Source organism: Burkholderia sp. AcTa6-5 (assembly GCF_017815075.1).
Lineage (GTDB): Bacteria > Pseudomonadota > Gammaproteobacteria > Burkholderiales > Burkholderiaceae > Burkholderia > Burkholderia sola.
Genome location: NZ_JAGIQE010000008.1, coordinates 220822 through 278492, shown reverse-complemented (window position 1 = coordinate 278492; position 57671 = coordinate 220822). Strand labels below are relative to the sequence as shown.

Below are 57671 nucleotides of genomic sequence, written 5' to 3'. Positions count from 1 at the left end.
TCGATACGAACACGCGCGGCGCATTTTTCGTCGCGCAGGAAGTCGCGAAGCGGATGATCATGCGCGCGAACGGCGGCGGCAATGGCAAGCCGCCGTGCCGGATCATCAACATCGCGTCGGTGGCCGGGCTGCGCGTGTTTCCGCAGATCGGGCTGTACGCGATGAGCAAGGCCGCGGTCGTGCAGATGACGCGTGCGATGGCGCTGGAGTGGGGCCGCCACGGGATCAACGTGAATGCGATCTGCCCCGGCTATATCGATACCGAAATCAATCATTACCTGTGGGAAACCGAGCAGGGCCAGAAGCTGCAGTCGATACTGCCGCGCCGGCGCGTCGGCAAGCCGCAGGATCTCGACGGGCTGTTGTTGCTGCTCGCGGCCGACGAGTCGCAGTTCATCAATGGCTCGATCATCTCCGCGGACGACGGCTTCGGCCTTGCGTGAGCGGATGACATTTCGCAACAAAGAAGACAGCAATGAGCGCAACAAGCGATTACTCCCCCGTTTTTGAGATGTCGATGCCGATCCGCTGGGGCGACATGGACGCGTTCGGCCATGTGAACAACACGGTCTATTTCCGCTACATGGAGCAGGCGCGGATCTCGTGGTTCGAGCAGCTCGGCATTGCGGGCGGCAACGGCGAGGGGCAGGGGCCCGTCATCGTCACCGCGTCGATGGAGTTCCTCAAGCAGCTGCACTATCCGGGCGACGTGATCGCGAGGATGTCGGCCGCGAAGCCCGGCCGAAGCAGCTTCGACACCGGCTTCGAGCTCACGCGCGCGGACGATCCGCAGCATGTCTATGCACGCGGCAACGCGCGCTGCGTGTGGGTCGATTACGCGCTCGGCAAGTCGGTGCCGCTGCCGCCGCTGCTGCGCGACACGATCGAGCACGCGCTCGCGACGAAAATCGGCTGAGCGCGCATATCGGCAGGCCGTGCGCACCGGGTCGCCGGTGGCGCGCCGTGCCCGTCGTTTCCGTCAATCGGCCGCCATGTGCGGCCGATCGTCATTCGAGCGCCGCGATGCAATGCGCGTTCACTGCCCGAGCAGGCGCTGCAGCAGCTCCGGCGTATTGTTCGTCCCGTATTTGCGCATCAGTCGCGCGCGGTAGATGTCGACCGTGCGGGAGCTGATGTCGAGCACGCGCCCGATCTGCTTGCTGGTCTTGCCGGTCGCGAGCTGCGCGGCGATCTCGCGTTCGCGCGGGGTCAGCTCGACCGCGACGCGGCGCGTCGCGCTCAGATCCTCGAAGGTCCAGATGCCGGCCGCGAGCGGCGCGGTGCGGTCGAGCGCGCGGCCCGTCACGTGACACCAGAACAGTTCGCCGTCCGCGCGCTTCATGATTCTGTCGTCCGAGTAGACGCCGTTCGCGACCATCACGCGTGCGATGCGCTCGCCGATTCGCTGGAATTCGTCCGTGGACGGGTAGAGCACCGCATACGATTTTCCGGTCAGGTCGGCCCGCGCGCAGCGGAAGATCGACGCGAGCGCGTCGTTGCAGTCCTCGATCACGCGGTCGCGCGACAGCACGAGGCCGAGCGGCGCGAGGTGGAAGGCGGTCTGGTAATCGAGATCGGGCATGGCGCGGGGGGCGGAGGGAAATGCTTATGTATTTTTGCGTATTGTGCCGCATCCGCGCCGCATCGTACCCTTTCAGGCATCTCGCGGCGTTCGTCGCGACATAAAAAGCGTGCCTCGACGCAGGCATCGCCGCGCATGCATAGAATGGTGCGGCGGGCTTGCGCCACGTGGCGCGTGAACCGGTTTTGCTGGTTTCCATAGAGGAAGGGACAACTGATGAACAAAGTCTATCCAAGCGCGGCTGCCGCGCTGGAGGGGATCGTCCGTGACGGACAGACCTTCGCGGTGGGCGGCTTCGGCCTGTGCGGCATTCCCGAGGCGCTGATCGCGGCGTTGCGCGATTCGGCCGTCAAGGGCATCACCTGCATCAGCAACAACGCGGGCGTCGACGGTTTCGGCCTCGGCCTGCTGCTGGAAACGCGCCAGATCAAGAAGATGATCTCGTCGTACGTCGGCGAGAACAAGGAGTTCGAGCGCCAGTACCTGGCCGGCGAACTCGAGCTCGAATTCACGCCGCAGGGTACGCTCGCCGAGAAGCTGCGCGCGGGCGGCGCGGGCATCCCCGCGTTCTTCACGAATACCGGCTACGGCACCGTGATCGCGGAAGGCAAGGAAACGCGCCAGTTCGGCGATCGCCACTACGTGCTCGAGCAGTCGCTGACGGCCGACGTCGCGCTCGTCAAGGCGTGGAAGGCCGACAAGTCCGGCAACCTGATCTATCGCCGCACCGCGCGCAACTTCAACCCGATGTGCGCGATGGCCGGCAAGATCACCGTGGTCGAGGTCGAGGAGATCGTCGAGAACGGCACGCTCGATCCGGATCAGGTTCATACGCCGGGAATCTTCGTGCAGCGCATCGTGCTGAACGCGACGCCGGAAAAACGCATCGAACAACGCGTCGTACGCGCGAAAGGAGACTGACATGGCCTGGAATCGTGACCAGATGGCTGCGCGTGCGGCGAAGGAACTGCAGGACGGCTTCTACGTGAACCTCGGCATCGGCCTGCCGACGCTCGTCGCGAACCACGTGCCGGAAGGCGTCGAGGTGTGGCTGCAGTCGGAGAACGGCCTGCTCGGCATCGGCCCGTCGCCGACCGAAGACGAAGTCGACGCCGATCTGATCAACGCCGGCAAGCAGACCGTCACGACGCTGCCCGGTTCGTCGATCTTCTCGTCGGCCGATTCGTTCGCGATGATTCGCGGCGGCCATATCAACCTCGCGATCCTCGGCGCGATGCAGGTCAGCAAGCAGGGCGACCTCGCGAACTGGATGATCCCCGGCAAGATGATCAAGGGGATGGGCGGCGCGATGGACCTCGTCGCGGGGGTGGGGCGTGTCGTCGTGCTGATGGAGCATGTCGCGAAGGGCGATCAGCACAAGATCCTCGACGAATGCAACTTGCCGCTCACGGGTGTCGGCGTGGTCGACCTGATCATCACCGATCTCGGCGTGATCGAAGTGACGCCGTCCGGGTTGAAGGTGCTCGAACTCGCCGACGGCGTGAGCGTCGACGAGATCCAGACGAAGACGGGCGCACCGCTCGACGTCAGCGCCGTGGCCTGAGCACGACCCTGGTGCGTGATCCTCGACGCCCCGCGTTCCCGACGGAGCGCGGGGCGTTTTGTCACGAACGGACGTACGCGTCACGCAATCGCGCCGCCGCCGTCGATCAGTACCGTCGAACCGGTTGCATAAGGCGTGGCCGCCAGATACAGGATCGCATTCGCGACATCCTCCGGCTGGCCGACCCTGCGTGCCGGAAGCCGTTGGGCGGCGCCCGCGTACATCGCGTCGCGTGCGTCGGGCGCGAGCTTATCCCACAGCGGCGTCGCGATCAGGCCCGGCGACACGGTGTTCACGCGAACCGGCGCCAGTTCGAGCGCCAGCCCTCGGGCGAGCGCCTCGAGCGCCGCGTTGATCGCGCCTTGCAGGACCGACGACGCGCTCGGCCGCACGCTGAGGAACCCCGACACGAACGTCAGCGAGCCGCCCGGCGCGATATCGATCGCGCGGGCGATGCGGTAGGCGCCCCAGAACTTGCTGTCCATCGCTGCCTGCGCGTCGGCGAGCGGCAGCGCACGGAGCGGGCCCGTGGCCGTTTTCGCGGCTGAAATCACGACGTGGTCGAACCGGCCGACGCGCGCGCAGAACGCATCGACGTCCGCCGTATCGGTGATGTCGAGCGCTTCGGTCCGCACCTGCGCGCCCGGTATGGCATCGATGCCGAACCTGGCCGGATCGCGCGACGCGATCGTCAGATGCGCGCCGCGCCGCGCGAATGCCGTCGCGGTGGCGGCGCCGATGCCGGAGCTTCCGCCGACGACGAGTACGTTCTTTCCGTGGAGCGGATCGTTCATGAAAGTCTTTCCTGGGTAGTGAATTGAGCAGAGTTGAGCGGAATCCGGTCAGATCGTTTCGGCCTCGCGCAGCGTCGACGGGCTGTGCAGCGCGAAGCGCGCGATGTCGTCCTTGCGCATGAAAACGACCCCCGGGTGTGATCGAGCGTAGTGCAGGAAGGTGTCCCACGCGCGGACCATCTGCGGCGTGCCGCTGATCCGGTCGTGCGCGCTGATCGACATCAGTCTGCGCCGCTGTCCGGCTTCCGCGTACAGCTGGTCGAAATCCAGCTTGATCTGCTCGACGAACATCGTCGGCGAGTAGTTGCGGCCTTCGATCAGCAGGATGTCGTTGTTGCGCAGCGTGTACGGGACCACCGCGAAATCGCGGCCGCCGACGGTCTCGATGAACGGTTCGTCGCGGCTGACGTCGTCGATGTGATACACGTAGCCGAGTTCCTGCAGCAGCGATAGCGTATGCGGGCCGCGCCGCAGCCAGTTGCAGTTGTAGCCGGTGGGGCGCTGGCCGGTCACCGCCTCGACCATGTCACGCGCGTCGGTCAGGAAGCGGCGCTCGTCGTCGCGGCTCATCGCGAATTGCGCGCGCCACGTCGGGCCGTGCGCGGCGGCTTCGTGGCCGCGCGATACGATTTCGCGTGCCAGTTCGGGGTGCCGGCGCGCGGCTTCCCCGATCATGTGCGACGTCACTTTCACGCCGTGCCGGTCCCACAGATCGAGCAGGCGCGGAATGCCTTCCCGGTAGCCATACGCAAACCAGGTGGCCGACGCGAGATCGACCGGCACCGACGGCGGGAACGCGACCGCCGGAAACGGGCTGTCCGCGCCCGTGGGCGGTTGGCCGCCCGCCTCGAACTGCATCGAGATCGAGATCACGAGCCGCGCGCCGTCCGGCCAGAACGGCGTGGTGCCCGGTGCGGCAGGCATCGGCGTCGGCGCGGCGGTGGCGGGCACGGACGTGCCTGCGGCCAGCGCGACGCCGGCCGCGAGCCCGGCGCCGGCCTGGGCCAGGAACGTGCGGCGCGGCAGCGGCGTCGCGGAAGTGTCGTTACCGTGAGTCATCGTCCCCTCCGTCAACCGACGAGCCCAAGCTGACGCATCAGCGTCAGGTTGTCTTCGATGTGCCAGTTTTCCGCGATCCGGCCGTGGTCGATCCGATAGATATCGGTCGCGATGAAGTCGATCGCCTGTCCGCGCCCGGCCGTTCCGTTGAACGCCCCGGTGAAATGCCCGCGGAAATGCAGGTGCACGACGACCCGGTCGCCGGCGACGATCATCTGTTCGATGTCGCAGCGCAGGTCCGGGATCGCGCCGCGCATCGTGCTGGACGCCGCGAGCGGCCCCGGTAGGCCCTGTTCGCGGCCGGGCGGCAGCGTTCGGTCGGTGAAGTCGTCGGCGAGCGCCGCGCGGGCGAGCGCGGGGTCGCCGGTATTCCAGAAGCTGCCGTAGCGGCGCGCGGCCAGCACTTGCGCGCGGGCCTGCGCGGCCGGCAAGCCCGCCGCGACGGTCAGCGTGTGCGGCTCGACGAGATCGGCGGCATGGGCCGCGGCGGGCCAGAGCGCCACGACGCAAGCAGCTGCCGCGAATGCGTGCGCGACGGGGCGGGTGGCCGAACGAAGGCGGATCGACATGGTTTCGAGGGTCCTGTGAAAGCGTCAGGCGACGACGCGGAACAGGTATGGTAGGTTTCCGTTCTGCATGCAAATACGGGCAAAAGACGAATGGATTATTCGAAAAAAGGAAAGGTTTGGGTGAGGCGGGCGCCATGACGCTGATCGACGATTTCCCGGCGCTCGATACCTTCGCGCGGATCGTGTCGGCCGGCAGCCTGTCGGCGGCGGCGCGCGAGCTCGACCTGTCGTTGTCCGTCGTCAGCAAGCGACTCGCGCATCTCGAGTCGCGGCTCGGCGTGCGCCTGCTGCACCGGACGACGCGGCAGCAAACCCTCACCGACGACGGCGCGCAGTTTCACGCGCAGGTGCTACGCATCCTCGCGGAGGTCGAGCAGGCGGAAACGCTGATGCGCGATCGCCGCGGCACGGTCAGCGGCGTGCTGCGCGTGACGGCGCCCGGCGAGCTCGGCCGCCTGCGAATCGCGCCGCTCGTGGCGGCCTTTCAGCAGCGACATCCGCAATTGACCGTGCAGCTGATGCTGACCGATACGGTCGTCGATCTGCTCGCGTCCGACATCGACGTCGCCGTGCGGATCGGCAATCTTGCCGATTCGACGATGATCGCGCGCGAGCTGGCGCCGAATCATCGCGTGCTGTGCGCGTCGCCGGGTTATCTCGCGGCGCACGGGTCGCCGGCCCATCCGGCCGAGCTTCGTGCGCATCGATGCATCGTGATGGGCGACCAGCCGCGTGCCGAATGGCGGTTCGACGGCGCGCAAGGCGGCGTGGCGGTCGAGGTGACGGCCGCGCTGCTGACCAACGACGGCGGCGCGGCGCGCACGCTGGCGCTCGAGGGCGCGGGCATTGCGCTGAAGTCGATCTGGGACGTCGGCGCCGATCTCGACGCCGGCCGGCTCGTACGCGTGCTGCCGGCCTTCGCGGCGTCCGCCGCGCCGCTGCATGCCGTCTATCCCGGCGGCCGTCACGTGCCGCTGCGCGTGCGGACATTCGTCGATTTCCTGCGCGAGCAGTTGCGTCATGCGTGGCACCGCCACGACTGAACCCACCCCGGGTGGCGGGCCGGGCGCGTGGCGACCCGTCATTCCGAAGCGGTTTACAATCGTTTGCATCGGGCGTCGCAAGCGTTGCCCCGCGCGTCGCCCCCCGTTCGACAGGATGCCAACGATGCCAACGACCTCAGCGAATCCCCCGGTTCCCCGCCAGCGGCGCGTGCAGTGTGCGAGCACGGCCGGCCTTCACCACGTCGCCTATACCGAGTGGGGCGACCCCGCGAATTCGCGCGTGCTCGTCTGCGTGCACGGCCTGACCCGCTCCGGCCGCGATTTCGACCGGCTGGCCGCCGCGCTGTCCGATACGTATCGCGTCGTCTGCCCCGATGTCGCCGGGCGTGGCCGCTCGGACCGGCTGGCCGATCCGCGGCTCTATGCGATTCCGCAATACGTGGCCGACATGGTGACGCTGATTGCCCGGCTCGACGTCGAATCGGTCGACTGGTTCGGCACGTCGATGGGCGGCCTGATCGGCATGGCGCTTGCCGGGCTGCCCGGTTCGCCGCTGCGCCGGATGATCGTCAACGACGTCGGTCCGCGCATCGAGCCCGATTCGCTGACGCGTATCGGCGAGTACCTCGGCGTGCAGCCGCGCTTTGCGACCGAGCAGGAGGGAGTCGATTATCTGACGTCGCTGTCGCTGCCGTTCGGTGCGCTGAGCGCCGACGAGTGGCGCGAGATCAACGGGCCGCTGCTGCACGAACTGCCCGAAGGCGGCTGGACGATGCGCTACGATCCGCGCATCGCCGAGCCGTTCAAGGCGACGACGCCCGAACTGGCCGCGCTCGGCGAGGCCGCGCTGTGGCGCGCGATCGAGACGACGGACGCGACGCTGCTCGTCGTGCGCGGCGAGACGTCCGACCTGCTGTCGCGCGAGACGGCGGCCGAAATGGTCCGTCGCGGCCGGCATGTGACGCAGGTCGAGATTCCGGGGGCAGGGCACGCGCCGGCGTTCGTCAGCGCGGACCAGATTGCGCTCGCGCGGCGGTTTTTCGTCGAAGGCGACGCATAAACGCGTCATAATATGCGGTTCGGCGGCACGCGGGCCGTGCCGCCGCCCGAATCCCTACCCATCACGACCGGAACATTTCATGGCAGTCATTCGTCACCACGTCGGGGCCCGTCTCTCCGAAACCGCGATCCACAACGGTACCGTGTATCTGGCCGGCCAGATCGCCGAAGACACCACGCAGGACATCCGCGGCCAGACGCGCGAAGTGCTCGGCCACATCGACCGCCTGCTCGCCGAAGCGAACAGCGACAAGGCCCATCTGCTGTCGGTGCAGATCTACATCTCGGATCTCGCGAACTTCGAAGGCATGAATGCCGAGTGGGACGCATGGGTTGCGGAAGGCAACGCGCCGCCGCGCGCGACCGTCGAGGCGAAGCTCGCCGATCCGGCGCTGCTCGTCGAGATCGTGGTCGTCGCCGCGCAGCGGAGCTGAGCGTCAGCCAAAGATGACCGTATTCCGGCAGGCCGTGCAATGACCGAATCCGTTTCCGCTTCTCCCGTCGCGGCGCCGTCGTTCGACGACGTGCTCGCGTTCGTGCGCGAGCGGGCCGGCGACGCGCGCCTGTCGTCCGGCGAGCTGCTCGCCGATCACTCGGCCGGCACGGCGGCGATCATGCGCACGCTGAACGTCGATCCGCACGCGATGCAGGCCGCCGCGCTGTTCGTGCTGACGCCGCATCTGAGCGACCCCGAACGCGAGCTGACCGAGCGTTTCGGCGACGAAGTCGCGCGGCTCGTGGCCGACGTGCGCAAGCTGTTGCGGCTCGGCACCGTCAGCCTGCGCGCCGCGCAGAACGCGAAGCCCGACTCCGGGCGCGACGCGGCGGAAGAGCGGCGCACGCAGATCGAGGCGCTGCGCAAGATGCTGCTCGCGTTCGCGCAGGACATCCGCGTGGTGCTGATCCGCCTTGCTTCGCGCTTGCAGTCGCTGCGCTACTACGCGGCCGCGAAGCTCGATCCGCCGCCCGACGTCGCGCGCGAGACGCTCGAGATCTATGCGCCGCTCGCGAACCGTCTCGGTATCTGGCAACTGAAGTGGGAACTCGAGGATCTCGCGTTCCGCTTCGAGGATCCCGTCACCTACAAGCGGATCGCGAAGCTGCTCGACGAGAAGCGCATCGAGCGCGAGGCGTACGTCACGCAGGCGATCGCGCGGCTGCAGCACGAGCTCGCGCAAGCGCACATCCAGGCCGACGTCAGCGGCCGGCCGAAGCATATCTACAGCATCTGGCGCAAGATGCGCGGCAAGGAGCTCGATTTCTCCGAGCTGTACGACGTCCGCGCGTTTCGCGTGATCGTGCCCGACATCAAGGATTGCTACGCGGTGCTCGGCATCGTGCATCACCTGTGGCAGCCGGTGCCGAAGGAGTTCGACGACTACATCTCGCGGCCGAAGCCGAACGGCTACAAGTCGCTGCATACGGTCGTGATCGGCGACGACGGCCGTGCGTTCGAAGTGCAGATCCGCACGCAGGAGATGCATCGCTTCGCCGAGTACGGCGTCGCCGCGCACTGGCGCTACAAGGAGGCCGGCGCACGCGGCTATGGCGGCCAGTTCTCGGCGAGCGACAAGTACGACGAGAAGATCGCGTGGCTGCGTCAGTTGCTCGCGTGGAAGGACGACGTCGAGGACGGCACCGAGGTGTCGGGCGATCAGGCGTGGGCGCAACTGCGCGAGACGTCGCTCGACGACGACCACATCTACGTGCTGACGCCGCAGGCGCGCGTGATCGCGCTGCCGCAGGGCGCGACGCCGGTCGATTTCGCGTACCACCTGCACAGCGAGCTCGGCCATCGCTGCCGCGGCGCGCGCGTCGACGGCGTGATGGTGCCGCTGAACACGCCGCTTTCGAACGGCCAGACGGTCGAGATCGTCGCGGTGAAGGAAGGCGGGCCGTCGCGCGACTGGCTGAACCTGCAGCTCGGTTACCTGAAGAGCCCGCGTGCGCGGCAGAAGGTGCGTGCGTGGTTCAACTCGATCGAGCAGGAAGAAAACATCGCGCACGGCCGCGCGCTCGTCGAAAAGACGCTGCAGCGCGAGGGCAAGACGTCGGTCAGCCTGGACAACCTCGCCGCGAAGCTCGGCTTCAAGTCGCCCGAGGAGCTGTTCTCGGTCGTCGGCAAGGAAGAATTCAGCCTGCGCAACGTCGAGCACGCGCTGTCCGACGCGCCGCCGCCGGAACCGGCGCCCGAGGCGCCGGCCGATTTCGAGAAGCGCAGTAGCGGCGCGAGCGTCGCGCACGGTGCGTCGACCGGCGTGCTGGTGGTGGGCGTCGACGCGCTGCTGACGCAGCTGGCGCGCTGCTGCCGTCCGGCGCCGCCCGATCCGATCAGCGGTTTCGTCACGCGCGGCAAGGGGATGTCGATCCACCGCACCGACTGCCCGACGTTTCGCCGGATGGTCGAGCGCGCGCCGGAACGCGTGCTGCAGACGACCTGGTCGGCCGACGTGCTGGGCGGGCGCGGCGCGTCCGTCTATCCGGTCGACCTGATGATCGAGGCGAGCGATCGGCAAGGGCTGCTGCGCGATATCTCCGAAGTGTTCGCGCGCGAAAAGATCAACGTCGTGGGCGTGAAGACGCAAAGCCGCCGCAATGCGGCCTTCATGCAGTTCACGGTCGAGGTCTCGAATTCGGCGCAGGTGCAGCGCGCGTGCACGCTGCTCGGCGAGGTGCAGGGCGTCGTGCGGGCAGGGCGGAAATCCTGATGGGGTTGGATCCGCGTTATTTTGCTGCGACCGCATAAAACACTTGCCAAGCCTGCAGCCACTCCATATAATCTTAGCTTCTCTAGGCTCGTAGCTCAGTTGGTTAGAGCACCACCTTGACATGGTGGGGGTCGTTGGTTCGAATCCAATCGAGCCTACCAACGAATTGAGAATGTCCGGCCTCCGGGTGTTCGAAGCAGTACACAACTCAACGCGAACAAGGCGAATACGGTTATGACACCGCGAACGTTGACCGAAACCACTTCGGAGCGACGCTAGTCGAGGAACGTTTTCGCCCTTTCAGTTTGAGTGAAGTATCGAATGCGGCCCCTCGAAAGCGGGGCCGCATTTTTTTTGTCGCGAATTTTCACGCGCGAGTTTGATCTCGCGTACCTGGTCTGCCGCCCACTGTCGGCATCACGGAGAATGCTATGGTTTCGATACGCTTGCCTGACGGCTCAGTTCGACAATACGAGCATCCGGTGACAGTTGCCGAGGTTGCGGCCTCGATCGGTCCCGGCCTCGCCAAGGCTGCGCTGGGTGGCAAGCTCGATGGCGAGCTCGTGGATACGTCGACGCTGATCGACCGCGACGCGTCGCTCGCGATCGTCACGGACAAGGATGCCGACGGCCTCGACATCATCCGCCACTCGACCGCCCACTTGCTCGCGTATGCGGTGAAGGAGCTGTATCCGGACGCGCAGGTGACGATCGGCCCGGTGATCGACAACGGTTTCTATTACGACTTCTCGTACAACCGCCCGTTTACGCCGGAAGATCTGGAAAAGATCGAAAAGCGCATGCAGGAACTCGCGAAGAAGGACGAGCCGGTCACGCGCCGTGTCGTGTCGCGCGACGAGGCGGCCGGTTACTTCCGCAGCATCGGCGAGAAGTACAAGGCCGAGATCATCGAATCGATTCCGCAAAGCGATGAAATCAAGCTGTATTCGCACGGCGGCTTCACCGATCTGTGCCGCGGCCCGCACGTGCCGTCCACCGGCAAGCTGAAGGTCTTCAAGCTGATGAAGGTCGCGGGCGCGTACTGGCGCGGCGATTCGAAGAACGAGCAGTTGCAGCGCATCTACGGCACGGCCTGGACGAAGAAGGAAGACCAGGACCAGTACCTGCACATGCTCGAGGAAGCGGAAAAGCGCGACCACCGCAAGCTCGGCAAGCAGCTCGACCTGTTCCACATGCAGGAAGAGTCGCCGGGGATGGTGTTCTGGCATCCGAAGGGCTGGGCGCTGTGGCAGCAGGTCGAGCAGTACATGCGCCGCCGCGTGAACGACGCCGGCTATCTCGAGATCAAGACGCCGATGATCATGGACCGCTCGCTGTGGGAAGCGTCGGGCCACTGGCAGAACTATCGCGAGAACATGTTCACGACGGAGTCGGAAAAGCGCGACTACGCGATCAAGCCGATGAACTGCCCGGGTCACGTCCAGGTGTTCAAGCACGGCCTGCGCTCGTACCGCGACCTGCCGCTGCGTTACGCGGAATTCGGCTCGTGCCACCGCAACGAGGCGTCGGGCGCGCTGCACGGCCTGATGCGCGTGCGCGGCTTCGTGCAGGACGACGCGCACATCTTCTGTACGGAAGATCAGTTCATCTCGGAATCGATCGCGTTCAACACGCTCGCGATGAGCGTGTACAAGGACTTCGGTTTCGATCACATCGACATCAAGCTGTCGCTGCGCCCCGACCAGCGTGCGGGGACGGACGAAACGTGGGATCGCGCCGAGCAGGGTTTGCGCGACGCGCTGACCGCCTGCGGCCTCACGTGGGAAGAGTTGCCGGGCGAGGGTGCGTTCTACGGCCCGAAGATCGAGTACCACATCAAGGACGCCCTCGGCCGCTCGTGGCAGTGCGGCACGCTGCAGCTCGACATGGTGCTGCCGGAGCGCCTGGGCGCCGAGTACGTCGCCGAGGACAACAGCCGTCGCCGGCCGGTGATGCTGCACCGCGCGATCGTCGGTTCGATGGAGCGTTTCCTCGGCATCTTGATCGAGCACCATGCTGGTGCAATGCCGGTCTGGCTCGCGCCGTACCAGGCAATTGTGCTCAATATCGCCGAAAGTCAGGCCGAATATGCGCACGCTCTGACCCAAACGTTGCAAAAACAAGGGGTTAGAGTGGCGGCCGATTTGCGCAACGAGAAGATTAGCTATAAAATACGCGAGCACACGCTGGAAAAGGTGCCTTATCTCCTCATCGTGGGCGATAAGGAGCGTGATGCGCAAACGGTAGCCGTGCGTGCCCGTGGCGGCGTCGATCTTGGCGTTATGCCGGTCGAAGCCTTCGTTGAGCGTCTGCAGGAAGACCTGCGCTCGTTCAAGTAACCGCCCTGGCAGCGCGGCTCGTTTTTTTAATTTTTAGAGGAAACGTAACATCGCTACTGATAAGTCGTCGCACCGCATCAACGGTGAAATCACTGCGCCGGAAGTGCGCCTGGTCGGGATCGAGAACGAACCGCTCGGTATCGTAAAACTCGCTGACGCTTTCCGTAAATCGGAAGAACTGGATGTTGACCTGGTGGAGATCGCGCCGCAAGCGGTGCCGCCGGTTTGCCGTCTGATGGATTACGGCAAGTTCAAGTACCAGGAATCGAAGAAGCAGCACGAAGCGAAGCTGAAGCAGAAGGTCATCCAGGTCAAGGAAGTCAAGTTCCGCCCGGGTACCGATGACGGGGATTACAACGTCAAGCTCCGCAATCTCGTGCGCTTCCTCGAAGAGGGCGACAAGACGAAGATCACGTTGCGTTTCCGCGGCCGCGAAATGGCTCACCAGGAAATCGGTATGCGGATGCTGGAGCGTCTGCGCACGGATCTCGAGGAAGTCGGCCAGGTCGAGCAGATGCCGAAGATGGAAGGGCGCCAGATGATCATGGTGCTCTCGCCGAAGAAAAAGAAGTAACGAGCCCGCGCGCATCGCGCGCAGGTTCGACAGTGGTTCGGCGCGTTGCCCGGTCAGGGCGGCGCGCCAACGATGACGGCGGCTGCGCAAGCGGTGCGCCGTACACAAGTGGACTGGGTTTCGAAGGGCGGGTCAAGGGCGCAAGCCAACCGCACACCCATCGCCATCTAATAAACTGGAGTTGTTCGTCATGCCTAAGATGAAGACCAAGAAGAGCGCTGCAAAGCGCTTCGTGGTGCGTCCGGGCGGTACCGTCAAGCGCGGTCAAGCCTTCAAGCGTCACATCCTGACCAAGAAAACCACGAAGAACAAGCGCCATCTGCGCGGCGCAACGGCAGTTCATGATTCCGATCTGAACTCCGTCCGCGCGATGCTCCCGTTCGCGTAACCCCTCAACTGATACTCCAAGGAGAGAAACATGCCTCGAGTCAAACGTGGGGTAACCGCACGGGCCCGCCACAAGAAGATCATCAACCTGGCCAAGGGTTATCGCGGCCGCCGCAATAACGTCTACCGCATCGCCAAGCAGGCGGTGATGCGCGCTGGTCAGTATGCGTATCGCGATCGCCGCAACAAGAAGCGTGTGTTCCGCGCACTGTGGATCACGCGTATCAACGCGGCAGTTCGCCAGCACGACATGACCTACAGCGTGTTCATCAACGGCCTGAAGAAGGCGTCGATCGAACTCGACCGTAAGGTGCTGGCCGACATGGCGGTGTTCGACAAGGCTGCTTTTGCTGCGATCGTCAAGCAGGTGAAAGCCGCCGTTGCAGCCTAATTGCGAAATTAGCACTGCGTGGTTAGTTGCAGCGAGGTTCCGGTAGTCTCGGCCGCTGCAGCGAAAACGGGGCTCTTCCGAGCCCCTTTTTTGTTTGGCGAGACCATTTCGCTCGCCAAGACCGAATGACGTTGGAAATGATGGGATCTATGGATCTGGACCAGATTGTCGCCGACGCGCAGCAGTCCTTCGAACAGGCTGCCGACATCACCACGCTCGAAAACGAGAAAGCCCGATTTCTCGGCAAATCGGGTGCGCTGACCGAGTTGCTCAAGGGCCTCGGCAAGCTCGATCCCGAAGCACGCAAGACCGAAGGCGCACGCATCAACGTCGCGAAGCAGCAGGTCGAAGCCGCGCTCACCGCCCGTCGCCAGGCCCTGGCCGACGCGCTGCTGAATCAGCGCCTCACCGCCGAAGCGATCGACGTGACGTTGCCGGGCCGTGGCGCCGGTGCAGGCAGCCTGCACCCGGTGATGCGCACGTGGGAGCGTGTCGAACAGATTTTCGGCTCGATCGGTTTCGACGTGGCCGACGGCCCCGAAATCGAGACCGACTGGTACAACTTCACGTCGCTGAACAGCCCGGAGAACCATCCGGCGCGTTCGATGCAGGACACCTTCTACGTCGAAGGCAAGGATGCCGACGGCCGCCAGCTGCTGCTGCGCACGCACACGAGCCCGATGCAGGTGCGTTATGCGCGCATGAACCGTCCGCCGATCAAGGTGATTGCGCCGGGCCGCACGTATCGCGTCGACAGCGATGCGACCCACTCGCCGATGTTCAATCAGGTCGAGGGGCTGTGGATCGACGAAAACATCAGCTTCGCCGACCTCAAGGGCGTCTATACCGACTTCCTGAAAAAATTCTTCGAGCGCGACGACATCCTCGTGCGCTTCCGTCCGTCGTATTTCCCGTTCACGGAACCGTCGGCCGAGATCGACATGATGTTCGAGCACGGCAAGAACGCCGGCAAGTGGCTCGAAATTTCCGGCTCCGGGCAGGTGCATCCGACCGTGATCCGCAACATGGGCCTCGACCCCGAGCGCTACATCGGTTTCGCGTTCGGCAGCGGCCTCGAGCGCCTGACGATGCTGCGCTACGGCGTCCAGGATCTGCGGCTGTTCTTCGAGAACGACCTGCGTTTCCTGCGCCAGTTCGCATAACGCCGCTCGCCGCGCCGACCTGTGCCCGCGCATGCCCCGACGGACGTTTCCGACGGAGCCCGGGCGTCGATCTAACCTGTTTCGAACGTAGACATCCATGCAATTCCCTGAATCCTGGTTGAGAACCTTTGTCGACCCGCAGCTGACGACCGACGCCCTGTCGCACGCGCTGACGATGGCGGGGCTCGAAGTCGAATCGCTGAGCAAGGCTGCGCCGCCGACGTCGAAGATCGTCGTCGGCCGCGTGCTCGAAGTCGTCAAGCATCCGGATGCGGACAAGCTCAATGTCTGCCAGGTCGACGCCGGCACCGGCGCGACGCTGAACATCGTGTGCGGCGCCCCGAACGTGGCACCCGGCATCAAGGTGCCGGTCGCGCTGGTCGGCGCGGAACTGCCGCCGGCGGAAGAGGGCGGCAAGCCGTTCGCGATCAAGCTGTCGAAGCTGCGCGGCGTGGAAAGCCAGGGGATGCTGTGCTCGGCGCGTGAGCTGAAATTGTCCGAGGATCACAGCGGGCTGCTGATCCTGCCGGAAGATACGCCGATCGGCCAGGACATCCGCGAGACGCTCAATCTCGACGACACGATCTTCGAAATCAAGCTGACGCCGAACAAGGCCGACTGCCTGTCAGTGTTCGGTATCGCGCGCGAGACGGCCGCGATCACCGGCGCACCGCTGACGCCGGTCGACATCCGCCCGGTGAACGTCGAGCTCGACGAGACGCTGCCGGTGCGCATCGCCGCGCCCGATCTGTGCGGCCGCTTCTCGGGTCGCGTGATCCGCGGCGTGAATGCGCACGCGAAGACGCCGCAGTGGATGGTCGAGCGCCTCGAGCGTTCGGGCCAGCGCAGCGTGTCCGCGCTCGTCGACATCTCGAACTACGTGATGTTCGAGCTCGGCCGCCCGTCGCACGTGTTCGATCTCGACAAGATCCACGGCGGCATCGAAGTGCGCTGGGGCAAGCGCGGCGAATCGCTGAAGCTGCTCAACGGCAACACGGTCGAACTCGACGAAACGGTCGGCGTGATCGCGGACGATCGTCAGGTCGAAAGCCTGGCCGGCATCATGGGCGGCGACAGCACGGCCGTCACGCTCGATACGACCAACATCTACCTCGAAGCCGCGTTCTGGTGGCCGGACAGCATCCGCGGCCGCGCGCGCAAGTACAACTTTTCGACCGATGCGGCCCATCGCTTCGAGCGCGGCGTCGATTACGCGACGACCGTCGAGCACGTCGAGCGCATCACGCAACTGATCCTCGAAATCTGCGGCGGCAAGGCCGGCCCGGTCGACGATCAGGCGGTGAACCTGCCGCAGCGCGTGCCGGTGAAGATGCGTGTGTCGCGCGCGAACCGCATCATCGGCGTGAAGATCGACGCCGACGAGATCGCGAACATCTTCACGCGCCTCGGCCTGCCGTTCGAGCGTGAAGACGACGCGTTCCTCGTCACGCCGCCGTCGCACCGCTTCGACATCGAGATCGAGGAAGACCTGATCGAGGAAGTGGCGCGCATCTACGGCTTCGAGAAGATTCCGGCGCGGCCGCCGGTCGCGACGAGCGAAATGCGTGCGACCCACGAGACGCGGCGTTCGATCCACGACATCCGTCACGCGCTCGCCGCGCGCGACTACGCGGAAACCGTCAACTTCAGCTTCGTCGATGCGGAGTGGGAGCAGGATTTCGCGGGCAACGACAACCCGATCCGTCTGCTGAACCCGATCGCCAGCCAGCTTTCGGTCATGCGCACGACGCTGTTCGGCAGCCTGATCTCGGTGCTGCGCCACAACCTGAACCGCCGCGCCGATCGCGTGCGCGTGTTCGAATCGGGGCGCGTGTTCATTGCCGATCCGTCGGTGAAGGCCGGCGAATTGGCGGTCGAAGGTCATGTGCAGCCGAAGCGCGTCGGCGCGCTGGCGTACGGTCCGGCATTCGACGAGCAGTGGGGCGTTGCGACCCGCGCGGTCGATTTCTTCGACGTGAAGGGCGATCTCGAAGCGCTGCTCGCGCCGGCGGTCGCGCGCTTCGTGAAGGCCGAGCATCCGGCCCTTCATCCGGGCCGCAGCGCGCGCATCGAAGTCGATGGCCGTGCGGTCGGCTGGATCGGCGAGCTGCATCCGCGCCTGATGCAGAAGTACGAGCTGCCGCACGCGCCGGTGATGTTTGAAATCGACGCGGATGCGCTGACTGCACGTGCGCTGCCCGCGCCGACCGACGTGTCGAAATTCCCGCCGGTCCGTCGCGATATCGCCGTTGTCGTCGATCAGGCGGTCGAGGTTCAGGCACTTTTCGACGAAATGAAGAAGGCGCTTGCCGAAGACGCCTGCCGATTCGTTCAGAAGGTTGTACTCTTTGACGAATTTCGTGCAAAATCAAATACTTCCGGTGGTCTTGCCGCGAACGAGAAGAGCCTTGCCTTCCGCGTGACGCTGCAGGACGCGGCTGGCACGCTGCAGGACGAGGTCGTCGATCAGGCGATCCAGACGCTGGTCGAGCGAATGGCTCGTGCCGGTGCGCGCCTGCGCGGCTAAGGAGAGGGCCCGCCCGTTCGCGGGCGGCTTTTTCCATCGTAAGTTTTGATTCAACGCGCTGTATGGCAGATATGAACGACATGACCTCGAGTGAATTCGAAGCCCTCCTGACGGCGCAACGCAGCGCCATGAACCGCGACGCTTCGGCGCCGGCGTCCACGGAGACGCCGACGCTGACGAAGGCGGAACTGGCGGAGCTGCTGTTCGATAGCGTCGGGCTGAACAAGCGTGAAGCGAAGGACATGGTCGAGGCGTTTTTCGAAGTGATCCGCGATGCGCTCGAAAACGGCGAAAGCGTCAAGCTGTCGGGGTTCGGCAATTTCCAGTTGCGCGACAAGCCGCAGCGCCCGGGCCGCAACCCGAAGACGGGCGAAGCGATTCCGATCGCGGCCCGCCGGGTGGTAACCTTCCACGCGAGCCAGAAGCTGAAGGCGCTGGTCGAAAACGGCGCGGAGTAATACGCGCCCACGCCCCGCGCGGCCGCCGCGCACCCTTACCGACGGTTAACCGATGACCACCACGGTTGAGAAAGTCGTCTTGCCTCCGATTCCCGCGAAGCGCTACTTCACGATCGGCGAAGTCAGCGAACTGTGCGGGGTCAAACCACACGTGCTGCGTTACTGGGAACAGGAGTTCACTCAGCTGCGGCCGGTGAAGCGGCGTGGCAACCGGCGGTATTACCAGCATCACGAAGTGCTGCTGATCCGGCGGATTCGCGAGTTGCTGTACGAGCAGGGCTTCACGATCAACGGCGCGCGCAACCGGCTCGATTCGCCGGGCAGCGATCGGGCCGCGGCGGAGCCGGTCGAATCCGATGTGCAGGCCGCCGATGCGCGCGGGGCGGCCAACGCGGGCGCAAACGTCGATGTGACCGCGTTGCGGCAGGCGTTGCTGGACGTGATCGACGGACTGAAACACGACTGAGCGCACGGTGCGCAGGATGTATGGGAAAGCCCGGTTGGCGACCGCCACCGGGCTTTTTTCAAGCGGGTCGCGCCTGCGGATCAGCGCGACGCGAGCGGATTCTTCCGGCCCATGTCGACGACCAGCGTGCCGTCCGGCAGCATCCGCACCGAGCCCTGCGCGACCTGGTTGCGGTACCCGTACAGGTCGAACCGCATCGGGCCGGCCTCGGCCGAATTCCGGATCAGCGCGCGCACGTTCAGTTCGAGCACGTTGAACATCTTCATGTCGCCGCCTTCCATCCACATGTAGCTCGGCGCATCGATCTGCGGCCGCTTCGGCGCGGGCGCGCCCGGTGCGCGCCGGAACGTCAGACGCAAGCCGTCGCGCTCGACCGTCGCCTGGCCGAGCTTGCCGTTCAGCACGGGCGGCGGGAACACGGTGTACTGGTCGAGCACGAGCGTGTCGCCGCGCAGTTCCGCGCCGCGCCGCTGCAGCGGCGTCAGCGACGACAGCTCGATGCCGAGCGAGCGCAGTAGCGTCGCCTGCGGGATGCCGAGCACCGACACCTGCGACGGCTTGAATGCGAGGTGGCGGTCGTCGAGCACCGTCAGCGAGCCCTTCATGTCGGTCGGCAGCCAGACGCCCGGCACGTGATTCCACAGCTTGATGCCGCCCTGGACGCGCAGGTTCTGCCCGTCCGCGCTCAGTTGCAGGCCGTTCAGCGAACGCGGCGAATAGTCGAGCAGGTAGTCGTTGAACAGCGCCGACATCGCCTTCCACGACTCGACGACCGTGCCGCCGAGAATGCGGATGTCGTACTGGTTCGGGTCGTCGAGATCGACGGGTTCGCCGGCGCGCTTCGACACGAGTTCCACGTCGAGATCTTCGACATGAAAACCGATATCGCCGGACAGGTTGAAGTCGACGTTGCGCAGATGGATCGTCGGGTTGCGGTTCGACACGTGCCGCTCGTTGAACGGCGTCGTCGACGTGCGTCGCATCGCGACCTTCTGCATGCCGGGCCGCGCGGCGTCCGCCGCGAGCGCGTACGCTTCCCAATGCTGGCGCACGTCGCGCAGCGCATTCTGCTGCGCGGCGAGGAAGCTGTCGTTCAGGCGCGCGGCCGCGTTGCCGAGCAGCGCGCCGCTGGCCGGGCCCGCATATGTAGGCATCCGGATCGCCATCGCGCCGCTTTCGTCGAAGTTGAAATAGCCGGCCGATACCTGGTCGCGATAGTGGTACAGGTCGAACACGAACGTCTGGTCGCGCTTCGACGCGTCGAGCGGAGCGATCAGGATGTCCGCGTTCATCGGCATCGAGCGCATGAATTTCACGTCGCCGCCGCGAATGTACATCGCTTGCTGCGGCGCGTTCGCGGGCATCGCGAAGCCCGCATGCGTGCCGTCGTCGAGCTTCAGGTCGAGGCCCGCCGGCGTCACGTGCAGCGCGGTGATCGTCAGCTTCAGGCGCGGCGGCGGCATCAGCTTGTCGACCGCCATCACGAGATCGTCGCCGGCGAGTTGCGCGATCGGCGTCTCCACCTTCAGCAGGTCGGCCATTTTCACGTTGGCCGCGCGCATCACCGGCTGCGCGTCGAGGCCCGACACGCGTACGCCGGTCGGGTGGAACACGAGCTGGCTGCCGTCGCGGATCGCGAGCGTGCCGGTCAGCGAGAACGGTACCCAGCCGTCGCGCTGCATCTCGCCTTGCAGATGGATCACGCCGTCGCCGGCCGATACCGCGAGCTTGCGCAGCGGCGCGTTGCGATAGCCGAAGATGTAGGTGTTGAAGAGGGCGGTCAGCTTCGCGTTGTCGAGCGTGACCGTGCCTTCGTGCACGTCGATCTCGAAGCTCGTCGGATCGTCGAATACGATCGGCGCGCCCGCCTGCGTGGGCACGAGCGTGGCCGACAGCTGATGAATGAAGAAGCCGAGATTGTTGACGACGCGGAAATCGACGTCGCGCAGGAACGTCATCGCGCCGTTCTGGCCCGAGTCGCGCAGCGTGAACGGGCGCGGTTGCGTGAGTCTGATCGACGCGAGCGACGGCACGGTGCGCGCGATTTGCTGCTCGCGCGCGAGGCGCTCCGCCTTCGTGCGTTCTATCTTCGTCGATGCGATCGACGTGTTGCTGTCGCGCTGCGCGGCCGATTCCGCGCAGCCGGCGCAGAGCAGCGTGAGCGCCAGCGCGCCGCAGCCGAACACGCGGGATGTCGTGTGTGATCGCGGGGCGGCCGTGCGTCGCAGGCCGGCAACCCGGTCGAAAATTGCCAAAGGCGAGCGATGGCCGCGCCGGACCGCATTCCGCATCGTCTGTCTCCATGTCTTGTCTTGATCGACGGGGGCGCGCGCCACTGCACGGCGCGAGCGTCGATGCCGTGCAGTGTGTCATAGCGCGCTAGAGCGGCGTTACCAAACAACGGCCGCCCGGTTACGGCGCGCTGGCGGGCTGCCGGACAATGGTTTCGCGGTGGATGGACGGGCGGATCAAACGGTCGTTTGGTTTGTCCGGACCGTCGGCCGGCGTCTTTCGACGCGCCCCTGAAAACCCGCGGTCGACCATGACCGGCGCGGGTTTCACCGGATGCCGAAGCGGCGCGGCCCCGGGCATCGACGGATACGATCGGCGAGGGCGGCGAGGTAAGATCGGCTCAGTGGCGAATTCGACATCACAACACGGCAGCCATCACGGGGAAGCGCCATGGACCTGAAGGAAGTCGACGTACTGGGTGCGGGAGTGGGCGATCACTGGTACTACGCGTCGAAGGCGAGCGCCATTCGCCGGTTCCTGGGCGCGTCGGGCGTGAACCGGATACTCGACGTCGGTGCGGGCTCCGGCTTTTTCTCGAAGCATCTGCTCGAGCGCACGCCGGCGACGGAAGCATGGTGTGTCGACACGAGCTACGCCGACGACAGCGATGGCGAAGCGGCCGGCAAGCCCATCCACTTTCGGCGCTCCGTCGATCGATTCGATGCCGATCTCGTGTTGCTGATGGACGTGCTCGAGCATGTCGACGACGACGTCGGGCTGCTGACGCAGTATGTGAAGGGCGCGCCTGCGGGCAGCCGGTTCCTGATCACGGTTCCCGCGTTCCAGTTTCTTTGGAGCGGCCACGACGATTTTCTCGAGCACAAGCGCAGGTATACGCTCGGCGGCCTCGAGGACGTGGTCCGGCGCGCGGGGCTCGACGTCGAGCACGGCGCCTACTATTTCGGCCTGACGTTTCCGCTCGCGGCCGCACTGCGGCTGGGCGAGCGGGCGCGTTCGCATCCGCGCGAGCCTGCGTCGCAATTGCGCCGTCATCATCCGTTCGTCAACGGTTTGCTCAAGACGATCTGCCGCATCGAGTTGCCGATGTTCCGCTTCAACTGCATCGCCGGCCTGACGGTCATCTGTATCGCGCGCAAGCGGTGACGGTGAAGGCGATGCGGGTTCGATGCCGCGGATTGCTTGCATCGGCACGATCGCGCCAAAAAATTTCACGAGGGCAGGCACAAAATGCATGCGACCCGTTCTAAATCGGGGAACTGTCTGTTATAATTTTTTTCTTTCGGGGCGTAGCGCAGCCTGGTAGCGTACCTGCATGGGGTGCAGGTGGTCGGAGGTTCAAATCCTCTCGCCCCGACCAGACAAGAACCCGCGTCAGTTCAAGCTGACGCGGGTTTTTTCTTGGCCGTCGCTTTTTTGCACATCGCGGCGCGGCCCCGGTAAAATGCACGGTTGATCCACGGAAAGCGCCGTGATTTAGCGGAAGAGGATTCCCCGAACATGACTGATCTTCGTCTTACCATGCGGTTCGCTGCAGTGCTCGCCACCGGCGCGCTCGTCGCCGGTTGCGGTACGTCGTCGCCCACGAAAGTGGACTACAAGAGCGATTCGAAATCGAAGGAAGCGTCGCTCGCAGTGCCGCCCAACATGCTCGACGAGACGGCCGATCAGCGTTCGCTGCCGCCCCAGGGCGGCGCGACTTCCCTGTCCGCGCTCAAGCAGGTCCAGCAAGCCGCGCCCGCGCTGGACACCGTCGCGCCGGCCGTGGCCGGCATGCATATCCAGCGCGACGGCACCGAAAGCTGGCTTGTGATCGACGGCAAGCAACCGGCCGCGATCTGGCCGCAGGTTCGCCGTTTCTGGCAGGAGCAGGGCTTCCTGCTCGTCGTCGACCAGCGCGACAAGGGCGTGATGGAAACCGACTGGAACGAAACCCATCCGCAGATCAACGACGGCCTGATCCGCAGCGTGATCTCGAAGGCGATGGGCAATTCGTACGTGACGGCCGAGCGCAACAAGTACCGTACGCGTCTCGATTCGGCGCCGAACGGCGGCACCTACGTGTTCATCAGTCAGAAGGGGATGCGCGAGGCGATCACCGGCGCGAACAACGATTCGAGCAAGTGGGAGCCGAAGCCGAACGATCCGGCGCTCGAGACGGAATACCTGAAGCGGCTGATGGCCGTGCTCGCGCAGAACGAGCAGCGCGCGAAGAACGGCGAACCGCCGATCGCGAACATCAAGGACGACGCAGTACCGAAAGACAAGAAGGCCGATGCCGACGCGTCGTCGAAGGCCGCTGCGGCAATCGCCGCGCAGAACGTGTCGCGCACGTCGGCGCAAGGCAGCGACGCGGCTGATGCGGCCGTGCCGTCCGAAGTCACGCTCGGCGAGCCGTACGACCGGTCGTGGCTGCACGTCGGTCTCGCGCTCGATCGCGCGAACTTCACGGTCGACGATCGCGATCGCTCGAAGGGGCTGTATTTCGTGCGCTATGTCGATCCGAAGGATCTGAGCTCGGCCGAGCAGGGCTTCTGGAGCCAGCTGTTCCACGGCAAGAAGGAAAAGCAGGCGAAGCAGTATCGCGTCAACGTGAAGGCGCTCACTGCCGATCAGACGCGTGTCGCGGTCGTCGACGATGCGGGCGCGATCGACACGTCGTCGCCGGCTCGGCAAATCATGGGATTGCTCGTGAATCAGCTCCGCTGATCCCGGCGTTTCCCGCACTCCTGAAAAGCCCGCCATCCGGCGGGCTTTTTTCATGGCTGCTCGCTGGCGCGTGCGATTGTTCTAGTGGTTCGGCCCGCCTCGTGACGTTACGTAACATCCGGGCGTTACGACGACAGAACACGTGTCACATTGTCGCCGATCCAAAAAATTGTCCTTACGAATCAAAGGAGTGTCGTGCATGTCGAGCTTGGCACGTAACCTGCTTTATAGGTTGGAATCGTTAGAACGGGGAGGCTGGCGTCAGCGTCCGGAGCGTGCGCCGCGTGCGCCGAACAACGGTCTCGATGCCTTCACATGCCGACGCGACAAGCGTCCGCACAACAGATGATGATCCGCACCCGCGTGCGGATCTCGATGGCCCCGTCGCCTATCCTCGTAGGGCGACGGTTTCGCCCGCGCTTCTCTGAAGCGCGGGCTATTTTTTTGTGCCATCGTCATGCCGTATCGGCGTAGCCGATGCGCGCTGCGGGATTCGCGTATTCTCGGACTTTTTCGGACGAAGGAGGCGGGAATGGCGGAAATTGCAGTCGTGGCGCTGATCGTGGCGAAGCCGGGCGCGGAGGAAAAACTGCGCACCGTGCTCGAGGGTATCGTCGAGCCGACCCGCAACGAAGCCGGCGCATTGCAGTACGACTTGCACCGGGATCTGAAGGAGCCCGCGCGGTTCGTATTCGTCGAGCGTTGGGAGAGCGAGGAGGCGTTGGCTGCTCATGCGCGTTCCGCGCATATTCTCGCTTATCGCGAGGCGGCCGCGGACTGGATCGAGCGTTCCGAAATCCGCGTGCTGTCGAAGCTCCTCTGAACGCGAGCAGGCCAGGGCGACCGGACGTGTCCGGTCGCGGGCGGCGCGTCAGTGCGACGTGCCGGGTACGTCCAGGATCAGGATGATCGTCCAGTCGGCGTCGCCGTCATGGTGATACTGGCGCTCGGCAACGATGAACGGTTGCTGCTTGCCTTGCGGGCCGAGGAACAGCACGTCGCCTTCCATCGGCAGGCACTCGATCGGCGGCAGCGCGAGGAACGCGTCGGCCGAGCCGCGGGGCATCAGTTGCTTGATCTGGCGAGTGGCGGCTTCGGTCCACTCGATGTCGAGTTGAATGTTGCTCATGCTGTCCTCCGCACCGGGGTGCGCACGGGTGGAAAATTTCGGTGCGCGACTTTAGCACAGCGCGCAGGCGCCGCAACCAAAAAAGCCGAACCCGGCTGCCCGGATTCGGCTTTTCGCTGAAGCGGTGCCGCCGAACTTACTGGCTGGCAGCGTCTGCAGCCTTCGCCTTCTTGGCGGCCTTCTTGTGATGCGCAGCCTTCTTGCCGTGGTGATGCTCTTCCTGCGCCGCCGGCTGAGCCGCTTCGGCCGCTTGTTGCTGTTGCAGCGCTTGTGCACGCTGCTCGATCTCGGCGATCTTGGCCGGGTCGGTGATGGTTTGAATCTGCGTGCTCTCTTGCGCGTACGCTGCGCCAGTCAGCGCCGACATCGCTACCAGGATAGCCAGGGACGTCTTCTTCATTGCTTTACCTCCGCTAAGTGGTGATGAACCCGAGTGTTGCCGTTTTGTCTGGCGACTGCCGTCGAGTGCGTGTCGAGTGTAACAAAAGTGACGGATCAATGTGCACCGGATCGTCGCACGACGCAAGACCTCGTTGAAGTCGCGCAACACTTCGCGCACTTCGTCACGCGTCTGCCATCCGAGTGGTACCGCGATTTTCGCGCCGGGTTTCCCGGTGTCGTCAAAACCAGCCGAGCCAGCGATACACGTGGAATTGCGCGATTCCCACCAGCTCGTGCAGCGCCTGCGCGGCGTTGGCCACATTGCGCCAGCGCGGCAGCCAGCCCGTCTGCGCGCGGCGGAGATTCGCATAAACGGGCTGCGGATCGATGCCGAAACGGCGGAAATCGAGCAGGGCGCGGCGCATCTGATACGACGACGTGACGAGAATGCGCGCGTCGTCATACTGTGAGCGTAGTATAGACGCAGTGAATTTCGCGTTTTCGTAGGTCGTGCGGCTGTTCGGTTCGAGCACGAGGTCGGCGGGCGCCACGCCCTGCGCGACGAGCTGGCGTCCGTAGACGGCCGCCTCCGTGTCGCCGTGATGTTGCGGGTCGCCGCCCGACATCACGACGGTGCAGCGCTGGGCCTGCTGCCGACACGTGCGATAGAGCGCCGCCACCTTGCGGATGCGCGCGACGCCGTCCGGCGGCGGCTGCAATCCGGTGTCGGTGCGGTGCGTGCCGGCGCCGATGAGGATCAGCGTGGTGCGCCCATGCATGTCGGGGCGCTCGACCGGCGTGACGCCGGCCTCGGTCCACGCGATTAGCGGCGCCGCGAGCCAGCCCGTCGCGAGCAGCCAGAACATCGCGGCGGCGGCGATCGAAATGGTTCGACGCTGCTTGCGGCAGAGCATGAAACCGATGAAGAGAAGTACAAATGAATCGAACAGAATCAATTTGATTGGGGTATGGTGTCTTTTTATGGACGGCTGACGATACGGCCCTGACGCGACGCCGAACAACGTTGGCCTCCAGAATCGGTGGCGGTTTCGGCGGGCGGAGACCCCGCCCGGTGCGCCGCTTCGCATTGTCGCTGCACTTTAAGAAAGAATCGAGATGGCCACGTATTCCAACGAAGCGGTGCTCGACGCATTGAGACGAGTGCAGTACCGCCAGGTACCGTGGGCACGCCGCCCGGGCGTGTTCGAGTATCTCCGTTCGCTCGGGCTGATGGACACGGTCAGGCAGAAGACCGTTGCCCCCGCACCGGGCTTTCATGCACCGGTCGACATTGCCGTACTGACCGACAGCGGTCGAGCCGAATTCTCGCGCCTCGAGCGCGCCGAGAAATTACTTTCCTGGACTGATCGCCGCATGGACGACTACGCATTGAGCGAAGCGGGCGCCGTGGCGATTCTCGAAAGCCGCCTGTAGCGGGCTTCATCCCGGCCCGTGCATCGCCGCGCAGGCCGGCGATGCAAAAAAAGCCCGTATCGCGAGGATACGGGCGTACCGGATACTTTTGCTGCTGCCACGCTGTGCTCATGGCAACGATGTGACTCGCCGCATGCGGCGCAGTTCCCGGATCCGGGCATTTTCTTTGGCGAAATCTCGAAATCGACAGGACTACGGATGACGCGACATGCCGGGCGGCTGTGAGCCGATCCGCGCCCGAGCGTTGCTGGCGATATCGCCGCGCAAGTCGCCGCGCGGCACGGTTTGCCGGCTCGACGAGTTGGCGGCCGGCGGCTGGCGGAGGCTGTTGCGGTGGTCCTGCTGGCGATGGGGCGGCTTCGCGCGATCGTCGGCATGGGCCGGAGCGGCCAGCGCCACGGAAACGACAATGCCGCATGCAACGAGCAGTGACATTGTTTTCATGGCGGGGCTCCCTCTCAAGCCGTCCGTGCGGCCTGTTGATATGACGCTAAGGTAAGCGTGGGAGTGCAGGCTTGCTGTAAATATTGGTAAATAGATGTTTCGCGGCACGACAACGGTAATCGACGGCAAAGCGTGCGACGCAACGAAGTCGCGTCGCAGAAAGACACCGGGCGGCCGCAGCCGCCCGATCGAGCATTCGTTACGCCATCTTGACGGGCGCGCGCCAGGATTCCGGATTGGTCCAGAAGGCGCCGCGCAGCCGATCGCGGCTCGGCGGAGCGGGCGGCTTCGCCGCGCTTGCGCCGATGCGTCCGCGCAGCGAGATTTGCCGACCGCTCGTGCCGAGTCGTTTCACGATTTCGGCGAGCGTACCGTCCGCCTGCCATTCGTCGAAGCGGCGGCGGCAGGTCGGCGGGGACGGGTAGCGGCCCGGCAGTTTCGACCAGCCTTCACCCGTCGACAGCACCCACAGCACGGCGTTGACCACCGACCGGGCTTCCACGCGGGGACGGCCGCGCCGCTCGCTCCGCGCGGGCTCCGAGCAAAACAGACCCTCGACCAGCGCCCACTCGTTATCTCTCAAATCGTCGAACAGCATCATGTCCTCACCTCAGCGAAGCTAACTCCGGTGCGCTGCCCTGCGCCGCGCACTCTTCAAGCACTCGAGCGTCGAGTGCCGGGTGGGGGCGTCCGGTTGGCCGGCAGCGGCGTTTCTGCTCTTCCGTCCGACGAACCTGCACCCTGTGCGCAAGGTAATGCACGAAGCGTGCCATGTCGGAGGTGAATCCCTCGAGAGCCGCTTGGCAGCGAGCTAACGGCTAAGTCAGCTAGGGGCGTATAAGACGCCAAAATAACCCGTCAGCAAATCGGGACAATCACCAATCTTGTGCAATTCGCCCATGTCACGTGCGTTTGCGAATCTATTGCACCGCAGCGAAACATGGACGGCGGGGGCCAGATTCGCTCACCGCGGACGGCTTCGCACATTAGAATCACGCATCGATATCGGCGATTGATGAGGTCGGGACATGAACGTTACGCTGCGCCAGCTTCGCGTGTTCATCGAGGTCGCGCGGCTCAAGAGCTTCAGTCGGGCGGGTGACGAGATCGGGCTCACGCAGTCCGCGGTCAGCCGTTGCGTGCGTGAGCTCGAGGCCGAACTCGGGTTGAAGCTGATCGACCGGACGACGCGCGACGTGCAGCTGACCGACGTCGGCGGAAACCTGATCGCGAGCGTGTCGCGCCTGCTCGACGATCTCGACGACACGCTGCGCGAGATTCGCGAAATCGGCGAGCAGCGTCGCGGGCGCGTGATCGTCGCGGCAAGCCCGACGATCGCCTGCAGGCTGATGCCGCGCGTGGTGGCGTCGTGCGAGCGCCAGTTCCCGTTCGTGACGCTCGGCCTGCGCGACGACGTGCAGAGCGACGTGCTGCGCAAGGTGAAGTCGAGCGAAGTCGACTTCGGCGTCGTGATCGGGCCGCTGACGGTCGCCGATATCGTCTGCGAGCCGCTGATGACCGATTCGTTCTGCCTCGTCGCGCGCGCCGACCATTCGCTTGCGGCGCGGGCCGAGGTGCCGTGGACGGCGCTCGACGGCGAGCGCCTCGTGCTGCTCGATCATGCGTCGGGCAGTCGGCCGCTGATCGACGCGGCGCTGGCCACGCATCGCGTCAACGCGACGGTCATGCAGGAACTCGGGCATTCGGCGACCGTGTTCGGGCTGGTCGAGGCCGGTGTCGGCGTGAGCGTGCAGCCGTGGCTGTCGTTGCCGCTGCCTGCCGGCTCGACGCTGGTCGCGCGGCCGCTCACGCCGCGCACCGAACGCACCGTCGAGCTGGTGCGCCGCCGCGACCGGTCGTTGTCGCCCGCCGCGCAGGCGATCTGGGAGCTCGTGCGGCAGATGCCGGCAAGGGCCGAGGATCTCGACTGACGTGCGCCGCCGTGCGCCGGTCCGGCTTGCCGGCCGGTACACTACGCGGATCGTGTTCCTCCGCGGTGTTCTCGATGACGCATTCCGCAGGTTTTTTCCCGCCGCACGATGAGCCGGCGGCGCGCACCGCGGTGCATGCGCTGCGGCCGTCGCTGATCCGCGAGGTCGCGAACGCCGGCTTCGGCGTGCCGGACATGCTGCCGTTCTGGTTCGGCGAATCCGATCGCGTGACGCCGGACTTCATCCGCGACGCCGCGGCGGCGGCGCTGCGCGACGGCGCGACCTTCTACACGCACAATCTCGGCACGGCGCCGCTGCGCGACGCGATCGCGGCCTACGTCAGCGCGCGTCACGGTGCGACGGCGGCCGACACGGTCGCCGTGACGAGTTCGGGCGTGAGTGCGCTGATGCTGGCCGCCCAGATGCTGGTCGGGCCGGGCGAGCGTGTCGTCGCCGTCACGCCGCTGTGGCCGAATCTCGTCGAGATTCCGAAGATTCTGGGAGCGCAGGTCGATTGCGTGCCGCTCGGCTACGGCGACGCGGGCTGGCAGCTCGACGTCGGCCGGCTGCTCGCGGCGCTGACGCCCGATACGCGGATGCTGCTGATCAACTCGCCGAACAACCCGACCGGCTGGACGATGTCGCGCGACGATCAGCTGGCCGTGCTCGCCCATTGTCGTCGTCACGGCATCTGGCTGGTCGCCGACGAGGTGTACGAGCGGCTTGCCTTCGACGAGGGCGGCGCGCCGTCGTTTCTCGACATCGCGTCTCGCGACGAGCGCGTCGTGGTCGTGAATTCGTTCTCGAAGGCATGGGCGATGACGGGCTGGCGGCTCGGATGGCTGATTGCGCCGGCCTTGGTGATGGGCGACCTGTCGAAGCTCGTCGAATACAACACGTCGTGCGCGCCGGGCTTCGTGCAGGCCGCGGCCGAGGTCGCGTTGCGCGACGGCGAGCCGTTCGTGCGGTCGTTAGTCACGGCGCTGCGCGACGCGCGCGATCACCTGGTCGCCGCGCTGCGGACGCTGCCGGGCGTCGAGGTGCCGCCTCCGCCGGGCGCGATGTACCTGTTCCTGCGGCTGCCGGGGGCGGCCGACAGCCTGGCGTTCTGCAAGACGCTGGTGCGCGACGCGGGGCTCGGCCTGGCGCCCGGGCGTGCGTTCGGCCCGGAGGGGGAGGGGTTCGTGCGCTGGTGTTATGCGTGCGATCCGGCGCGGCTCGACGCGGGCGTCGAGCGGCTGCGCCGGTTCCTTGCGCATGGCGCGGGTGCCCGCTGAAGCGGGGACGGAGCGGGCGCGCCGCCCGGGCGGCGGCCTGTTCCGCTCATCTTTACGCACCGGGCAATTTTGCGTAATATGGCGCTCAGTCACGCGGTTCCGTCGTTGAGCCGTGCTGTTCCGTCCGGTTTGGGCCTGGCCTGAAGTTGGTTCGCCGCCCCCGGTTCGTGCTCCCATCAATATGACCGATCAGAATCGGGCGAGCGCGTCTTCCGTTCCTTTCGTCTGTTTGTTGATCCGGTTCGTTTGACCACAGGGTCTGGCCTAGCTGCATGAATACCCAAGAGGCGAAGATCGTCCTCGAGACTGCTTTGATCTGTGCGCAGGAACCGCTGAAGCTTGGCGATTTGCGCAAGCTCTTTGCCGACGGCGTGTCGGCTGACACGGTCCGCACGTTGCTCGAAGACCTGAAACAGGATTGGTCCGGTCGCGGTGTCGAACTGGTGGCGCTGGCGACCGGGTGGCGCTTTCAGAGCAAGCCGGCGATGCGTCATTATCTGGATCGCCTGCATCCCGAGAAGCCGCCGAAATATTCGCGCGCGGTGCTCGAAACGCTCGCGATCATCGCGTACCGGCAGCCCGTCACGCGCGGCGACATTGAAGAGATTCGCGGCGTCACGGTCAATACGCAGGTGGTCAAGCAACTCGAGGACCGCGGCTGGATCGAGGTGATCGGTCATCGCGACGTGCCGGGGCGTCCGGCGCTGTATGCGACGACCAAGCAGTTCCTCGACGATCTCGGCCTGAAGGCGCTCGACGACCTGCCCGCGCTCGAAGAGCCGGCCGCGAACATCGAGGCCGCGCTGCTCGCGCAGCAGGCGATGGATTTCGACGGTGACATGCCGGCGGCCGACGCGCCGCAGGCGCTGGCGGATGAAGCAGTCGCCGGCGAGTCGACCGACGGGGCCGGCGATGCCGCGGCCGACGTCGCGTCGACGCAGGAAATTCCGGGTCGCGATACGCTCGATGCTGATCGCGGGCAAACGGAACAGATTGAACAGACGGAACAGGTTGGCGCCGAAGCAGTGCCGACCGATGTGCAGCCCGAGCCGCAGCGTGCGGATTGGAGCGAGGAAGATCGCAAGCCGGCCGCCGAAGCGGCTGCCGGAGACGGAGCGGAAGCGGCCGGCGGCATGCCCGGCGAGGCCGATCAGGCCGACGCATCCCGCCCCCGTCCTGCGGACGACGAGACGCTGGACGACACGTCCGACAGTCTCGCGGATGCCGTGCGAAGCGCCAGTGCGCCCATCGGCGCCGACGCGCTGCCGGACGACGAAGCAGAACCCGAACAGCGTCGCGCCTGATCGCGGCCAACTTCTTGCCGCGCCCGCGCCGGGCGCGAGACCTGACATTTTGAGGTTGTTTTGACAGATATCCACGATATTGAATCGTCCGCGCCTGCCGTGCAGGCAGCGCGTGCCGACGATGCGCCGGAGCAGGATGCTTCGGCCGCGGGTGGCGACGAGCGTCCCCGCCGCGGTCTGCGGCGCGGCCCGCGCAGCCTGATCGCGCGGCGTCGCGCGGCGGCCAAGTCGAAGGGCGCCGAAGGCGAGCAGCCGGGTGCCGAGGGCGCGGATGCGCAGCCGGCCGACGCTGTCGACGCGCAGCCGGCGCGTGCGCCGCGCAAGGAAGGCGCGGCCAAGGGCGGTCGCAAGCCGGCCGCCAAGCGCGAAGGCGCACCGAAGGGTGGCCAGGGCGGCCAGGGCCGTCGCGGTGCGGCGAAGGCTGAAGGCGGCCCGGCGAAGGCGGCGGAAAGCGATGCGTCCCAGGACGAGCTGTTCGCATACGTGACGTCGCCCGCCTTCGACGCGGACAACTCCGCGGGCGGCAGCGGCGTGCGTGCGCCGATGCTGCGCCGCGGCCGCAGCCAGCCGGCGAACAAGCGCGTGCTGTCGCCGGACGACGACGCGCCGAAGCTCCACAAGGTGCTGGCGGAAGCAGGCATGGGTTCGCGCCGCGAAATGGAAGAGCTGATCGTCGCCGGCCGCGTGTCGGTGAACGGCGAGCCCGCGCACATCGGCCAGCGGATCATGCCGACCGACCAGGTGCGGATCAACGGCAAGCCGGTCAAGCGCAAGCTGCCGAACAAGCCGCCGCGCGTGCTGCTGTATCACAAGCCGACCGGCGAGATCGTCAGCCACGCGGATCCGGAAGGCCGTCCGTCGGTGTTCGACCGTCTGCCGCCGATGAAGACGGCGAAATGGCTCGCGGTGGGCCGCCTCGACTTCAATACCGAAGGTCTGCTGATGCTGACGACCTCCGGTGATCTCGCGAACCGCTTCATGCATCCGCGTTACAGCGTCGAGCGCGAGTACGCGGTACGCGTCGTCGGCGAGCTGGCCGAAGGGATGCGGCAGAAGCTGCTGCACGGCGTCGAGCTCGACGACGGCCTGGCGAATTTCCTGCGCATCCGCGATGGCGGCGGCGAAGGCACGAACCACTGGTATCACGTCGCGCTGGCCGAAGGCCGCAACCGCGAAGTGCGCCGGATGTTCGAGGCGGTCGGCCTGATGGTGAGTCGGTTGATCCGGACGCGTCACGGCCCGATTCCGCTGCCGCGCGGCCTGAAGCGCGGTCGTTGGGAAGAGCTCGACGACGCGCAGGTGCGCAAGCTGATGGCGACCGTCGGCCTGAAGGCGCCGGCCGAGGAGAAGGGCAAGCGCGGCAGTGCCGGTCCGGCCGAGCGTCGCCAGCCCGACCCGATGGAGACGTCGATGGGCTTCATCAGTCGCGAGCCGGTGCTGACGACGCACGGGCAACTCGACCAGCCGCGTCGCGGCGGTGGCCGACGCGGCGGCCCGGGTCTGCCGGGCCTGAGCGGCTACGGCAGCCTGCCGGTTGCGCCGTCGGGTTATGGCAACCGCGCGGGCGGCGGCCGTGATGGCAACCGCGCAGGCGGCGGCCGCGACGGCAATCGCACCGGCGGTGGCCGCGATGTCGACGGCAATCGCGCGTCGTATGGCGCGGGCCCGAAGCGCGATGGCGCCGGCCCGAAGCGCGGCGGCAGCAAGGGTGGCGGCAATCGCAATCCGAACGGCAATCGTGCGGACGGCGCCGGCAACGGCGGCGGCGCGCGCGGTGGCCAGCGTCCGCAGCGCAGCCGCACGCGCGGCCGCTAAGCGTCTATTGGCGCACGGCGGCGTAGAGCCGCCGGCGTGCCGGTTCGATCGGCGTCCGGCCGATTTTTCCGGCACGACGCATCGCGTCGATGATCTTCGGCTGTATCCATGCCGCGTGCCGCGGCAATGCCGATCATCGGCGCGGCGGGATGCGCCGGTCGACCGGACAAGCCCGATTTCGCATTTTTGGTCCGTAAAGGCGGCCGACGCGCTGCTTTTACCGGCTGGCTTGGCGTTTGCGCCAAAAATCGCTATAATCGCGGAGTCGCTGGGCGTACGGATTCAATGTGCGGCTCAGGTGCGACCACCAGTAAGAAGATGGGCGTTCCGCCCATTTTTTTTTGCTGAAACGGTTAGGCATCTCGGGTAGCGCTTCCTGCGCCGGCTAAGGCGCGCGCCCGCGGGTGAATCGCGAGCGGCGGGCGCGAACACCTGAGAGGACACTGTGCAACTGACGGAACTGATAGAAACCACGGTCACCGGGCTCGGCTACGAGCTGGTGGAACTCGAGCGCACCGGGCGCGGCATGCTTTGCATCTATATCGATCAGCCTGCCGGCATCTCGCTCGAAGATTGCGAAAAGGTTACGCGTCAGCTCCAGCACGTCTTGACGGTCGAAAATATCGATTACGAACGGCTCGAAGTCTCGTCCCCGGGGCTCGACCGCCCGTTGAAGAAGCTGGCCGACTTCGAGCGCTTCGCCGGCAGCGAAGTTTCCGTGACCTTGAAAAAGCCGCTGGACGGGCGCAAGACGTACCGGGGCATTCTGCACGCGCCGAATGGCGAAACGATCGGTTTGGAATTTGAGGGGAAGAAGGGCGAGGCAGCCATGCTGGATTTCACGCTGGCCGATATCGATAAAGCCCGCCTGATTCCGCAAGTTGACTTTAGGAGCCGCAAATAATGAGTCGCGAAGTGTTGATGCTGGTGGATGCGCTGGCGCGCGAGAAAAACGTCGACAAGGATGTGGTGCTGGGCGCCCTCGAGGCTGCGCTCGCGTCCGCTTCCAAGAAGCTGTTCGACGAAGGCGCCGAAATCCGCGTCCATATCGATCGCGAAAGCGGCGAGCACGAAACCTTCCGTCGCTGGCTCGTCGTGCCCGACGAGGCAGGCTTGCAGGAGCCGGATCGCGAGATCCTGCTGTTCGAAGCACGTGAGCAGAAGCCCGACGTCGAAGTCGGCGAGTATGTCGAGGAACCCGTTCCGTCGATCGAATTCGGTCGGATCGGCGCGCAGGCCGCGAAGCAGGTGATCCTGCAGAAGGTGCGCGACGCGGAGCGCGAGCAGATCCTGAACGACTACCTCGAGCGTGGCGAAAAGATCATGACGGGTACGGTGAAGCGGCTCGACAAGGGCAACTTCATCGTCGAATCGGGCCGTGTCGAGGCGCTGCTGCGCCGCGATCAGCTGATCCCGAAGGAAAACCTGCGCGTGGGCGACCGCGTGCGGGCATACATCGCGAAGGTCGACCGCACCGCGCGCGGCCCGCAGATCGAGCTGTCGCGCACGGCGCCCGAATTCCTGATGAAGCTGTTCGAGATGGAAGTGCCGGAAATCGAGCAGGGCCTGCTCGAGATCAAGGCGGCCGCCCGCGACCCGGGCGTGCGCGCGAAGATCGGCGTGATCGCGTACGACAAGCGGATCGATCCGATCGGCACCTGCGTCGGCATCCGCGGTTCGCGCGTGCAGGCCGTGCGCAACGAGCTCGGTGGCGAAAACATCGACATCGTGCTATGGTCGGAAGATCCCGCCCAGTTCGTTATCGGCGCGCTCGCGCCGGCAGCCGTCCAGTCGATCGTCGTCGATGAAGAAAAGCATTCGATGGACGTCGTCGTCGACGAGAACGAACTGGCTGTCGCGATCGGCCGCAGCGGTCAGAACGTGCGCCTTGCCGGCGAACTGACCGGCTGGCAGATCAACATCATGACGCCGGACGAATCCGCGCTGAAGCAGGGCGAAGAGCGCGACCGGCTGCGTGCGCTGTTCATGGCGCGTCTCGACGTCGACGAAGAAGTTGCCGACATCCTGATCGACGAAGGCTTCACGAGCCTCGAGGAAATCGCGTACGTGCCGCTCAACGAAATGCTCGAAATCGAGGCGTTCGACGAGGACACCGTGCACGAACTGCGCAACCGCGCACGCGACGCGCTGTTGACGATGGCCATCGCGAACGAAGAAAAGGTCGAGAACGCAGCGCTGGATCTCAAGAGCCTCGACGGCATCACGCCGGAGCTGCTCGCGAAGCTGGCCGAACACGGCGTGCAGACGCGCGACGATCTCGCCGAACTGGCTGTAGATGAACTGGTCGACATGACCGGAATGGAAGAGGATGCCGCTAAGGCGTTGATCATGAAAGCACGTGAACATTGGTTCCAGTGAGAAATGACCATGGCGCACTGATTTGATGGCGGCCGTATGGCCTGACCCGATGCTAACCGCAAGGAATCGGTCCTTGCACTAAGAGGAATGAATGGCGAGTAACAACGTAGCCCAATTTGCCGCGGAACTGAAAATGCCTGCTGGTGTGCTGCTCGAACAGCTGCAGGCAGCGGGCGTCCAGAAAGCGAGTGAAGACGATGCGCTGTCCGAAGCGGACAAGGCGCGTCTGCTCGATCATTTGCGCAAGTCGCACGGCGCAACCGACGGCGACAAGCGCAAGATCACGCTGACCCGCAAGCATACGTCGGAGATCAAGCAATCTGACGCGACGGGCAAGGCTCGCACCATTCAGGTCGAGGTCCGCAAGAAGCGTACGTTCGTCAAGCGCGACGACGTGGCCGACGGCGCGGAACAGGGTCAGGCGCAGGTCGCCGAAGCGGACGACGATGCAGAACTGAAGCGTCGCGAGGAAGAGGCGCGCCGCGAGGCCGAGCTGCTCGAGAAGCAGGCGCAGGAGCTGCGCGAGCGTCAGGAGCGCCTCGAGCGCGAGGAAGCCGAACGTCGCGCCCGCGAGGAAGCGGCCGAGGCCGAGCGCCGTCGCGCCGAGGAAGAAGCGGCGACGAAGCGTGCCGCGGCGGAAGCCGCCGCAGCCCAGCAGCAGGCGGCAGCGCAGCAGGCTGCTGCTGCCGAGCAGGAAGCGACGCCGACGCAGTCCGCGCAGGACGAAGCACGCGCAGCCGCCGAACGCGCGGCGCAGCGCGAAGCGGCGAAGAAGGCCGAGGACGCTGCCCGCGAGGCAGCCGACAAGGCGCGCGCCGAGCAGGAAGAGATCAGCAAGCGTCGCGCGGCGGCAGAAGCCGAAGCACGCGCGATCCGCGAAATGATGAACACGCCGCGCAAGGCCGTGGTCAAGGCAGTCGAGCCGCCGAAGCCGGTCGAGCCGCCGAAGCCGGCTGAAGCGAAGGGCACGCTGCACAAGCCGGCGAAGCCGGAAGGCGCACAGGCGCGTCCGGCCGTGAAGAAGCCGGCGGGTGCGGCGGCTCCGGCCACCACGCAGGCGCCGGCAGGCGCGGGCGACCGCAACAAGAAGCCGGGCGCAGGCAAGGGCGGCTGGCAGGACGACGCATCGAAGCGTCGCGGCATCAAGACGCGCGGCGACTCGAGCGGCGGCGTCGACCGCGGCTGGCGCGGCGGCCCGAAGGGTCGCGGCCGTCACCAGGACAGTTCGACGTTCCAGGCGCCGACCGAACCGATCGTTCGCGAAGTGCATGTGCCGGAAACCGTGTCGGTTGCCGATCTCGCGCACAAGATGTCGATCAAGGCCTCCGAAGTCATCAAGGTGATGATGAAGATGGGCCAGATGGTCACGATCAACCAGGTGCTGGACCAGGAAACGGCGATGATCATCGTCGAGGAACTGGGCCACCGCGCGGTTGCCGCGAAGCTGGACGATCCGGAAGCGCTGCTCGTCGAAGGCGAAACCGGTACCGATGCGGAGCAACTGCCGCGTCCGCCGGTCGTCACGGTGATGGGTCACGTCGACCACGGCAAGACGTCGCTGCTCGACCACATCCGCCGCGCGAAGGTTGCAGCGGGCGAAGCGGGCGGCATTACGCAGCACATCGGCGCTTACCACGTCGAAACGCCGCGTGGCGTCATCACGTTCCTCGATACGCCGGGTCACGAAGCGTTCACGGCAATGCGTGCACGCGGCGCGAAGGCGACCGACATCGTGGTGCTGGTGGTGGCGGCCGACGACGGCGTGATGCCGCAGACGAAGGAAGCCATCGCCCACGCGAAGGCGGGCGGCGTGCCGATCGTCGTCGCGATCAACAAGATCGACAAGCCGGATGCGAACCCCGATCGCGTCAAGCAGGAGCTGGTCGCGGAAGGCGTCGTGCCGGAAGAATACGGTGGCGATTCGCCGTTCGTGCCGGTGTCGGCGAAGACCGGCGCGGGTATCGACGATCTGCTCGAGAACGTGCTGCTGCAGGCCGAAGTGCTGGAACTGAAGGCACCGGTCGAAGCGCCGGCCAAGGGCATCGTGATCGAAGCGAAGCTCGACAAGGGTAAAGGCCCGGTCGCGACGATCCTCGTGCAGTCCGGTACGCTGAACCGCGGCGACATCGTGCTGGCGGGTACGGCCTACGGCCGCGTCCGTGCGATGCTCGACGAGAACGGCAAGCCGACGAAGGAAGCCGGCCCGTCGATCCCGGTCGAAATCCAGGGTCTGTCGGAAGTGCCGGGTGCGGGCGAGGAAGTGATCGTGCTGCCGGACGAGCGCAAGGCACGTGAAATCGCGCTGTTCCGTCAGGGCAAGTTCCGCGACGTGAAGCTCGCGAAGCAGCAGGCCGCGAAGCTGGAAAGCATGCTCGAGCAGATGGGCGAGGGCGAAGTGCAGAACCTGCCGCTCATCATCAAGGCCGATGTGCAGGGTTCGCAGGAAGCGCTCGTGCAGTCGCTGCTCAAGCTGTCGACCGACGAAGTGCGCGTGCAGATCGTGCACAGCGCGGTGGGCGGCATCAGCGAAAACGACGTCAACCTCGCGACGGCATCGAAGGCGGTCATCATCGGCTTCAACACGCGTGCGGATGCTCAGGCACGCAAGCTGGCCGAGGCGAACGGCATCGATATCCGCTACTACAACATCATCTACGACGCAGTGGATGAGGTGAAGGCGGCGATGTCGGGCATGCTGGCGCCGGAGAAGCGCGAAGTCATCACCGGCATGGTGGAGGTGCGCCAGGTCTTCAAGGTACCGAAGATCGGCACGGTCGCCGGCTGTATGGTCACGGACGGTATCGTCAAGCGCTCGTCGTCGGTGCGCGTGCTGCGCAACAACGTCGTGATCTTCACGGGCGAACTCGAATCGCTGAAGCGCTTCAAGGACGACGTGAAGGAAGTGAAGCAAGGCTTCGAGTGCGGTATGTCGGTGAAGAACTTCAACGATATCGTCGAAGGCGACCAGTTCGAAGTCTTCGAAGTGACCGAAGTCGCGCGTACGCTGTAATCGTCGCGCATCGGCTCATGGGCGGGGCAGGCTTGGGCCTGTCCCGCCCATTTTCATGGTGGCGTGCCGAAAACGGCCGCCGCTTCATCCTGATAAACGGATCACGGATCGATCATGTCCAGGAAACGTACTTCCCCCAATCGCAACGTTCAGATCGCCGACCAGATTCAGCGCGATCTGTCCGAACTCATCATGCGCGAGGTCAAGGATCCGCGCGTCGGCATCGTGACCATCCAGAGCGTGGAACTCACGCCGGACTATGCGCACGCGAAGGTCTATTTCACGGCGCTCACCGGCGATCCGGACAAGACGCAGGAGGCGCTGAACCATGCGTCGGGTCACCTGCACAACCTGCTGTTCAAGCGCCTGCACATTCATACGGTGCCGACGCTGCATTTCCATTACGACCAGACGATCGAGAAGGCCGTCGAAATGTCGCGCCTGATCAAGGAAGCGAACTCGACCCGCGCGAAGGACGACGACGAGGCCGACGCGCCTGCCAAGGACGACTGAGCTCGACGGGCCTATGACGAATGCAGCACCCCAACGTCCGCGCGTGCCCCGGCGCGTGCTGGACGGCGTTCTCCTGCTGGACAAGCCGGTCGGCCTGTCCAGCAACGATGCGCTGATTCGCGCGAAGCGCCTGCTTCTCGCGAAGAAGGCCGGTCACACCGGCACGCTCGATCCGCTGGCTTCGGGCCTGCTGCCGTTGTGTTTCGGCGAAGCGACCAAGTTTTCGCAGGATTTGCTCGACGCCGACAAGACCTATGAAGCGACGATGCGTCTCGGCCAGCGCACGGCCACCGGCGACGCGGAAGGCGACGTGATCGACACGCGGCCGGTCGAATGCGATCGGGCGGCGGTGGAAGCCGCGCTCGTGCGCTTCACCGGCGACATCGTGCAGGTGCCGCCGATGTATTCGGCGCTCAAGCGCGACGGCAAGCCGCTGTATGAATATGCGCGCGCAGGTCAGACCGTCGAGCGGGAAGGCCGCAACGTGACGATCCACTTGCTCGAACTACTCGCGTGCGAGCTGCCCGACGTGACGTTTCGCGTGACCTGCAGCAAGGGCACGTATGTGCGCACGCTGGCGGAGGATATCGGCGAAGCGCTGGGTTGCGGCGCGCATTTGACGATGCTGCGTCGCACGGGCGTCGGTGCGCTGACGCTCGAGCATGCGGTGACGCTCGACGCGCTGTCGGACGCGGCCGAATCGGCGCGCGATGCATGGCTGCAGCCGGTTGATGCGCTGCTGTCGACGTTTCCGCTGGTGCGTCTCGACGAAGCTAGCGCGAAGCGGTTTCTGCACGGGCAGCGGCTACCGCTGTCGGCGCTCGAACCGATCGACGCGGGCGAGGGCGAGCGCGTGCGCGTGTACGACGCAACGCGGTTGCTCGGCGTGGCGCGCAAGGCGAATGGCGTGCTCGCGCCGGAGCGGCTGGTCGTGACGGCTGAGTGATGCGAGGCGCGCAAGCGCCATCGCCGGCACAAAAAACCCGGTCGAAATCGACCGGGTTTTTTGTTGGGTGCATTGCGTTGAACGTGGTGCTCAGTGCGCGGCCGACGCCGCCGCACCCGCATCGCCGCCGCCCGCGCGTTCGGGCTTCGTGATCCAGATCAGTCCGATCAGCAGCACGAAGATCGCCGCCGAAATGTAGAACAGATCGTTCACGCCCAGCTGCGCAGCCTGCTGCGTGGCCATGTTGTTGATCAGGCCGTGTGCCTGCTGCTGCGTAAGCCCGAGATTGCCCATCTGAGTGACGGCCTGATTGAACGTCGGGTTGTACGGATTCGTCTGCTCGACCAGCTGCGCGTGGTGGAAGTTGTTGCGGTGGTCCCACGCGGTCTGGAAGATCGACGTGCCGATGCCGCCGCACATGATCCGCACGAAGTTCGACAGGCCGGACGCCGCCGGAATGCGGTGGCCGGGCAGGCCCGACAGCGTGATCGACACCAGCGGGATGAAGAAGCCCGCCATCGCGATGCCCTGCACGAGCGTCGGCAGCGTCAGCGACCATTCGTCGACGCCGGTCGTGTAGCGCGAACGCATCCAGAAGCACAGCGCGAACGTGAGGAACGCGGCGGTCGCGATGTAGCGCGGATCGGTGCGCGGCAGGAACTTGCCGGTCAGCGGCGACAGCAGGATCGCGAACAACCCCACGGGCGCCATCACGAGCCCCGCATCGGTGGCCGTATAGCCGATCTGGGTCTGCAGCCACAGCGGCAGCAGCACGAGATTGCCGAAGTAGAGCCCGTAGCCGACCGCGAGCGCGATCGTGCCGCCCGTGAAGTTGCGCATGCGGAACAGCGACAGGTCGACGACCGGATGTTCCGCGGTCAGCTCCCAGATCACGAAGAACGCGAACGAGATGACCGCGATCAACGCGAGCGCGACGATCGTGGTCGACGCGAACCAGTCGAGATCCTTGCCCTTGTCGAGCATGATCTGCAGCGAGCCGACCCACAGCACGAGTAGCGCGAGGCCGACGCCGTCGATCGGCGCGCGGCGCACCGTCGATTCGCGCGTACGGTAGATCGACCACGTGGCAAGCGCGGCGGCGATGCCGACGGGGATGTTCACGTAGAAGATCCACGGCCACGAATAGTTGTCCGAGATCCAGCCGCCGAGGATCGGCCCCGCGACCGGCGCGATCAGCGTCGTCATCGACCACAGGGCGAGCGCCATTGGCGCCTTCGCGCGTGGATAGCTCGACAGCAGCAGCGATTGCGACAGCGGAATCATCGGGCCCGCGACGGCACCCTGGAGCACGCGTGACGCGAGCAGGAATGGCAGGCTCGGCGCCAGCCCGCACATCCATGACGAGATGACGAACAGGATGATCGACGCGAGGAACAGGCGAACTTGCCCGAAACGGTCGGTCAGCCAGCCGGTCAGCGGCACCGAGATTGCGTTGGCGACCGCGAACGACGTGATGACCCACGTGCCCTGGTCGGACGACACGCCGAGGTCGCCCGAGATGGTCGGGATCGCGACGTTCGCGATGGACGTGTCGAGCACGTTCATGAACACCGCGAGCGACACCGCGATCGTGCCGAGCACGAGTTGCCCGCCCTGCAGGGGCGGGTAGGAGACAGGAGCCTGTGCCATGTCGGTTGTCTTTCCGGAGTCGGAACGGTTACATCATTTTCGCGGCGGCGTTCTGCTTCGCCGCGACCGGCGCCGACGCGTTGCCGCCTGCGTTCTCGGCGATGATGCGCGCGATTTCGGCGTCGGCTTCGTCGCCGTATTTCGCGAACACGTTGGTCTCGTAGACGGTGTTCGGCGCGTTGACGAGCTGGTCGCCGCGTTCGTCCTTGATGTCCACGTCGACCTGCATCGACAGGCCGATGCGCAGCGGATGCTTGTCGAGATCCTTCGGGTCGAGCTCGATACGCACCGGCAGGCGCTGCACGACCTTGATCCAGTTGCCGGTCGCGTTCTGCGCCGGCAGCAGCGAGAACGCCGAGCCCGTGCCGGCCGAGAAGCCGACGACCTTGCCGTGGTACGTGACCGACGAACCGTAGATGTCGGCCGTCATCTCGACCGGCTGGCCGATGCGCATGTGCTTCAACTGGACTTCCTTGAAGTTCGCGTCGACCCACACGGCATTGAGCGGCACCACCGACATCAGCGGGTTGCCGGGCGATACGCGCTGGCCGACCTGCACCGAGCGCTTTGCGACGTAGCCGGTGACCGGCGCCGGCAGCACGTTACGCGCGTTCGCGAGGTATGCGTCGCGCACCTTCGCGGCGGCGGCCATCACGTTCGGGTGCGATGCGATCGTCGTGTTCGCGGTCAATGCGCGATTCGATGCGAGCTGCTGCTGGGCGGCGTCGACCGATGCCTGCGCGGCCTTCACCGCGTCGCGGGCGTGCGAGATTTCTTCCTGCGACACGGCGCCCGTCTGCGCGACGGCGAGGCGGCGACGCAGGTCGTCCTGTGCCTTCGACAGGTCGGACTGGCGCAGCGCGACTTGTGCGCGGTACTGGTCGTCGTTGACGAACAGGCCGCGCACCTGGCGCACCGTCTGCGCGAGGTTGGCTTCCGCCTGCTGCAGCGCGACCTGCGAATCGGCCGGGTCGAGCACGACGAGCGGGTCGCCGGCCTTGACCGTTTGCGTGTCGTCCGCCTTCACGGCGATCACGGTGCCGGTGACCTGCGGCGTGATCTGCACGACGTTGCCGTTCACGTACGCATCGTCGGTGTCTTCATGGAAGCGGGCGACGAGGAAGTAGTACAGGCCGTATGCGATGGCCGCGATCACGATGACCGCGACGAGCAGCGTCATCATTCGTTTGCGCTTGCCGTTGTTCTGCGGCTGCGCGCTGGCGGCGTTTTGTTGGTCGCTCATGGCGATTTTCTCCGTCCGTTATTTCGAGTGTCTGCGTAGTGGTGGCGCCGGCTCAGTTGGCGGCTTGTTTGGTCGGCGTGGCCGCATCGGGCGCGGCGAGCGGCGTGCCCGTCGCGTCGAACCCGCCGCCGAGCGCCTTGATCAGCGCGAGCTGCATGTCGCGGCGACGCATCTTCAGGTTGGTCACCGTCTGCTCCGATGCGAGGCGGTTGCTGTCCGCCGTCAGCACCTGCAGTTGCGGCGACAGGCCGGCCTTGTAGCGGATGACCGCGAGATCGTACGCGCGCGTCGATGCGTCGAGCGCACGTTGGGCGTCGCCCATCTGGCGATCGACCGCGCGGATCGACGCGACCTGCGTCGCGACGTCGTTCAGCGCGCTGATCAGCGTCTGGTTGTAGTTCGCGACCGACAGGTCGAAATCGGCGTAGCGGCCCTTGAGCTGGGCGCGCAGCGCGCCGGCATCGAAGATCGGCAGGTGGATCGCCGGGCCGAACTGCGCCTGGCGGCTCGCGAAATTCAGGAATTTGCCCCAGCCGAATGCATCGAAGCCGAAGCCGGCCGCGAGGTTCACGTCGGGGTAGAACTCGGCCTTCGCTTCCTTCACGTCGTGCATCGCGGCTTCGACCTGCCAGCGCGCGGCGACGATGTCGGGGCGGCGCGACACGAGATCGGCCGGCAGGTTGCCGGGCAGCGTGACGTCGCCGCTCGGGTTCATCACGGGCGCCGCGATCTGCAGCCCGCGATCCGGGCCCTTGCCGAGCAGCGCGGCGAGCTGGTAGCGCACCGTCGTGATCTGGCCGTCGAGGTCCGACAGCGAAGCCTGCGTCGTCGCGATGTTGCCGCGGGCCGTCTGGCGTTCGACGTTGGTGTCGAGGCCGGCCGATACGCGGCCGTCGGTGATCTTGCCGACCGTCTCGCGGTTGCTGATCTCGCGCTGCGCGATGTCGCGCAGCGCATAGAGCTGCGCGAGCGAGTTGTAGGTGCGCGCGACCGACGACGCGAGCGTGATGCGCGCCTGCTGCATGTCGGCTTCGGCGGCCTTTTCCTGCGACACGGCCGTGTGCAGGCGTTCGCGGTTCTTGCCCCACAGGTCGAGTTCCCACGACGCGCTCGCGAGCGCGTTGTTCTCGCTGTACCACTGGCCGCCGTACGGAGGCGGGAACAGTGCGTTCGACGAATACAGCTCGCGCGTCCACGAATAGCTGGCTTCGGCCTTCGGCATCAGGTTCGAGCGGGACGATTCGATGTACGACGACGCCTTCGCGATGCGTGCCTGCGCCTGCGCGATCGACGGGTTGCCCTGCAGCGCTTCGTCGATCAGCTTCGGCAGTTGCGGATCGCCGAACTGGCTCGCCCAGTCGAGCGCCGGCCACTGGCCGCCCTGGGCCGGCAGGCTCTGGGCGGATTCGAATTGCGACGCGGGGGCGATCTGCTTGTCGCTCTTGATGCCGATGTAATTCGCGCAGCCCGCCAGCGCCAGCGCGGCGACCGCGGCGGCGACGGCGGCGCGGCACGACCCGGCGCGCACGGACAACGGGGAGGTTTTCATCGCGCTAACCCCTGACTCGGAATGAATGATGGACACTGCAAGGATTTCCTTACATTAATCTGTCAAAAGTAATTGTTATGGCAACTATTACGTGACGCTGCCGCCGGCCGTCTCGCAATAGTTGCTGAGAATGCGGCGCAGCATGCTCTTCAGGAACCCGACTTCTTCCGGCGTAAACCCGTCCAGCACCTGGTCGAGCACGCTGCGAAAAATGGGCGGCAGCCGTTCGGCTAGCGCACGGCCTTCGTCGGTGAGTTCGAGGCGCACGACGCGCCGGTCCTCGATGCTGCGCACGCGCGACAGCAGGCCGCGTTTCTCGACCCGGTCGAGCAGGCGCGTGACCGCGCTTGCGTCGATCCCGTATTCGCGCGCCAGTTCGGCGGCCGTCGAGCACTTGCCGACCGCGATCATGAACAGCATGCTCGCCTGCGTGCCGGTGATGCCGAGCTCTTCCTGCGTGCGCTGCGTGACGAGGTTGGTCATCACGGACTTCACGCGCGACATCAGATAGCCGACGCTGTCGTTCATCTGATACGTGGACAACGGCGAAACGGGCGGTGGGGTAGGAGAATCCGACATAAAACCCTGAAGCTGCAATAGTTGACTAGGCAGCAGTATAGGCACAATTGCTTGCCGCGGCAAATGTTAATCGAACGGCTAAGCGCGTGCTCGGCACGGCGAGAATCCCTTGTCTCGATAAGGTTTTTCGTCCGGGCGCGGTGGGGCGAAGCGGATTGGCGCAGCCTGTTTTGCTGCGTTGCAACGCGCGGGACAGCTGCCGACACGCACACGTGCTATAATTTGAGGCTCTCCAAGCTGCAACGCGCGCGCCCCGTGAAAAACGAGCGCGCGCGTTTGCGCGTTCAAACGATTTCCAGGTTTCTATGACCCGCGCCCTTCGCAATATCGCCATCATCGCCCACGTCGACCACGGCAAGACCACGCTCGTCGACCAGCTGCTCCGCCAGTCCGGCACCTTCCGCGACAACCAGCAGATTGCGGAGCGGGTGATGGACTCGAACGACATCGAAAAAGAGCGCGGGATCACGATTCTCGCGAAGAACTGCGCGGTCGAATACGAAGGCACGCACGTCAACATCGTCGACACCCCGGGGCACGCGGACTTCGGCGGCGAAGTCGAGCGCGTGCTGTCGATGGTCGACTCGGTGCTGCTGCTCGTCGACGCGGTCGAGGGCCCGATGCCGCAGACGCGCTTCGTCACGAAGAAGGCGCTCGCGCTCGGCCTGAAGCCGATCGTCGTCGTCAACAAGATCGACCGTCCGGGCGCGCGGATCGACTGGGTGATCAACCAGACCTTCGACCTGTTCGACAAGCTCGGCGCGACCGAAGAGCAGCTCGATTTCCCGATCGTCTACGCGTCGGGCCTGAACGGCTATGCGTCGCTCGACCCGGCCGCGCGCGAAGGCGACATGCGCCCGCTGTTCGAGGCGATCCTCGAGCACGTGCCGGTTCGCCCGGCCGATCCGGAAGCGCCGCTGCAGCTCCAGATCACGTCGCTCGACTATTCGACGTACGTCGGCCGGATCGGCGTCGGCCGCATCACGCGCGGCCGGATCAAGCCGGGCCAGCCGGTCGTGATGCGCTTCGGCCCGGAAGGCGACGTGCTGAACCGCAAGATCAATCAGGTGCTGTCGTTCAAGGGCCTGGAGCGCGTGCAGGTCGAATCGGCCGAAGCGGGCGACATCGTGCTGATCAACGGGATCGAAGACGTCGGCATCGGCGCGACGATCTGCGCGGTCGACACGCCGGAAGCGCTGCCGATGATCACCGTCGACGAACCGACGCTGACGATGAACTTCCTCGTCAACTCGTCGCCGCTCGCCGGCCGCGAAGGCAAGTTCGTGACGAGCCGCCAGATCCGCGACCGTCTGATGAAGGAACTGAACCACAACGTCGCGCTGCGCGTGAAGGATACCGGCGACGAAACGGTGTTCGAAGTGTCGGGCCGCGGCGAGCTGCACCTGACGATTCTCGTCGAGAACATGCGCCGCGAAGGCTACGAGCTGGCCGTGTCGCGTCCGCGCGTCGTGATGCAGGAAATCGACGGCGTGCGTCACGAGCCGTACGAGCTGCTGACGGTCGACGTCGAGGACGAGCACCAGGGCGGCGTGATGGAAGAGCTCGGCCGCCGCAAGGGCGAAATGCTCGACATGGCGTCGGACGGCCGCGGCCGTACGCGCCTGGAATACAAGATCTCGGCACGCGGCCTGATCGGCTTCCAGAGCGAATTCCTGACGCTCACGCGCGGCACGGGCCTGATGAGCCACATCTTCGACTCGTACGCACCGGTCAAGGACGGCTCGGTGTTCGAGCGCCGCAACGGCGTGCTGATCTCGCAGGACGACGGCGCGGCCGTGGCCTACGCACTGTGGAAGCTGCAGGATCGCGGCCGCATGTTCGTGAAGCCGGGCGACGCGCTGTATGAGGGCATGATCATCGGCATCCACAGCCGCGACAACGACCTCGTCGTGAACCCGATCAAGGGCAAGCAGCTGACCAACGTGCGCGCGTCGGGTACCGACGAAGCCGTGCGTCTGGTACCGCCGGTCCAGATGTCGCTGGAATACGCGGTCGAATTCATCGACGACGACGAGCTCGTCGAAGTGACGCCGCAGTCGATCCGCCTGCGCAAGCGCTTCCTGAAGGAGCACGAGCGTCGCCGCGCGAGCCGCGAAGGCGCGGTCGACTAAGCATCGACTGTTCCCGCGCACGACGAAAGAGGCTGCCTTCGGGCAGCCTTTTTTGCATTCGCGCATCGCGCAACCGGAGTGCCTGCAAAACACTGTTCCGGCGGGTCGCGGCAATCCGGCAAAACCCCGCCACGCGGTGCTTTCGGGCACATTTCACCGTGAACTCCGGTATCGGTTCTGTGATATGCTGCGCGCACGCAAGTTTTAGGTCCTTCCAAGCAAGACTTGATTCGCAATCCGCTAAACGGTCAGGCCGTGTCGCGGAAGGTTGAGTAACCCGCTATTTCTCGAGAAGCTCGAAGAAAGGTGAGCGTAAAATGTCAGATGTAATGAAGCAGTTTCAGCTGAACTCCTATCTGTTCGGCGGCAATGCTTCGTACGTTGAAGAACTGTACGATGCATACCTCAACAATCCGGCGTCGGTGCCGGAGAACTGGCGAGAGTATTTCGACGCGCTGCAGAACGTGCCCGCGACGGACGGCTCCAACGCCAATGACGTCGCTCACTTCCCGATCGTCGAATCGTTCGCCGAGCGCGCGAAGGCCAATGCCTTCATCCCGCGCGAAAGCACCAGCAATCTGGCAACCGCGCGCAAGCAGGTGCACGTCCAGTCGCTGATCAGCGCCTACCGCTTCCTTGGCTCGCAATGGGCCAACCTCGATCCGCTGAAGCGTCGCGAACGTCCGGCCATTCCGGAACTCGAACCCGCGTTCTACGACTTCTCCGAAGGCGACCTCGACCAGACGTACAGCGCAAGCAACCTGTACTTCGGTTTCGACCAGGCTTCGCTGCGCGACATCGTCAAGGGCCTGCGCGACACGTACTGCGGCACGATCGGCGCCGAGTACATGTACATCAGCGACCCGGAACAGAAGCGCTGGTGGCAGGAGCGCCTGGAATCGACCCGCGCGACGCCGGCTTTCTCGGTCGACAAGAAGAAGCACATCCTGAATCGCCTGACGGCCGCCGAAGGCCTCGAGCGCTACCTGCACACCAAGTACGTCGGCCAGAAGCGCTTCTCGCTCGAAGGCGGCGAAAGCTTCATCGCGGCGATGGACGAAGTCGTCCAGCACGCGGGCAAGAGCGGCGTGCAGGAAATCATCATCGGCATGGCTCACCGCGGCCGTCTGAACGTGCTGGTCAACACGCTGGGCAAGATGCCGGCCGACCTGTTCGCCGAATTCGAAGGCAAGCACGTCGACGACCTGCCGGCCGGTGACGTGAAATACCACAAGGGCTTCTCGTCGGACGTGTCGACGGAAGGCGGCCCGGTCCACCTGTCGCTCGCGTTCAACCCGTCGCACCTCGAAATCGTGAACCCGGTGGTCGAAGGTTCCGCGAAGGCGCGGATGGACCGTCGCGGCGACGAAGACGGCCTGCAGGTGCTGCCGGTGCAGATCCACGGCGACGCGGCCTTCGCCGGCCAGGGCGTCGTGATGGAAACGCTGAACCTCGCGCAGACGCGCGGTTACGGCACGCACGGCACGCTGCACATCGTCATCAACAACCAGATCGGCTTCACGACGTCCGACCCGCGCGACGCGCGCTCGACGCTGTACTGCACCGACGTCGTCAAGATGATCGAAGCGCCGGTGCTGCACGTGAACGGCGACGATCCGGAAGCCGTCGTGCTCGCGATCCAGATCGCGATCGACTACCGGATGCAGTTCCACAAGGATGTCGTGATCGACATTGTCTGCTTCCGCAAGCTGGGTCACAACGAGCAGGACACGCCGGCGGTCACGCAGCCGCTGATGTACAAGAAGATCGCGCAGCACCCGGGCACCCGTGCGCTGTACGCCGAGAAGCTCGTGCAGCAGGGCGTGATCACCGCGGAAGACGCCGACAACTACGTGAAGGCGTACCGCAAGGCGATGGACGACGGTCACCACACCGTCGATCCGGTCCTGTCGAACTACAAGAGCAAGTACGCGGTCGACTGGGTTCCGTTCCTGAACCGCAAGTGGACGGATGCAGCCGACACGGCCGTGCCGCTCGCCGAACTGAAGCGCCTGGGCGAACGCATCACCACGGTCCCGGAAAACTTCAAGGTTCACCCGCTCGTCGAGCGCGTGATCAACGACCGCCGCAACATGGCGCGCGGCGACCAGCCGCTCGACTGGGGCATGGGCGAACACCTCGCGTTCGCGTCGCTCGTCGCATCGGGCTACTCGGTGCGCCTGACGGGCCAGGACTCGGGCCGCGGCACGTTCACGCACCGTCACGCGGTGCTGCACGACCAGAACCGCGAGCGCTGGAACGACGGCACGTACGTGCCGCTGCAGAACATCGCCGACGGTCAGGCGAAGTTCACGGTGATCGACTCGGTGCTGTCGGAAGAAGCGGTGCTGGGATTCGAATACGGTTACTCGACCGCCGAGCCGAACACGCTCGTGCTGTGGGAAGCGCAGTTCGGCGACTTCGTCAACGGCGCGCAGGTCGTGATCGACCAGTTCATCTCGTCGGGCGAAGTGAAGTGGGGCCGCGTGTCCGGTCTCACGATGCTGCTGCCGCACGGCTACGAAGGCCAGGGTCCGGAACACTCGTCCACGCGTATCGAGCGTTTCCTGCAACTGTGTGCCGACCACAACATGCAGGTCGTCCAGCCGACGACGCCGGCGCAGATCTTCCACCTGCTGCGTCGTCAGATGATCCGTCTGTTCCGCAAGCCGCTGATCGTCGCCACGCCGAAGTCGCTGCTGCGCCACAAGGAAGCGGTGTCGGATCTGTCGGAACTGGCGAAGGGTTCGTTCCAGCCGGTGCTGGGCGAAACCGACGGCGGCATCGACGCGAAGAAGGTCAAGCGCGTGCTGGCATGCTCGGGCCGCGTGTATTACGACCTCGTCGCGCATCGCCGTGAAGCGAAGGCGAACGACGTCGCGATCATCCGTATCGAGCAGCTGTATCCGTTCGCGCACAAGCAGTTCGAAGCCGAAATGAAGAAGTACGAGAACGCGACTGAAGTGGTCTGGGTGCAGGACGAGCCGCAGAACCAGGGCCCCTGGTTCTACGTCGAGCACCACCTGAAGGAAGGCATGAAGGAAGGGCAGAAGCTGGCATACAGCGGCCGTCCGGCTTCGGCCTCGCCGGCGGTTGGCTACTACGCGAAGCACTACGAGCAGCAGAAGGCCCTGATCGAAGGGGCATTCGGCCGCCTGAAGAGCGCATCGATCGCGAAATAACCGACGTCAAGCGACACGGGAAGGCGCGCGGCGCTTTCCCGTCCCTTTTGGCCCCCGCGCGCGTCGCGCGCCGCACCGGCCGAAGGAATCGCACGAACCTCGTCACACCCCAGATTAAGCATCCAGGAAAATCACATGGCTATCGTAGAAGTCAAAGTCCCCCAGCTGTCGGAGTCGGTGTCGGAAGCCACCATGCTGCAGTGGAAGAAGAAGCCGGGCGAAGCAGTCGCGCAGGACGAAATCCTGATCGAACTCGAGACCGACAAGGTCGTCCTCGAAGTGCCGGCGCCGGCAGCGGGCGTGCTCGCGCAAGTGCTGCAGAACGACGGTGACACGGTGGTCGCCGACCAGATCATCGCGACGATCGACACCGAAGCGAAGGCAGGTGCTGCCGAAGCAGCGGCAGGCGCCGCCGAAGTCAAGCCGGCCGCCGCGCCTGCAGCAGCCGCGCCGGCCGCCCAGCCGGCTGCCGCGACCGCATCGAGCTCGGCCGCCGCATCGCCGGCCGCCGCGAAGCTGCTGGCCGAGAAGGGCCTGTCGACGGGCGACGTCGCAGGGTCGGGCCGCGACGGCCGCGTCACGAAGGGCGACGCGCTGGCAGCAGGCAGCGCACCGAAGGCGGCTCCGGCCGCCGCACCGGCGAAGACCGCCGCCGCGAAGCCGGCGCTGCCGGAAGTGAAGGTGCCGGCGTCGGCAGCGACCTGGCTGAACGACCGTCCGGAACAGCGCGTGCCGATGTCGCGCCTGCGTGCGCGTATCGCCGAGCGTCTGCTCGAATCGCAGCAGACCAACGCGATCCTGACGACGTTCAACGAAGTGAACATGGCGCCGGTCATGGAGCTGCGTAACAAGTACAAGGACAAGTTCGAGAAGGAACACGGCGTGAAGCTCGGCTTCATGTCGTTCTTCGTGAAGGCGGCCGTGCATGCGCTGAAGAAGTTCCCGCTCGTGAACGCGTCGATCGACGGTAACGACATCGTCTATCACGGCTACTTCGACATCGGTATCGCGGTCGGTTCGCCGCGCGGCCTGGTCGTGCCGATCCTGCGCAACGCGGATCAGCTGAGCCTCGCCGAGATCGAGAAGAAGATCGCCGAATTCGGCCAGAAGGCGAAGGACGGCAAGCTGTCGATCGAGGAAATGACGGGCGGTACGTTCTCGATCTCGAACGGCGGCGTGTTCGGCTCGATGCTGTCGACCCCGATCATCAACCCGCCGCAGTCGGCCATCCTCGGCGTGCACGCGACGAAGGAGCGTCCGGTCGTCGAAAACGGCCAGATCGTGATCCGCCCGATCAACTACCTCGCGCTGTCGTACGACCACCGCATCATCGACGGCCGCGAAGCCGTGCTGTCGCTCGTCGCGATGAAGGATGCGCTGGAAGATCCGGCACGCCTGCTGCTCGACCTGTAAGCCGAGTCTCACCGCATCGATCCGTTCCGTGGGTTCGCGCCCGAGCGCGAACCCACGGGCGTACAAGTAGAAAGGATTGTCATGTCCAAGGAATTTGACGTCGTCGTGATCGGCGCCGGCCCCGGCGGCTACATCGCCGCGATTCGCGCCGCGCAGCTCGGCAAGACCGTTGCCTGTATCGAGAAGTGGAAGAACCCGGCCGGCGCGCTGAAGCTCGGCGGCACTTGCCTGAACGTCGGCTGCATCCCGTCGAAGGCGCTGCTCGCGTCGTCGGAAGAGTTCGAGAACACGTCGCATCACCTGGCCGACCACGGCATCACGGTCGACGGCGTGAAGATCGACGTCGCGAAGATGCTCGGCCGCAAGGACGCGATCGTCGAGAAGATGACGAGCGGGATCGAGTTCCTGTTCAAGAAGAACAAGATCACTTGGCTGAAGGGCCATGGCAAGTTCACCGGCAAGACCGACGCCGGCGTGCAGATCGAAGTGAGCGGCGAGGGTGAAACCGAAGTCGTCACCGCGAAGAACGTGATCATCGCGACGGGCTCGAAGGCGCGTCACCTGCCGAACATCCCGGTCGACAACAAGATCGTGTCGGACAACGAAGGTGCGCTGACGTTCGACGCGGTGCCGAAGAAGCTCGCCGTGATCGGCGCGGGCGTGATCGGCCTCGAGCTCGGCTCGGTGTGGCGTCGCCTGGGTGCCGAAGTGACGGTGCTCGAAGCGCTGCCGGCGTTCCTCGGCGCAGCCGACGAAGCGCTCGCGAAGGAAGCGGCGAAGCTGTTCAAGAAGCAGGGCCTCGACATCCATCTCGGCGTGAAGATCGGCGACGTGAAGACGAGCGCCGACGGCGTGTCGATCGCGTACACGGACAAGGACGGCAACGCGCAGACGCTCGACGCCGACCGCCTGATCGTGTCGGTCGGCCGCGTGCCGAACACCGACAACCTCGGCCTCGAGGCCATCGGCCTGAAGGCCAACGAGCGCGGCTTCATCGACGTGGACGACCACTGCCGCACGGCGGTGCCGAACGTGTACGCGATCGGTGACGTGGTGCGCGGCCCGATGCTCGCGCACAAGGCGGAAGACGAAGGCGTGCTGGTCGCGGAAGTGATCGACGGCCAGAAGCCGCACATCGACTACAACTGCATTCCTTGGGTGATCTACACGTACCCGGAAATCGCATGGGTCGGCAAGACGGAGCAGCAGCTGAAGGCCGAAGGCCGCGAGATCAAGTCGGGCAAGTTCCCGTTCTCGATCAACGGCCGCGCGCTCGGCATGAACGCGCCGGACGGTTTCGTGAAGATGATCGCGGACGCGAAGACCGACGAACTGCTCGGCGTGCATGTGATCGCGGCGAACGCGTCGGACCTGATCGCGGAAGCCGTGGTGGCGATGGAGTTCAAGGCGGCGTCGGAAGACATCGCCCGCATCTGCCATCCGCACCCGTCGATGTCGGAAGTGATGCGCGAAGCGGCGCTCGCGGTCGACAAGCGCTCGCTGAACAGCTGAGCGCGGTATAGCGCCGGCCGGCCACCGGCTGGCGCAACCGTCTCATGACGAGGGCGGGCGGGTTTTCCCGCTCGCCTTTGTTTTTTCCGGTTTGCCCTGATGAACGTCACCGAATACTACACGCGCGAACTGACCACGCGCGGCTATCAGTCCGATCCCGCTCAGCGCGCGGCCGTCGATCGCCTGCAGCGCTGTTTCGACGAATGGGTCGACTACAAGGCGCGCCGCTCGAACGCGTTCAAGAAGCTCATCAATCACCCGGATCTCCCGCGCGGCGTCTACATGTGGGGCGGTGTCGGCCGTGGCAAGAGCTTCCTGATGGACAGCTTCTACGCGGTGGTGCCCGTGCAGCGCAAGACGCGCCTGCATTTCCACGAATTCATGCGCGAAGTGCACCGCGAGCTCGAGGAGCTGAAAGGGCAGGCCGATCCGCTCGACGAACTCGCACGACGCATCGCGAAGCGTTACCGGCTGATCTGCTTCGACGAGTTCCACGTGTCGGACATCGCCGACGCGATGATCCTGTACCGCCTGCTCGACCGCCTGTTCAACAACGGCGTGCAGTTCGTGATGACGTCCAATTACGATCCCGACGACCTGTATCCGGATGGCCTGCATCGCGACCGCATGCTGCCGGCGATCGCGCTGATCAAGGAAAAGCTCGACGTGCTCAACGTCGACGCGGGGGTCGACTATCGCCAGCGCACGCTCGCGCAGGTGAAGATGTATCACACGCCGCTCGGCGCGGAGGCCGATCGCGAACTACGCCATGCATTCGGCAAGCTCGCGGCCGTGCCCGACGAGAGCCCGATCCTGCATATCGAGAAGCGCGAGCTGAAGGCGCTGCGCAAGGCGGACGGCGTCGTGTGGTTCGATTTCGCGACGCTGTGCGGCGGCCCGCGTTCGCAGAACGATTACCTCGAGCTGGCAAGCCGCTTCCATGCGATCGTGCTGTCCGAGGTGCCGCAGATGTCGCCGCGGATGGCGTCCGAAGCGCGCCGCTTCACGTGGCTCATCGACGTGCTGTACGACCACAAGGTCAAGCTGCTGATGTCCGCGGCGGTGCCGGCCGAGGCGTTGTACGTCGAAGGGCCGATGGCCAACGAATTCGCGCGTACGGTCTCGCGCATCGTCGAGATGCAGTCGAAGGAATATATCGAGACGCCGCGCCGCATCGTCGATACGTCGTTGACCTGAGCCGATTGCCGGCTCGGGTAATTGGCGACATTTAAACGTCAATTTCGGTTAAATTCAGCGAATCTCAGGGTATTTTCGGATTTGTCTTATATTCATCGTTGAGGTGAGCCGATATTGTGGTGTCATGGTTATTAAGGCTGGAGATGTCCATGACCCCGTATCGCGATTTGACCGACCACCAATGGCGCTGCGTCGCGCCGCTTCTGCCCGAAATGCAGCCGCGCACCGAATTGCGCGGCCGGCCGTTAGCCAATACGCGCGCCGTGCTGAACGGCGTGCTCTGGGTGATCTACAGTGGCGCGACATGGTCGGCCATGCCGCGCCGTTACCCGTCGTATCAAACATGCCATCGACGCTTCAAGGCGTGGCACGAAACGGGCACGCTGATGAACGTGATGCGTGAGCTCTATGGCGACGTCGGCATGAATCTCTGCAATGAGCTGTCCGCGCGGATGCGCAAGCACACGCAATCGAAGGCGGCGGAGGCGCGTAGCCACGCGGCACCCGCATATCGTGCGCCGGGCAGCTATCCATCGGATGCGATGAAGCACGCGGCGTGAAGCCCATCGGTTTTTCGTTGTGCGTGCACCAAAAGAAATCGGCCTGGCGACGTCGTCGCAGGCCGATTTTTCATTGAGCCGCGGGTATTCGCGCGTACGGCGTTATTGCTGGCGCACCCAGGTCTGCGACCGGCCCAGCAGCGACACGCCGATGTAGCCGCGCACCACGAGCTTCTGGCCGCCGTCTTCAAGCGTCATCTTGCACTTGTAGACCTTGCCGTTCTCCGGGTCGAGAATGTTGCCGCCGTCCCAGTGGTCGCCGTCCTTCTTCATCGCCTTGATGATCGTCATGCCCTTGATGAGCTGATCCTTGCGCTCGTCCGTGCATGCGGTGCAGCGGCGATCGGGCGTATCATTCGCGCCGAGGCCCTTGACGACCTTGCCCGTCAGCGCTCCGTCGCCGTCCTCGGCGATCTGCACGAGCGCCTTCGGTTGATGGGTGTTGTCGTCGATCGTTTGCCACATGCCGATGGGGCTGTCGGCTTGTGCGAACGTGGGGGCTGCGCACGCGAGCAGGGCGCCGGCGATGGCGAGTGCACGCAACGGGCGAGTCAGTCGAATCATTGTCATCCTCCTTGTTTTGCATGTCTGTTCGATTCGCTCGCACGACCGTCTGCATGGGGCGGGCATGTTGCGAGCTTCGCCAGAATACGTGAAACCGCACGCCGCGTTTGATAGAGGGGACTCTAATCGAAACGGCCAGCATGACGCTGGCCGTTCGTGACTTTGGTGACCGATCAGTTGAGCTGATAAGAGAACGCCGCGTTGATGCGCGGGCTGCGTGACGCGCTTTCGACCGGCGCATCGCCGACCGGTTTGGCGACGTTCAGGTCGAGGCTGTAGTAGCGGCTGTCCGTGAGTCGCACGCCGATGCCGACCGACGACATGCGATTCGGCGATGGCGTGCCCGCGTGCAGATACACGCGCGCCATGTCGTATGCGATGTACGGCGTGATCGATTTCAGATACGTCCAGCCCGGCGTGAAGCCGCGGTTGACTTCGAGCGACATCCCCCAGCCCGAGTCGCCCGACGTTTCACCCGGCTGATAGCCGAGCGCATAGCGGGTCGAGCCGAACGAGATCTGCTCGGACGTCGGCAGCGAATCGGGACTGTATTGCCCGGTCAGCGACACCGACGTGCCGATGCGGAACGGCCATTCGTTCGTCTGCGTGAAGGTCGCGCCGGTTCGAACGAAGGTCAGCGAGATCGGGCTGTCCGCCGAGATCGTCGTCGTACCGATAGTCGTGTCCTGCGCTTTCGACGCGCCGAGGATGTTGAAGCCCTTCGCGACGTTGACGCTCAGCTTCTGCACCTGTTTCGGCTGGACGCTCGTGTAGTCGAGCTGCATCTGCAGCACGCGGACTTGCGAGCGCGTATCGATGCTGTTGCCGTTGATTTTGCTCTGGTAACGGTCTTCGTTGTGCGACGCATAGCCAGACACGGTACCGAGCAGGCTACGCTGATTGTTCAGCAAGATCGGATAGGAGGCCGAAAGACCGAGCTTCTCGTTCTTGACCGTGCGCTCGACCGACGACGGCAGGCCGGGGTTGTCGGTCGGCTTGCCGCGATACGTGCTGGCATCGAGGCGCGTGATGAGGCCGTTGCTGCCGATCGGCACCGCGCCGCTGAACGCGAAGTAGGTCTGCTTGTCGCGTCCCGGCGGCGCGAGCGCCGAGATGCTCAACTGCTCGCCGAACCGCGTGAGGCCGTTTTCGGTCGCGGTGATGAGGCCCTGGACGCCCGGGTGGTTGAAGTCGATCCCCGTGCTGACGTTGAACGGCTTGCGATCGACCGCGAGTTCGAGCGTCGTCGCGCCGTCGGTGGTTTGCGGCGGCGGCACGTTCGCCTTCACCGTGAGGCCCGGCAACAGCCCGAACGTGTTCACGTAACGCTCGAACGTCGCGCGGCGCAGCGGGCGATCGTCCGTGATGTGGGCAGCAATCGCGCGAATCTTCGGTTCCATCGCGCCGGGTTTGCCGGTGACCTTGACGTCCGACACATAGCCTTCCACCACCGTGATGCGCACGACGCCGTTCTCGAACGTCTGCGCGGGAACGAACGCGAACGACAGCGCGTAGCCGCGTTCCTGGTACAGCTTCGTCACGCCGTTGGCGGTTTCGATCAGCTCGCCGATCGTGATGTCCTTGCCGACGAGCGGTGTGAAGCGGCGCGTGATTTCCTCGAACGGTATCGACTTCACGCCTTCGACCTGGAACGTCTTCGGCGTCAGGTGCCGCGACAGCAGCTCCTGCAATTGCGGCGCCTGCGGCGCGACCTGAACGGTGACGTTCGGGCCCGTCTTCGGTGCGTTGATCTGGGGAAGGGAGTCGAGCGGGTTGCCGCCGACGCGCGTTTGCGCCTGTGCCGTGCCTGCTGCCGCGATGGCGAGCAGCATCATCCATCTGTCGAGTCTGGATTTCATTGTTCTTCCTCGTAGGCCTTGCTTTTCGTCTTCTTTGTAATGCCGGCGCGCGACACCCAGGTGTC

General features: G+C 65.3%; 50 protein-coding genes, 2 tRNA genes and 1 pseudogene (1 of these 53 running past the window's edge). 37 read left to right on the top strand and 16 right to left on the bottom strand.

Translation table 11 applies throughout. The features are described from left to right. Together J8I33_RS13990 and J8I33_RS13985 are read left to right on the top strand one after the other, a co-directional pair. On the top strand, nt 1-443 hold the 3' portion of the coding sequence (locus tag J8I33_RS13990) for an SDR family oxidoreductase (RefSeq protein WP_050012456.1). The gene continues 340 nt to the left of window position 1, outside the view; only the last 443 of its 783 coding nucleotides appear in the window; the start codon falls outside the window, past its left edge; its stop codon occupies nt 441-443. 32 nt (nt 444-475) lie between these two features. Beyond that, a complete protein-coding gene (locus tag J8I33_RS13985; protein ID WP_050012457.1) occupies nt 476-916 on the top strand; it encodes a thioesterase family protein in 441 nt (146 codons plus the stop codon). Between the two features lie 120 nt (nt 917-1036). Here J8I33_RS13985 and J8I33_RS13980 read toward each other — a convergent pair whose 3' ends face one another. Continuing rightward, a complete protein-coding gene (locus tag J8I33_RS13980; RefSeq protein WP_050012458.1) occupies nt 1037-1582 on the bottom strand; it encodes a LuxR C-terminal-related transcriptional regulator in 546 nt (181 codons plus the stop codon). 216 nt (nt 1583-1798) lie between these two features. Here J8I33_RS13980 and J8I33_RS13975 point away from each other — a divergent pair, with 216 nt between their 5' ends. Both J8I33_RS13975 and J8I33_RS13970 read left to right on the top strand, forming a co-directional pair. After that, entirely contained in the window at nt 1799-2503 is a 705-nt protein-coding gene (locus J8I33_RS13975; protein ID WP_050012459.1) for a CoA transferase subunit A, read from the top strand. A 1-nt stretch (nt 2504) separates the two neighbouring features. Then, a complete protein-coding gene (locus J8I33_RS13970; RefSeq protein WP_050012460.1) occupies nt 2505-3146 on the top strand; it encodes a CoA transferase subunit B in 642 nt (213 codons plus the stop codon). An 80-nt stretch (nt 3147-3226) separates the two neighbouring features. Here the strand turns inward: J8I33_RS13970 and J8I33_RS13965 are convergent, their stop codons facing one another. The 3 genes from J8I33_RS13965 to J8I33_RS13955 are packed head-to-tail and all read right to left on the bottom strand — an operon-like array spanning nt 3227 to nt 5568. Next, complete coding sequence (locus J8I33_RS13965; RefSeq protein ID WP_050012461.1) at nt 3227-3940, bottom strand: SDR family oxidoreductase; 714 nt, start codon at nt 3938-3940, stop codon at nt 3227-3229. A gap of 48 nt (nt 3941-3988) precedes the next feature. After that, nucleotides 3989-4999: a polysaccharide deacetylase family protein gene (locus J8I33_RS13960; protein ID WP_050012462.1), complete on the bottom strand. Its 1011-nt coding sequence runs from the start codon at nt 4997-4999 to the stop codon at nt 3989-3991. 11 nt (nt 5000-5010) lie between these two features. Then, the gene (locus J8I33_RS13955) at nt 5011-5568 is read right to left on the bottom strand and encodes an ester cyclase (protein WP_050012463.1); all 558 of its coding nucleotides are present in this window, start codon (nt 5566-5568) and stop codon (nt 5011-5013) included. Between the two features lie 134 nt (nt 5569-5702). Between J8I33_RS13955 and J8I33_RS13950 the strand changes: the two genes are divergently transcribed. The 13 genes from J8I33_RS13950 (at nt 5703) to J8I33_RS13890 (ending at nt 18644) form a co-directional block, all read left to right on the top strand. Next, complete coding sequence (locus J8I33_RS13950; protein WP_124593185.1) at nt 5703-6611, top strand: LysR family transcriptional regulator; 909 nt, start codon at nt 5703-5705, stop codon at nt 6609-6611. A gap of 124 nt (nt 6612-6735) precedes the next feature. Continuing rightward, the gene (locus tag J8I33_RS13945; RefSeq protein WP_089488380.1) at nt 6736-7632 is read left to right on the top strand and encodes an alpha/beta hydrolase; all 897 of its coding nucleotides are present in this window, start codon (nt 6736-6738) and stop codon (nt 7630-7632) included. A gap of 79 nt (nt 7633-7711) precedes the next feature. Continuing rightward, entirely contained in the window at nt 7712-8065 is a 354-nt protein-coding gene (locus J8I33_RS13940) for a RidA family protein (protein WP_050012466.1), read from the top strand. 39 nt (nt 8066-8104) lie between these two features. After that, a complete protein-coding gene (locus J8I33_RS13935) occupies nt 8105-10339 on the top strand; it encodes a bifunctional (p)ppGpp synthetase/guanosine-3',5'-bis(diphosphate) 3'-pyrophosphohydrolase (protein ID WP_124637873.1) in 2235 nt (744 codons plus the stop codon). Between the two features lie 84 nt (nt 10340-10423). Further along, a tRNA-Val gene (locus J8I33_RS13930) sits at nt 10424-10500 on the top strand. A gap of 270 nt (nt 10501-10770) precedes the next feature. Beyond that, entirely contained in the window at nt 10771-12678 is a 1908-nt protein-coding gene (gene thrS, locus J8I33_RS13925) for a threonine--tRNA ligase (protein ID WP_209936959.1), read from the top strand. Between the two features lie 49 nt (nt 12679-12727). Beyond that, nucleotides 12728-13252 carry a translation initiation factor IF-3 gene (infC, locus tag J8I33_RS13920; RefSeq protein WP_071734130.1) on the top strand — a complete coding sequence of 175 codons (525 nt, stop codon included), beginning with the start codon at nt 12728-12730 and terminating at the stop codon, nt 13250-13252. A 190-nt stretch (nt 13253-13442) separates the two neighbouring features. After that, complete coding sequence (rpmI, locus tag J8I33_RS13915; protein ID WP_004191477.1) at nt 13443-13640, top strand: 50S ribosomal protein L35; 198 nt, start codon at nt 13443-13445, stop codon at nt 13638-13640. 30 nt (nt 13641-13670) lie between these two features. Further along, nucleotides 13671-14030 carry a 50S ribosomal protein L20 gene (rplT, locus tag J8I33_RS13910; protein WP_004192938.1) on the top strand — a complete coding sequence of 120 codons (360 nt, stop codon included), beginning with the start codon at nt 13671-13673 and terminating at the stop codon, nt 14028-14030. Between the two features lie 149 nt (nt 14031-14179). Further along, nucleotides 14180-15193 carry a phenylalanine--tRNA ligase subunit alpha gene (pheS, locus tag J8I33_RS13905; RefSeq protein ID WP_050012469.1) on the top strand — a complete coding sequence of 338 codons (1014 nt, stop codon included), beginning with the start codon at nt 14180-14182 and terminating at the stop codon, nt 15191-15193. A 97-nt stretch (nt 15194-15290) separates the two neighbouring features. Next, entirely contained in the window at nt 15291-17720 is a 2430-nt protein-coding gene (gene pheT / locus J8I33_RS13900) for a phenylalanine--tRNA ligase subunit beta (protein WP_209936954.1), read from the top strand. A gap of 71 nt (nt 17721-17791) precedes the next feature. Further along, entirely contained in the window at nt 17792-18178 is a 387-nt protein-coding gene (locus tag J8I33_RS13895; protein ID WP_006486093.1) for an integration host factor subunit alpha, read from the top strand. Between the two features lie 52 nt (nt 18179-18230). After that, on the top strand, nt 18231-18644 hold the full coding sequence (locus J8I33_RS13890; RefSeq protein ID WP_050012471.1) for a MerR family transcriptional regulator: 414 nt from the start codon (nt 18231-18233) through the stop codon (nt 18642-18644). An 80-nt stretch (nt 18645-18724) separates the two neighbouring features. On the opposite strand, the gene J8I33_RS13885 is transcribed toward J8I33_RS13890, so the two are convergent. Beyond that, nucleotides 18725-20935, bottom strand: coding sequence for a hypothetical protein (locus J8I33_RS13885; protein WP_209936949.1), 2211 nt, complete (start codon nt 20933-20935; stop codon nt 18725-18727). A 391-nt stretch (nt 20936-21326) separates the two neighbouring features. Here J8I33_RS13885 and J8I33_RS13880 point away from each other — a divergent pair, with 391 nt between their 5' ends. The 4 genes from J8I33_RS13880 (at nt 21327) to J8I33_RS13865 (ending at nt 24426) form a co-directional block, all read left to right on the top strand. Then, nucleotides 21327-22040, top strand: coding sequence for a methyltransferase domain-containing protein (locus J8I33_RS13880; protein WP_209936947.1), 714 nt, complete (start codon nt 21327-21329; stop codon nt 22038-22040). A 137-nt stretch (nt 22041-22177) separates the two neighbouring features. After that, nucleotides 22178-22254 (top strand) — tRNA-Pro (locus tag J8I33_RS13875). Between the two features lie 140 nt (nt 22255-22394). Next, a complete protein-coding gene (bamC, locus tag J8I33_RS13870; RefSeq protein ID WP_050012474.1) occupies nt 22395-23603 on the top strand; it encodes an outer membrane protein assembly factor BamC in 1209 nt (402 codons plus the stop codon). Between the two features lie 532 nt (nt 23604-24135). Next, nucleotides 24136-24426: a putative quinol monooxygenase gene (locus J8I33_RS13865; RefSeq protein WP_050012475.1), complete on the top strand. Its 291-nt coding sequence runs from the start codon at nt 24136-24138 to the stop codon at nt 24424-24426. Nucleotides 24427-24474: 48 nt separating this feature from the next. Here J8I33_RS13865 and J8I33_RS13860 read toward each other — a convergent pair whose 3' ends face one another. From J8I33_RS13860 to J8I33_RS13850, 3 genes are all read right to left on the bottom strand, one after another. Then, the gene (locus J8I33_RS13860) at nt 24475-24732 is read right to left on the bottom strand and encodes a hypothetical protein (protein WP_034184019.1); all 258 of its coding nucleotides are present in this window, start codon (nt 24730-24732) and stop codon (nt 24475-24477) included. Between the two features lie 136 nt (nt 24733-24868). After that, on the bottom strand, nt 24869-25132 hold the full coding sequence (locus tag J8I33_RS13855; protein WP_050012476.1) for a hypothetical protein: 264 nt from the start codon (nt 25130-25132) through the stop codon (nt 24869-24871). Nucleotides 25133-25352: 220 nt separating this feature from the next. Next, nucleotides 25353-26069, bottom strand: a complete 717-nt coding sequence (locus tag J8I33_RS13850) for a YdcF family protein (protein ID WP_209937023.1) — start codon at nt 26067-26069, stop codon at nt 25353-25355. A gap of 160 nt (nt 26070-26229) precedes the next feature. Here J8I33_RS13850 and J8I33_RS13845 point away from each other — a divergent pair, with 160 nt between their 5' ends. After that, nucleotides 26230-26547 carry a hypothetical protein gene (locus J8I33_RS13845; RefSeq protein ID WP_050012478.1) on the top strand — a complete coding sequence of 106 codons (318 nt, stop codon included), beginning with the start codon at nt 26230-26232 and terminating at the stop codon, nt 26545-26547. A 192-nt stretch (nt 26548-26739) separates the two neighbouring features. Here J8I33_RS13845 and J8I33_RS13840 read toward each other — a convergent pair whose 3' ends face one another. Together J8I33_RS13840 and J8I33_RS13835 are read right to left on the bottom strand one after the other, a co-directional pair. After that, the gene (locus J8I33_RS13840) at nt 26740-26991 is read right to left on the bottom strand and encodes a hypothetical protein (RefSeq protein WP_050012479.1); all 252 of its coding nucleotides are present in this window, start codon (nt 26989-26991) and stop codon (nt 26740-26742) included. Nucleotides 26992-27202: 211 nt separating this feature from the next. Further along, nucleotides 27203-27589, bottom strand: a pseudogene (locus J8I33_RS13835) (transposase); the annotation flags it as partial. Nucleotides 27590-28019: 430 nt separating this feature from the next. Here J8I33_RS13835 and J8I33_RS13830 point away from each other — a divergent pair. The 9 genes from J8I33_RS13830 (at nt 28020) to truB (ending at nt 40166) form a co-directional block, all read left to right on the top strand. Then, entirely contained in the window at nt 28020-28922 is a 903-nt protein-coding gene (locus J8I33_RS13830; RefSeq protein ID WP_209936940.1) for a LysR family transcriptional regulator, read from the top strand. Between the two features lie 74 nt (nt 28923-28996). Beyond that, nucleotides 28997-30199 (top strand): pyridoxal phosphate-dependent aminotransferase, encoded by a 1203-nt coding sequence (locus J8I33_RS13825; protein ID WP_209936932.1) that lies wholly within the window; start codon nt 28997-28999, stop codon nt 30197-30199. 272 nt (nt 30200-30471) lie between these two features. Then, a complete protein-coding gene (gene scpB, locus J8I33_RS13820) occupies nt 30472-31503 on the top strand; it encodes an SMC-Scp complex subunit ScpB (protein ID WP_124556360.1) in 1032 nt (343 codons plus the stop codon). A 60-nt stretch (nt 31504-31563) separates the two neighbouring features. Next, nucleotides 31564-33318 (top strand): 23S rRNA pseudouridine(2605) synthase RluB, encoded by a 1755-nt coding sequence (gene rluB, locus J8I33_RS13815; RefSeq protein ID WP_209936923.1) that lies wholly within the window; start codon nt 31564-31566, stop codon nt 33316-33318. Between the two features lie 445 nt (nt 33319-33763). After that, nucleotides 33764-34222: a ribosome maturation factor RimP gene (gene rimP, locus J8I33_RS13810; RefSeq protein ID WP_006476167.1), complete on the top strand. Its 459-nt coding sequence runs from the start codon at nt 33764-33766 to the stop codon at nt 34220-34222. Next, nucleotides 34222-35697, top strand: a complete 1476-nt coding sequence (gene nusA / locus J8I33_RS13805) for a transcription termination factor NusA (RefSeq protein WP_006476166.1) — start codon at nt 34222-34224, stop codon at nt 35695-35697. The genes rimP and nusA overlap by 1 nt, the downstream gene beginning before the upstream one ends. 91 nt (nt 35698-35788) lie before the next feature. After that, the gene (gene infB / locus J8I33_RS13800) at nt 35789-38707 is read left to right on the top strand and encodes a translation initiation factor IF-2 (protein ID WP_050012483.1); all 2919 of its coding nucleotides are present in this window, start codon (nt 35789-35791) and stop codon (nt 38705-38707) included. A gap of 114 nt (nt 38708-38821) precedes the next feature. After that, nucleotides 38822-39220, top strand: coding sequence for a 30S ribosome-binding factor RbfA (gene rbfA / locus J8I33_RS13795; protein WP_050012484.1), 399 nt, complete (start codon nt 38822-38824; stop codon nt 39218-39220). Between the two features lie 13 nt (nt 39221-39233). After that, nucleotides 39234-40166, top strand: coding sequence for a tRNA pseudouridine(55) synthase TruB (gene truB, locus J8I33_RS13790; RefSeq protein ID WP_124593174.1), 933 nt, complete (start codon nt 39234-39236; stop codon nt 40164-40166). 90 nt (nt 40167-40256) lie between these two features. On the opposite strand, the gene J8I33_RS13785 is transcribed toward truB, so the two are convergent. The 4 genes from J8I33_RS13785 to J8I33_RS13770 form a co-directional block, all read right to left on the bottom strand. Continuing rightward, complete coding sequence (locus tag J8I33_RS13785; protein WP_050012486.1) at nt 40257-41816, bottom strand: DHA2 family efflux MFS transporter permease subunit; 1560 nt, start codon at nt 41814-41816, stop codon at nt 40257-40259. 28 nt (nt 41817-41844) lie between these two features. After that, nucleotides 41845-43059 (bottom strand): HlyD family secretion protein, encoded by a 1215-nt coding sequence (locus J8I33_RS13780; protein WP_050012487.1) that lies wholly within the window; start codon nt 43057-43059, stop codon nt 41845-41847. Nucleotides 43060-43111: 52 nt separating this feature from the next. After that, on the bottom strand, nt 43112-44608 hold the full coding sequence (locus tag J8I33_RS13775) for an efflux transporter outer membrane subunit (RefSeq protein ID WP_050012488.1): 1497 nt from the start codon (nt 44606-44608) through the stop codon (nt 43112-43114). Between the two features lie 87 nt (nt 44609-44695). Continuing rightward, nucleotides 44696-45187, bottom strand: coding sequence for a MarR family transcriptional regulator (locus J8I33_RS13770; RefSeq protein WP_050012489.1), 492 nt, complete (start codon nt 45185-45187; stop codon nt 44696-44698). Nucleotides 45188-45492: 305 nt separating this feature from the next. Between J8I33_RS13770 and typA the strand changes: the two genes are divergently transcribed. From typA to J8I33_RS13740, 6 genes are all read left to right on the top strand, one after another. Further along, complete coding sequence (typA, locus tag J8I33_RS13765; RefSeq protein WP_006476159.1) at nt 45493-47319, top strand: translational GTPase TypA; 1827 nt, start codon at nt 45493-45495, stop codon at nt 47317-47319. Between the two features lie 317 nt (nt 47320-47636). Then, complete coding sequence (locus J8I33_RS13760; RefSeq protein WP_050012490.1) at nt 47637-50501, top strand: 2-oxoglutarate dehydrogenase E1 component; 2865 nt, start codon at nt 47637-47639, stop codon at nt 50499-50501. A 135-nt stretch (nt 50502-50636) separates the two neighbouring features. Beyond that, complete coding sequence (gene odhB, locus J8I33_RS13755; protein ID WP_050012491.1) at nt 50637-51914, top strand: 2-oxoglutarate dehydrogenase complex dihydrolipoyllysine-residue succinyltransferase; 1278 nt, start codon at nt 50637-50639, stop codon at nt 51912-51914. A gap of 81 nt (nt 51915-51995) precedes the next feature. Continuing rightward, a complete protein-coding gene (lpdA, locus tag J8I33_RS13750) occupies nt 51996-53426 on the top strand; it encodes a dihydrolipoyl dehydrogenase (RefSeq protein WP_050012492.1) in 1431 nt (476 codons plus the stop codon). A 99-nt stretch (nt 53427-53525) separates the two neighbouring features. After that, complete coding sequence (gene zapE / locus J8I33_RS13745; protein WP_027811308.1) at nt 53526-54623, top strand: cell division protein ZapE; 1098 nt, start codon at nt 53526-53528, stop codon at nt 54621-54623. Nucleotides 54624-54742: 119 nt separating this feature from the next. After that, nucleotides 54743-55183 (top strand): transposase, encoded by a 441-nt coding sequence (locus tag J8I33_RS13740; protein ID WP_124556363.1) that lies wholly within the window; start codon nt 54743-54745, stop codon nt 55181-55183. A gap of 102 nt (nt 55184-55285) precedes the next feature. On the opposite strand, the gene J8I33_RS13735 is transcribed toward J8I33_RS13740, so the two are convergent. Both J8I33_RS13735 and J8I33_RS13730 read right to left on the bottom strand, forming a co-directional pair. Beyond that, nucleotides 55286-55747, bottom strand: a complete 462-nt coding sequence (locus J8I33_RS13735; protein ID WP_209936915.1) for a DUF2147 domain-containing protein — start codon at nt 55745-55747, stop codon at nt 55286-55288. Between the two features lie 173 nt (nt 55748-55920). Then, nucleotides 55921-57606 (bottom strand): ShlB/FhaC/HecB family hemolysin secretion/activation protein, encoded by a 1686-nt coding sequence (locus tag J8I33_RS13730; RefSeq protein ID WP_050012495.1) that lies wholly within the window; start codon nt 57604-57606, stop codon nt 55921-55923. Between the last annotated feature and the right edge of the window lie 65 nt (nt 57607-57671).

Excerpts from the sequence above, each read along its gene's own strand:
- J8I33_RS13985 (WP_050012457.1), top strand. The coding sequence starts at position 476 with ATGAGCGCAACAAGCGATTACTCCCCCGTTTTTGAGATGTCGATGCCG.
- J8I33_RS13980 (WP_050012458.1), bottom strand. The coding sequence starts at position 1,582 with ATGCCCGATCTCGATTACCAGACCGCCTTCCACCTCGCGCCGCTCGGC.
- J8I33_RS13975 (WP_050012459.1), top strand. The coding sequence starts at position 1,799 with ATGAACAAAGTCTATCCAAGCGCGGCTGCCGCGCTGGAGGGGATCGTC.
- J8I33_RS13970 (WP_050012460.1), top strand. The coding sequence starts at position 2,505 with ATGGCCTGGAATCGTGACCAGATGGCTGCGCGTGCGGCGAAGGAACTG.
- J8I33_RS13965 (WP_050012461.1), bottom strand. The coding sequence starts at position 3,940 with ATGAACGATCCGCTCCACGGAAAGAACGTACTCGTCGTCGGCGGAAGC.
- J8I33_RS13960 (WP_050012462.1), bottom strand. The coding sequence starts at position 4,999 with ATGACTCACGGTAACGACACTTCCGCGACGCCGCTGCCGCGCCGCACG.
- J8I33_RS13955 (WP_050012463.1), bottom strand. The coding sequence starts at position 5,568 with ATGTCGATCCGCCTTCGTTCGGCCACCCGCCCCGTCGCGCACGCATTC.
- J8I33_RS13950 (WP_124593185.1), top strand. The coding sequence starts at position 5,703 with ATGACGCTGATCGACGATTTCCCGGCGCTCGATACCTTCGCGCGGATC.
- J8I33_RS13945 (WP_089488380.1), top strand. The coding sequence starts at position 6,736 with ATGCCAACGACCTCAGCGAATCCCCCGGTTCCCCGCCAGCGGCGCGTG.
- J8I33_RS13940 (WP_050012466.1), top strand. The coding sequence starts at position 7,712 with ATGGCAGTCATTCGTCACCACGTCGGGGCCCGTCTCTCCGAAACCGCG.
- J8I33_RS13935 (WP_124637873.1), top strand. The coding sequence starts at position 8,105 with ATGACCGAATCCGTTTCCGCTTCTCCCGTCGCGGCGCCGTCGTTCGAC.
- thrS (WP_209936959.1), top strand. The coding sequence starts at position 10,771 with ATGGTTTCGATACGCTTGCCTGACGGCTCAGTTCGACAATACGAGCAT.
- rpmI (WP_004191477.1), top strand. The coding sequence starts at position 13,443 with ATGCCTAAGATGAAGACCAAGAAGAGCGCTGCAAAGCGCTTCGTGGTG.
- rplT (WP_004192938.1), top strand. The coding sequence starts at position 13,671 with ATGCCTCGAGTCAAACGTGGGGTAACCGCACGGGCCCGCCACAAGAAG.
- pheS (WP_050012469.1), top strand. The coding sequence starts at position 14,180 with ATGGATCTGGACCAGATTGTCGCCGACGCGCAGCAGTCCTTCGAACAG.
- pheT (WP_209936954.1), top strand. The coding sequence starts at position 15,291 with ATGCAATTCCCTGAATCCTGGTTGAGAACCTTTGTCGACCCGCAGCTG.
- J8I33_RS13895 (WP_006486093.1), top strand. The coding sequence starts at position 17,792 with ATGAACGACATGACCTCGAGTGAATTCGAAGCCCTCCTGACGGCGCAA.
- J8I33_RS13890 (WP_050012471.1), top strand. The coding sequence starts at position 18,231 with ATGACCACCACGGTTGAGAAAGTCGTCTTGCCTCCGATTCCCGCGAAG.
- J8I33_RS13885 (WP_209936949.1), bottom strand. The coding sequence starts at position 20,935 with ATGCGGAATGCGGTCCGGCGCGGCCATCGCTCGCCTTTGGCAATTTTC.
- J8I33_RS13880 (WP_209936947.1), top strand. The coding sequence starts at position 21,327 with ATGGACCTGAAGGAAGTCGACGTACTGGGTGCGGGAGTGGGCGATCAC.
- bamC (WP_050012474.1), top strand. The coding sequence starts at position 22,395 with ATGACTGATCTTCGTCTTACCATGCGGTTCGCTGCAGTGCTCGCCACC.
- J8I33_RS13865 (WP_050012475.1), top strand. The coding sequence starts at position 24,136 with ATGGCGGAAATTGCAGTCGTGGCGCTGATCGTGGCGAAGCCGGGCGCG.
- J8I33_RS13860 (WP_034184019.1), bottom strand. The coding sequence starts at position 24,732 with ATGAGCAACATTCAACTCGACATCGAGTGGACCGAAGCCGCCACTCGC.
- J8I33_RS13855 (WP_050012476.1), bottom strand. The coding sequence starts at position 25,132 with ATGAAGAAGACGTCCCTGGCTATCCTGGTAGCGATGTCGGCGCTGACT.
- J8I33_RS13845 (WP_050012478.1), top strand. The coding sequence starts at position 26,230 with ATGGCCACGTATTCCAACGAAGCGGTGCTCGACGCATTGAGACGAGTG.
- J8I33_RS13840 (WP_050012479.1), bottom strand. The coding sequence starts at position 26,991 with ATGAAAACAATGTCACTGCTCGTTGCATGCGGCATTGTCGTTTCCGTG.
- J8I33_RS13830 (WP_209936940.1), top strand. The coding sequence starts at position 28,020 with ATGAACGTTACGCTGCGCCAGCTTCGCGTGTTCATCGAGGTCGCGCGG.
- J8I33_RS13825 (WP_209936932.1), top strand. The coding sequence starts at position 28,997 with ATGACGCATTCCGCAGGTTTTTTCCCGCCGCACGATGAGCCGGCGGCG.
- scpB (WP_124556360.1), top strand. The coding sequence starts at position 30,472 with ATGAATACCCAAGAGGCGAAGATCGTCCTCGAGACTGCTTTGATCTGT.
- nusA (WP_006476166.1), top strand. The coding sequence starts at position 34,222 with ATGAGTCGCGAAGTGTTGATGCTGGTGGATGCGCTGGCGCGCGAGAAA.
- infB (WP_050012483.1), top strand. The coding sequence starts at position 35,789 with ATGGCGAGTAACAACGTAGCCCAATTTGCCGCGGAACTGAAAATGCCT.
- rbfA (WP_050012484.1), top strand. The coding sequence starts at position 38,822 with ATGTCCAGGAAACGTACTTCCCCCAATCGCAACGTTCAGATCGCCGAC.
- truB (WP_124593174.1), top strand. The coding sequence starts at position 39,234 with ATGACGAATGCAGCACCCCAACGTCCGCGCGTGCCCCGGCGCGTGCTG.
- J8I33_RS13785 (WP_050012486.1), bottom strand. The coding sequence starts at position 41,816 with ATGGCACAGGCTCCTGTCTCCTACCCGCCCCTGCAGGGCGGGCAACTC.
- J8I33_RS13780 (WP_050012487.1), bottom strand. The coding sequence starts at position 43,059 with ATGAGCGACCAACAAAACGCCGCCAGCGCGCAGCCGCAGAACAACGGC.
- J8I33_RS13775 (WP_050012488.1), bottom strand. The coding sequence starts at position 44,608 with ATGAAAACCTCCCCGTTGTCCGTGCGCGCCGGGTCGTGCCGCGCCGCC.
- J8I33_RS13770 (WP_050012489.1), bottom strand. The coding sequence starts at position 45,187 with ATGTCGGATTCTCCTACCCCACCGCCCGTTTCGCCGTTGTCCACGTAT.
- typA (WP_006476159.1), top strand. The coding sequence starts at position 45,493 with ATGACCCGCGCCCTTCGCAATATCGCCATCATCGCCCACGTCGACCAC.
- J8I33_RS13760 (WP_050012490.1), top strand. The coding sequence starts at position 47,637 with ATGTCAGATGTAATGAAGCAGTTTCAGCTGAACTCCTATCTGTTCGGC.
- odhB (WP_050012491.1), top strand. The coding sequence starts at position 50,637 with ATGGCTATCGTAGAAGTCAAAGTCCCCCAGCTGTCGGAGTCGGTGTCG.
- lpdA (WP_050012492.1), top strand. The coding sequence starts at position 51,996 with ATGTCCAAGGAATTTGACGTCGTCGTGATCGGCGCCGGCCCCGGCGGC.
- zapE (WP_027811308.1), top strand. The coding sequence starts at position 53,526 with ATGAACGTCACCGAATACTACACGCGCGAACTGACCACGCGCGGCTAT.
- J8I33_RS13735 (WP_209936915.1), bottom strand. The coding sequence starts at position 55,747 with ATGATTCGACTGACTCGCCCGTTGCGTGCACTCGCCATCGCCGGCGCC.
- J8I33_RS13730 (WP_050012495.1), bottom strand. The coding sequence starts at position 57,606 with ATGAAATCCAGACTCGACAGATGGATGATGCTGCTCGCCATCGCGGCA.